Genomic DNA, 57,465 nt, shown 5'->3' on the forward strand with positions numbered 1-57,465 from the left:
AGGATCGCCCCGGCCCGCGCCGAGCTGGCCGCCCGGGTGGCCGACCTGGTGCACGGCGCCGCCGACCTCGCCGCGTACGGCGCCGGGGGCCGGGCCCTGTCGGCGGCGATGGCGGCGGACGGGCGGCTCGGACGGCTGGAGCGGGGTCAGGCCGGGATCAACGCCGTCGCGCTCGGGATCGGGATGCCGGCGCAGGGGCTGACCGTCGTCGGCGTGGTGCTGGCGGCCCAGGCCGCCGGGCTGGCACGCGTCCCGTCCGCCGTGCTCGCGCTGGCGGCGCTGGTGTCGTTCGAACCGGTGCTGCCGCTGGCGGCCGCGGGCGAGCGGTTCTCCGGCGTCCTGGCGGCGCTGCGCCGGTTGCGGGAGATCCGCGCGACGCCGCCCGCGGTGACCGAGCCCGCCGACCCCGCTCCCCCGCCGGAGCCGCCCCTGACCGTGGAGGTCCGCGACCTCGTCGTACGGCACGGCGGCCGCGAGCCCGCGCTCGACGGGGTGAGCCTCACGCTCACCCCCGGCAGGCGGGTCGCCGTGGTCGGGCCCAGCGGCGCGGGCAAGAGCACGCTGCTGTCGGCGTTGATGCGCACTGTGGAGATCGAGTCGGGCGAGGTCCTCCTCAACGGCATCGACGTCCGGCGGTACCGGTCCGACGACGTGCGGGCGAGGATCACCGGCCTCACCCAGGACCCGTACGTCTTCCAGGCGTCCGTCCGGGACAACCTGCGCCTGGCCGGCCCGGAGGCCACCGCCGAGGAGCTGTCCGAGGCCGTGCGGCGGGCCCGGCTGGAGGCGTGGGCCGAGCGGACCGGCTGGGACACGGTCCTCGGCGAGGACGGCCGCACGGTGTCGGGTGGCCAGCTGCAGCGGCTCGCGCTGGCCCGGGCGCTGCTGTTCGACCCGTCCGTCCTGCTGCTGGACGAGCCCGCCGAGGCGCTGGACGAGGAGACGGCCGACCTGCTCATGGCCGACCTGCTCGACGCCACCCGCGGCCGCACGACGCTGCTGGTCACCCACCGGCTGCGCGGCCTGGAGCAGGTGGACGAGATCGTCGTGCTGGAGGCCGGCCGGGTCGTCCAGCGCGGCCCCCACGCGGACCTGGTGTCCGCGCCCGGCTACTACCGGGACCTGTGGGAGTCGGAGGCGATGACCCGCCGCCGCTGACGCCGGATCGCACCGCCCGGGGCGTGCCGGAAAACGGCGTCGCCGGTGAGCCTCCCGCGACGGGGGCTCACCGGCGACGGACGCCGGGCCGTCAGCCGGCCGACTGCTCCGCCAGCGTGGCGGTGACGGTCGAGCTCCTGCCGTCCCGGGTGTAGACGATCGTGACCTTGTCGCCGGGGCGGGCGCTGCGGATCGCGCCGACCAGGGCCTCCGCGCCGTCCACCTGGGTGTCGTTGATCTTCGTGACCAGGTCGCCCTCCTTCAGGCCGGCCTTGTCGGCCGGGCTGCCGGCGGTGATCGAGCTGATCACGGCGCCCGAGGTGTCGCCGGTCGCGTCGGCCACGCTCACGCCGAGGAACGCGTGGCTGACCTTGCCGGTCTTGATGAGCTGCTGGGCGACCAGCTTCGCCGTGTTGATGGGGATCGCGAAGCCGACGCCGATGTTGCCCGAGCTGGAGCCCGAGGTGGCGATGGCGGTGTTCACGCCGACCACCTGGCCCGCAGCGTTGACGAGCGCGCCGCCCGAGTTGCCGGGGTTGATGGCGGCGTCGGTCTGGATCATGCCGCCGATCGTGGTGCCCTGCTGCGGCTGCTGCTGCGGCTGCTCCAGGCCCCACGGGAACTGCGGCTGCTGCTGCTGTTCGGGGCCCTCGGTGAGGGTCCGGTCCAGGGCGCTGATGATGCCCGAGGTGACCGAGCCCTCCAGGCCCAGCGGGCTGCCGATCGCCAGGACGGCGTCGCCCACCTGGAGCTTGTCGCTGTCGCCGAGAGAGGCGGGGGTCAGGCCGGAGACGCTCTGCGCCTGGATGACCGCGAGGTCGGTCGTCGGGTCGGTGCCCTTGACGACGGCCGAGGCCGTCTTGCCGTCGCTGAACTTCACCGTCACCGTGCCCCCCTGCGCGTCGGCGACGACGTGGTTGTTGGTCAGGATCAGCCCGTCGGCCGACAGGATGACCCCCGACCCCTCGCCCCCGCCGTTCTGCGTCGTCACCTTGATCGACACGACGGACGGCATGATCGCCTTGGCGACCGCGGCGATCGTGTTGGCCGAGGTGTTCGAGGCGGGGCTCACGACGGGGCTGGAGATGACCGTCTGGCCGCCGTTGGTGGCGTTGGCGACGAGGGCCCCCGTCGCCCCGCCACCCAGAGCCACCGCGACGAGGGCGAGGCCCGCTCCGGCCTTCTGCCGGCCGGTCAGCCTCGCCTTCTGCGGCGCCGCGGGCCCCGGCAGCGCCGCCGTGTCGAAGGGCCCCTGCGGGCCGTACCCGCCGTATCCGCCATAGCCGCCCCCGTACGACTGCTGGCCACCGTACTGCCCGTGCTGCGGCGGAGTCCTGCCGAACTGGCTCCAGCCGTGACCGGGGAGTACGTCGGTGTTCTCGTTGCCGGGAACGTGCTCTTGTGAGCTCATCGCCATCCCCCTCAATGGATCTGCCGGTAATCCCGGCTCTCCGCCGGTACACGACTACTTTCGCAAACCCGCGATAAGGTCGCGCTAAGCGATCAGCTGCACGCTCCCACCAGGCCGTACGCGCTCCTTATATCAGGACGTCGCGGGCCAGTACTCGTCCTTGAGAAGACGCTTGTAAAGCTTTCCTGTCGGATGGCGGGGAAGCTCGTCGCGGAAGTCGACGGACCTCGGGCACTTGTAGTGGGCGAGGCGGGCCCGGCAGTACTCGATCAGCTCGGCCTCCAGCTCCGGGCCGGCGTCCTCCGGCGAGGCCGGCTGGACGACGGCCTTCACCTGCTCGCCCATCTCCGGGTCGGGGACGCCGAAGACGGCGACGTCGGCGACCTTGGGGTGCAGCGCGAGGACGTTCTCCGCCTCCTGCGGGTAGATGTTCACCCCACCGGAAATGATCATGTACGAGCGCCGGTCGGTGAGGTAGAGGAAGCCCTCCTCGTCGACGTACCCGATGTCGCCCAGGGTGGTCCAGCCCCGGCCCCGCGGGTCCTGGGCCGCCCGGGTCTTGTCCGGGTCGCCGTGGTAGACGAAGCGCGGCCCGTCGGAGAAGTACACCGTCCCGTGCTCGCCCGGCGGCAGCTCGTCGCCCTGCTCGTCGCACACGTGCACGATCCCGAGCAGCGGGCGGCCCACCGTGCCCTTGTGCTTGAGCCAGTCCTCCGGGCCGACGTAGAGGAAGCCGTTGCCCTCGGTGCCGGCGTAGTACTCGTGGACGACCGGCCCCCACCACTCGAGCATCCGCTCCTTGACCTCGACGGGACAGGGCGCGGCCGCGTGGATGGCGCACGTCAGCGACGACAGGTCGTACCGGCCGCGCGTCTCCTCGGGAAGCTTGAGCATCTTGACGAACATCGTCGGCACCCATTGGGAGTGGGTGACGCGGTGGCGCTCGATCAGCTCCAGCGCCTTCTCCGGGTCGAACTTCTCCATCACGACGACGGTCGCCCCGAGCCGCTGGAACGTCATGCAGTACCGCAGCGGCGCGGCGTGGTAGAGCGGGGCGGGCGACAGGTACACGCTGCCGGCCGAGGGCGCGAACAGGGCCTGCACGAGTTGCACCAGCGGCCCGGCGAAGTCCATGTCCGCCTTGCTCAGCGTCGGCTTGACGCCCTTGGGCCGCCCGGTGGTGCCGGAGGAGTAGAGCATGTCCACGCCCTGGCACTCGTCCTCGATCGGCGTCGCGGGCTGCCCCGCCGTCGCCTCCTCGTACGAGCGGAAGCCGGGGGCCTCGCCGTCGATCATGAGCCGCAGCTCCACGCGCGGGGTGGCCTCGGTGATCGAGGTCGCCACCTCGGCCAGCGCCGCCGAGGAGATGAAGATCCTCGCCTCGCAGTTGTCGACGATGTACGCCAGCTCCTCGGACTGCAGCCGCGTGCTGATCGCCGTGTAGTAGAGCCCCGACCGGTGGGCGGCCCAGGCGACGACGAGGAAGAGCGGGTGGTTCTCCAGCATGAACGCGACGTGGTCGCCCGGCTGGAGACCCGCGGCGCGGAACAGGTGCGCCAGGCGGTTGGACTCCTCGTCGAGCTCCCGGAACGTGATCACGCGGCCTGAGCCGGCCATGATCACCGCAGGCTTGTCCGGCGTCACCGCCGCGATCGCTCCAGGGTGCATGACCGAACGTTACTCGGTTTGCCCGGGCGGCGGTAGGAGACGCACCCGCGGCCCGCGACGCCGTACGGCCCGCACCCCGCGACCTCGCGACGCCGTACGGCCCGCACCCCGCGACCTCGCGACGCCGTACGGCCCGCACCCCGCGACCTCGCGACGCCGTACGGCCCGCACCCCGCGGCCCCGCGACGCGGAACGGCCCGCGCCCCGGAACGAGGCGCGGGCCGTGCGGCGAGCGCGGTCAGGCGGCGGCGTGCTGCTCGACGGTCGCGGAGGCGAGGGCGAGGTCGAGGACCTCGCGGACGTCGCTCACCGCGTGGACGGTGAGGTCGGCCAGCACCTCGGCCGGGACGTCGTCCAGGTCGGGCTCGTTGCGCGCCGGGATGAGCACCGTGGTGATGCCGGCCCGGTGGGCGGCGAGCAGCTTCTGCTTGACGCCCCCGATCGGCAGCACCCGCCCGGTGAGGGAGACCTCGCCGGTCATCGCGACGTCGCCGCGCACCGGCCGTCCCGACAGGAGCGACGCGAGGGCGGTCGTCATGGTGACGCCGGCCGACGGGCCGTCCTTCGGCACCGCGCCCGCGGGCACGTGGATGTGCACGGACCGGTCCTTGAGCGAGCCGACCGGCAGTTCGAGCTCCACCCCGCGCGAGCGGAGGTAGGACAGCGCGATCTGCGCCGACTCCTTCATCACGTCGCCCAGCTGGCCCGTCAGGGTCACGCCGGTCGAGCCCGTCTCCGGGTCGGCCAGCGACGCCTCGACGTACAGGACGTCGCCGCCCGCGCCGGTGACGGCCAGCCCGGTCGCCACGCCGGGCACCGAGGTGCGCTGCCGCGCCTCGGGCAGGGACGACTCCGGCACGAACCGGGGCCGGCCCAGGTAGTCGACCAGGCTGTCCGCCCCTACCGCGACCGGCAGCGCCGTCTCGTCCAGGGCGACCTTCGCGGTCACCTTGCGCAGGATCCGGGCGAGCGAGCGCTCCAGCGAGCGGACGCCCGCCTCGCGGGTGTACTCGCCGGCCAGGCGGCGCAGCGCGCCCTCGTCGATCGACACGTCCTCGGAGGTGAGGCCGGCCTTCTCCAGCTGACGCGGGAGCAGGTGGTCGCGCGCGATCGCGACCTTCTCGTCCTCGGTGTAGCCGTCAAGCGTGACGATCTCCATGCGGTCCAGCAGCGGCCCGGGGATCTGCTCCAGGACGTTGGCCGTGGCCAGGAACAGCACGTCGCTGAGGTCGAGCTCGACCTCCAGGTAGTGGTCGCGGAACGTGTGGTTCTGCGCCGGGTCGAGCACCTCCAGCAAGGCGGCCGTCGGGTCGCCCCGGTAGTCGGCGCCGACCTTGTCGATCTCGTCGAGCAGCACGACCGGGTTCATCGAGCCGGCCTCGCGGATCGCGCGGACGATGCGGCCCGGCAGCGCGCCGACGTAGGTGCGCCGGTGGCCGCGGATCTCCGCCTCGTCCCGCACGCCGCCGAGGGCGACGCGGACGAACGTCCGGCCCATGGCCCGGGCGACCGACTCGCCGAGCGAGGTCTTGCCGACTCCGGGAGGACCGGCCAGCGCGAGCACGGCGCCGCTGCGGCGCCCGCCGACGACGCCCAGGCCCTGGTCGGCCCGGCGCTTGCGGACCGCGAGGTACTCCACGATGCGGTCCTTCACGTCGTCGAGCCCGGTGTGGTCGGCGTCCAGCACGGCCCGGGCGCCGGCGATGTCGTACTCGTCGGTCGTGTGCACGTTCCACGGGATGTCGAGCAGCGTGTCGAGCCAGGTGCGGATCCAGCCGGTCTCGGGCGACTGGTCGGACGTCCGCTCCAGCTTGTCGACCTCCTTGAGCGCGGCCACGCGCACCTTCTCGGGCAGGTCGGCCGCCTCGATGCGGGACCGGTAGTCCTCCTCCTCGTCGGAGGGGTCGCCGTTCAGCTCGGCCAGCTCCTTGCGGACGGCCGCGAGCTGCTGGCGGAGCAGGAACTCGCGCTGCTGCTTCTCCATGCCCTCCTGGACGTCCTTGCGGATGGTCTCCGCGACGTCCAGCTCGGCCAGGTGGTCGCGCGCCCAGCCGACGAGCTTGTCGAGCCGCTCGGCCGGGTCGAGGGTCTCCAGCAGCAGGAGCTTCTGCGGCGTGGACAGCCACGGCGCGTAGCCCGCGCTGTCGGCCAGCACCGCCGGGTCCTCCATCTGGTTGACCGCGTCGACAACCTGCCACGCCCCGCGCTTCTGCAGGATCGTGGTCGTCAGGGCCTTGTACTCCTTGACCAGGTCCTCGGCCCGGGAGCCGACGGCGACCTGGTCCAGCACCGTGGCCTCCACCCAGAGCGCCGCGCCCGGGCCGGTGGTGCCGGTGCCGACCCGCATGCGGTCGACGCCGCGGACCACGGCGGCCGGCTCGCCGCCGGGCAGCCGCCCGACCTGCTCGACGACGGCGGCGACGCCGATGGCGCCGTACCGGCCGTCCACGCGGGGCACGAGGAGCACCCGGCTCTCGCCGCTGGCCCGCGCGGCCTCGATGGCGGCCCGGACCTCGGAGGCCGACAGATCAAGAGGAACCACCATGCCGGGCAGGACGACCTCGTCGTCCAGCGGAAGGACGGGAAGGATCTGTGACATGCGAACTCCAAAGGTTGAGTTATGCCGACTCAACTAACAGGAGTGTGATCGTGTTCCCTGATTTGCGCCCGTTCGCTGTGAGCGATCGTAATCGTGTAATCGTCGCCGGACGACGGGCGGAAGCACCCTCGCGGATGCCGCAGGATGACCCATATGGATACCGGACATATCCGACTAGCGTCGGGCACCGGCCGGTGGGTGCTGCTCACCACGGTCCTCGGGTCGGGCATCGCCACCCTCGACGGAACGGTCGTCAACGTCGCCCTCCCCGCGCTCGGCCGCGATCTCCACGCCGGGATGTCCGGCCTCCAGTGGACCGTCAACGCCTACACCCTCACGATGGCGTCCCTGATCCTGCTCGGCGGGTCGCTGGGCGACCGGCTGGGACGGCGGAAGATCTTCGTGGTGGGCGTGGCCTGGTTCGCGCTCGCCTCCGCGCTGTGCGGGCTCGCGCCCGACATCGCGGTGCTCGTGTTCGCCCGGGCGCTCCAGGGCATCGGCGGCGCGCTGCTGATCCCCGGCTCGCTCGCGATCATCCAGGCCAGTTTCGTCCCGGACGACCGGCCCCGCGCCGTCGGCGCCTGGTCCGGGCTCGGCGGCGTCGCCGCGGCCGTAGGGCCGCTGCTCGGCGGCTGGCTGGTCGAGACCGCCGGCTGGCGGTGGGTGTTCCTGCTCAACCTGCCGCTCGCGGCCGTCGTGGTCGGCGTGGCCGCCCGCCACGTGCCCGAGACCCGCGACGCCGGGCCGCACGGCCGCTTCGACGTGCTCGGGACCGTCCTCGCCGCGCCCGCGCTCGCCGGGCTGACGTACGGCCTGATCCTCGCGGGCGACGGACTGCTACCCCTCGCGGCGGGGCTCGTCCTGGCCGCCTGCTTCGTGATCGTGGAGACCCGGCGCTCGCCGGACGCGCTGGTCCCGGTGGGGGTCTTCGCCTCGCGCGTCTTCACCGCGGTCAACGTCGTGACCCTTGTCATGTACGCGGCGATGGGCCTGGTGTTCTTCCTCCTGGTCGTCCAGCTCCAGGTGTCGGCCGGCTTCTCCCCCATCGCCGCCGGGTCGGCGATGCTCCCGGTCACGATCCTGATGCTGCTGCTGTCGGCCCGCGCCGGCGAGCTGGCCCGTCGGGTGGGGCCGCGCCTGCCCATGACGATCGGCATCCTCCTGTGCGCCGCCGGGCTGCTGCTGATGAGCCGGATCGGGCCGGGCTCGTCGTACCTGGCGGACGTGGTGCCCGCGGCGGTGGTGTTCGGGCTCGGCCTGTCCTCCGCCGTCGCCCCGCTCACCGCCACCGTGCTCGCCACGGCCCAGGAGCGGTACGCCGGCGTGGCCAGCGGGGTCAACAACGCCCTGGCCAGGACGGGTGGCCTGCTCGCCGTGGCCGCCGTCCCGCCGCTCGTGGGCCTGACCGGCGAGGCGTACGACTCCCCCGTGGACTTCACCCGCGGCTTCCACACCTCGATGCTGGTGAGCGCCGCCATGATGGCCGTCGCCGCCGCGGTCACGTTCGTCACCATCAGGACGAACGTGCTCACCGCCACCCCTCCGCCCGCGTCGAGGAGCCACTGCTCGGTGGACGGCCCCCCGCTGGAGCGCCGCCCTCCCACCGCGTCTCGCGGCTAGGGTCTGCCTGGAGTTGTGATCATTGGCGGCGAAACGGGCTGGCCGGGACGACGATCGGGCTGGTAGCTTTCAGTCGGCCGCGACACCGTCCGAGGAGGTGAGACCCATGAACGCTGTATCGATGTGGGTGCTCCCCCTTTCGTCACGGTCGGGCGATTGACGTAGGTGTCGCCGGGAGCGCCTCGACAACAAGGCACTCCCGAAAGGCAACACCCATGCACTCTCTGCAGTTCACCGCCGAGTCGTCGTCGAACGACGTGATCGAACGTGACTTCACCGTGGGCGGCGTCCCCGGTGTCCTATGGTCGCCGGCCTCCGGCGCGGCCGATAGCGCACCCTTGATCCTGATGGCCCACGGCGGCGGCAACCACAAGAAGCACCCGGCGATGTCCGGTCGCGCAGGCCTGCTCGTCACCGGCTGCGGCTTCCACGTCGCCTGCCTCGACGCGCCCGGCCACGGCGACAGGCCGCGCACGGCGCACGACGAGGCGGAAATCGCCGAGCTGTTTCGGGCGAGGACGGCGGGCGAGCCGGAAGGCCCGATCGTCATTCGCTACAACGACCACCTGGCCAAGCTCGCCGTGCCCGAGTACCAGGCGACCCTGGACGCCCTCCAGGAACTTCCCGAGATCGGCGCCAGCGGGCCGGTCGGCTTCTGGGGCATCAACATGGGCACCGCGATCGGCATACCGTTCGTGGCGATCGAACCCAGGATCACGGCCGCGGTCTTCGGTCAGCACTGGCCCGATGTCCTGGCCGAGAAGGCGAGGCAAATCACCATCCCGATCGAGTTCGACCTGCAGTGGGACGACGAGCACATCTCGCGCGAGGAGGGTCTCGCGCTGTTCGACGCCTTCGCTTCGAAGGAGAAGTCATTGCACGTGAACTCGGGCAAGCACAAGGACCTGCCCCGCTTCGAGGCCGACAGCGCGGTCCGGTTCTTCGCCCGGCACTTCCGCCGAGCGGTCACCTCGCCCGCCTGACCTGAGCGGTCGCGGCGTCCGGCGTACCGGCCGGGCGCCGCCACCGCGGGCCCGGTTGATGCTGCGCATCCAGATGATGGATCCGCGTATCGCACCGCCTTCCATACCGCCAGCCTCTGGAGCGCATCGAGGCGGAACCCGACCGCGACCGGTGGTTCACCGCCGCGGAGGCCAGGGAGTACGGCCTGGTCGACCACGTGGTCTCCGGCCTCGCCGCCGTGCGCCGGTCGTCCTGACGCCCCGGCGACTCGACCGTCGTCGCTGAAGCCCTTCGACGACACGCTGAAGAGCTACATGCAGGCGCGCAACATCCCGTACGGATCGCTGGCCGTGCCCTGGGGTACGACGTCGAGATCGACAACCTGATGCACCAGGCGGCCGACAGCGTCGGCTCCAACTCCTGGCCGTCGACGAACCTGTTCCCGTCCTACGGCCTGTGATCCCCGCCTGATCAGCCGCAGCGCGTGCCCTTGGGCGGGACCGTCCCCTCCAGCAGGTACGCGTTGACCTTGTCGTCAATGCACGCGTTCTGACCGCAGGCGCCGTGCCCCTCGTCGTTGAAGCCGTCGAAGACGACCGCTACTCACGATAAAAAGGCTCGTTGATCACGACTTCGGACAGGCCGGCGGATCGGTGACGAGCGCCGCCGTGCCGGAGGCCGGCACGGCGGCGGGGTGGGCCGGCGGTCAGTGCGCGCCGGCGCCGCTCCTCACGATGGACCTGACGCTCGACGGGCTGTCCAGCGTGTAGGAGTAGGGGATGGAGGCGACGCCGCCGCCGGTGTCGCCGGCCCCCGAGTTCACCTTGTAGTTGTCGCGGGCGACGAGGTTGCCGCCGGGAGAGGACCCCTCACCCCGGTGGTAGGGGTCGGCGACGTTCTCGAAGTAGTTGCCCTCGACCAGCACACCGGCCTCCACGGTCGAGGCCACGCCGTACCCGCTGTTGTTGTAGTAGTAGTTGTTGAACACGTGCACGGGATTGCCGAAGCGCACCCGGGGATGGCGCTGGACGGTGCCGTCGAACCAGTTGTGGTGGTAGGTCACCCGCAGGTGGCCGCGGTCCTCCGCCCCGTTGTCGTCGCTGTGGCCGAGCAGCATCGTCTTGTCGTGGTCGAAGACGTGGTTCCACGAGACGGTCACGTAGTCGCTGGCCCGCTTGATGTCGATCGCGCCGTCGTATCCGTGGGAGAGCGTGTTGTGGTCGATCCACACGTTCGTCGAGTGCTGGACGTTGACGGCGTCGTCGCTCCAGTCGCGGAAGACCAGATTCTTGATGATCACGTTCTTCGCGCCGGACACGTTCAGGCCGCACCCGGCGATGGTGGCCCCGGACGCGCCGACGATCGTCTTGTTCGACCCGACCGTGAGCATGCCCGAGCACGAGATCGTCCCGGTCACCCGCACCACCGACGCGGAGGACCCCGAGATCGCGCCCGACAGCGCCGAGGCGCTGGACACCGTGACCGTCGCGGCGGCGCCGCCGCCCGTGGTGCCGCCGTTCATCGCGGCCCAGCCGATCGGACTCGAACCGCCGCTCGTGGGAGTGGGGGACGGGGTCGGTGTGGGGGTCGGTGTGGGGGTCGGTGTGGGGGTCGGTGTGGGGGTCGGTGTGCGGGTGGGAGTCGGGGTTGGCGTCGGCGTTGGCGTCGGCGTGGGTGTCGGGGTGCCGGTGGAGCCGGTGGAGCCGGTGCAGGTGACGCCGTTGAGGGTGAAGGAGGCCGGTGTGGGGTTGGAACCCGACCAGGCGCCGTTGAAGCCCACTGACACCGACCCGCCGGTGGGGATGGAGGCGTTCCAGTCGAGGTTCCTGGCCGTGACGTTCTGCCCGCTCTGCGTCCAGGTGGCGGCCCAGCCGTCGGTCACCTTCTGACCCGAGGAGGGAAACGCGAAGCCCAGCGTCCACCCGCTGATCGCGTCGCCGAGGTTCTGGATCGTGACCGCCGCGGTGAAACCACCCGACCAGTCGTTGGTCGTGTAGGTGACCGCGCACCCCGCGGCCGCCGAGGCCTGGGTGGCGGGCACCGCGAGGGCGAGGGCCGGCGCGGCCAGGGAGAGCGCCGCCGCGACGGCGGCCAGGCGGCCCGCCGGGGACCGGGGGATGGCCAGAGGCATGAGTTCTCCTGCGATGGACGAGTGGGCTCGGATGGGAGGGCCGGCGTGAGTCCTGGCGGGCTGAACGGTCTGGGCCTCGCGCGGGTGTCCTCCGCGCGAGGCGGGGAGTCATCCGATCGGGTTCCAGCCGTCGGATCCGGCCAGGTACTTCTGCGGGGTGTAGGCGGTGGCCTGGGAGTCGCTCATCTGCGGGCGGCTGGAGTTGACGCCGGCGCCCGCGCCGGTGTTCCTGTACTCGAAGAAGCGCGCGTTCTTCCAGGAGTTGCCGGACATGTCGGTCCAGGGCTGAGACGTCTTGATCGTCGAGCTGAGGGTGGACTCCCGGTAGAGCACCTGGGCGTTCGGACCCCAGGGGCGGCCCAGCTGTGTGGTCCCCGCCGTGGCGCCGGAGATCCGCGACCTGTAGATCAGGAAGCCGTAGGTCTTGGCGATGTCGGTCCTTGCGGCGGTGATGGGCGCGCCGGTGCTGCGCTTCTCGTAGATGTCGCTGTCGTCGATCACGATCGTGCCGTCGCCGAAGACGAAGTCGACGGTGCCCTCGACGTACGAGCCGCGCATGTAGGCGCGGGCGGACGCGTTCACCAGAAAGGTGTCCTGGTCGCCGAGCAGCCGCACGTTCGACAGGACCGACCGGTCGGCGTCGAGGTTCAGCGCGACGGCCTGCTGTCCGCTGGTGGACGAGCTCTCCTGGTAGTCGTTGGAGATCGTCAGGTTGGTGAGGGCGGCGTCGTGGCCGTCGACGAACGCGGTGGCGCTGTCGAAGGTGCCGTACGAGGCGGCGGAGTGGTTGTTCACGATCACGACGTCCCTGGCCGACGACCCGAGGCCCTGCAGCGTGATGAAGGGCTTGTTCGTGGGAATCGTGACGGTCTCCCGGTAGGTGCCGGGCTTGATCGTGATGACCTTCCGGCTGGAGTTGCCCGCCGGCACGGCGTCGATCGCGGCCTGCACCGTCCGGTACCTCCCGGTACCGTCGGCGGCCACCGTGGGGGTCCCGCCCGTGGGCGTCGGCGTCGGCGTCGGGGTGGGGGTGGGAGTCGGGGTCGGCGTGGGGGTCGGCGTGGGGGTCGGTGTGGGGGTCGGCGTCGGCGTTGGCGTTGGCGTGGGTGTCGGGGTGCCGGTGGAGCCGGTGCAGGTGACGCCGTTGAGGGTGAAGGAGGCCGGTGTGGGGTTGGAACCCGACCAGGCGCCGTTGAAGCCCACTGACACCGACCCGCCGGTGGGGATGGTCGCGTTCCAGTCGAGGTTCCTGGCCGTGACGTTCTGCCCGCTCTGCGTCCAGGTGGCCGCCCAGCCGTCGGTCACCTTCTGACCCGAGGCGGGAAACGCGAAGCCCAGCGTCCACCCGCTGATCGCGTCGCCGAGGTTCTGGATCGTGACCGCCGCGGTGAAACCACCCGACCAGTCGTTGGTCGTGTAGGTGACCGCGCACCCCGCGGCCGCCGAGGCCTGGGTGGCGGGCACCGCGGCGACCAGGCAGCCCGTGACGAGCGCCGCCGCCACGACAGCCGTACGGCGTGCCGGACGGGTGTTCCGGCGACCTCGGCGCGCCGCCGTCGGCAGGCGTGTCCTGTCCGATGGGTGCATGAGGAGTCCCTTCGATCTCGCCGTCTCGGCTCGAATCATCGGGTCAATACCGTGCCGGGGAAAGGATGCCGCCCGACGGCGTCCACGTCTTCGCAGGTGGACGGCTTCGGACGGGCGAATGCCGCTGATACGTTCAGAGAGCCGCGGAGAGTTCCGCGGGAACGCCGCCTCGATGGACGGGGCCCCTCGCGATTCGACGGGACGAGTTCAGGCGGCGGACGTGGGAGGTTCACGTACCCGTGGGCCGGGTGTCCTGATCTGCGGGGACGATCCGGCCATGAGCGTCTCACGCGCATCCGCCCTGCTGGCGGCGGCCCTCACCCTGCCCTCGCTCGTCGCGGCCGCCCCGGCCGCCGCCCGGTCCTGCCCCTCCTTCCTCGCCGTGGCCTCGCCGTACGCGACGGTGGCGGGACGGTCGCACGCCGGGTCGGTCACCCTGTTCGCCGAGCAGGGCGGCGGGCTGAAGAAGACGAAGGTGCTCCACCAGGGCGCGGACGGCATCGGGGACGAACCCGAGCTCAACGACGCCTTCGGCTCCGCCCTCGCGCAGGGCGACTTCGACGGCGACGGCTGCGCCGACCTGGCCATCGGGGCGTCGGAGGAGTTCTTCGGGCCGCCGGTGGCGGACGCCGACGGGCACGGCGTCGTCCACGTGCTGTACGGCTCCCCGGACGGGCTGGGCCGGGCGCGGACGATCGACGTCACCCATCTCGGCCGCGACCACGGCACCGACCGCTTCGGGGCCGCCCTCGCCGCCGGGGACCTCGACGGGGACGGCGACGACGAGCTGATCGTGGGCGCGCCCGGGCTGGCGGGAGGCGGCGGCGTCGGCGTCTTCGGCCTCGGCCACGCCTCGCCGTACGGGAAGGGCACGCTCATCACGGAGTCGACCGGCTGGGTGGGCCAGGACCCCGGGCAGACGGACCTGTTCGGCGCGGCGCTCGCCACCGGCGACTTCAACGGCGACGGCCGCGACGAGCTGGCGGTCGGCGCGCCGGGCGGCGGCGGGCTGCGGTACGGGGCGGGCGTCGTCACCATCCTCGACGTGCGCAGGCGGTACGCCGGGGTCTACACGCAGGAAAGCCCCAACGTGAAGGGGTACGGCGAGAAGTGGGACGCCTTCGGCGCCTCGCTCGCCTCGGGCGACTTCGACGCCGACGGCCGGGACGACCTCGCGATCGGCGTCCCCGGTGAGGACCTGTCGCTGCTGCAGCGCGGCATGGACTACGGCGACGGCGCGGTCAACGTGCTGTACGGCACGTCGCGCGGCCTCAGCGCGATCGGCAGCGAGATCTGGTCGCAGACGATCCTGAAGGGCACCCCGCGCTACTACGACCGGTTCGGCACCTCCCTGGCCGCCGGGGACCTGAACGGCGACGGCGACGACGAGCTCGTCGTCGGGGTGCCGGGCGAGGACGCGGTCCAGGTCATCGCCGGGACCAGGACCGGCGGCCTCACCCGCAACCACAACGCCCTGGTCACCGGGCGCAGGGACAGCGACTTCGGCTCCTCGGTCACGGTCGTGGGCGGCCGGCTGCTGGTGGCGGCCCCCGGCTCGGGCGAGCTGACCCTGGTCGGGACGAGCAAGAAGAAGGGGTCGTACCCGGGCGTCGTCCCCGGCTCGGCGACGGTCGTCGACCGGGGCGGCGAGTCGGACCTGTTCGGCTACGCCCTCAGCTGAGCCGCGCGGCGTGTCGCCGGGACAGGACGGGCCGGACGGCGCCGCCGCGGAGGCCTGCGCCGCGCCGGCGTGGCGCGGCGCAGAACGCCCGTGCCGTACCGGACGATCCGGTACGGCACGGGCGCCGCGGCGGGTCAGGCGTTGAGCTGGGCGTGCCCGGTGGGGACGGTGAACCGGGCGGAGACCTTGGCGGGAGCGCCCCGCCGGCTGATGTAGTCGAGCGTGCGGAACTCGGCCCGCATCTCCTCCTCCGACAGCCGGCAGACGATGAACCCGCGCCGCTGGTCGATGTACGAGATGTGTGGGTTCTCCCGGAGCAGCTGGGCCACCCGGGCCTGGTCGCGGTAGCCGTCCCCGTCGCTGGAGATGGACGAGGTGACGAGCTCGACGGCCACCTTGGGCGAGTCGGGGTCGTCGAAGTCGGGCTTCAGGTCGGCCGCGTGGTGCATGTGGGCGTCGCCCGTGAGGACGACCGGGTTGGCGGCGCCCGAGCCGCGGATGCCCTCGAGCAGGCGGGCCCGCTCGGCGGGGTAGCCGTCCCAGCTGTCCATGTTCAGCTCGGTGCCGGGGCCGGACCTGTAGTCCCGCTGGGCCATGAGGACCTGCTGCCCGATGAGGTTCCACCGGGCCTGCGAGGCGGTGAGGCCGTCGAGGAGCCAGCGGTGCTGGGCCGCCCCCAGGATCGTCCGTCCCGAGTCGAGCCGCTCGTCGCAGCCCGAGCGGTCGCCGTCCTCGCAGGCCTGGTCGTCCCGGAACTGCCGGGTGTCGAGCAGGTGGAACTCGGCCATCGGCCCCCACTGCACCCGGCGGTTGATGCGGATCGACGCCCCGTCCGGGACGCTGGCCCGGCGCAGCGGCATGTTCTCGTAGTACGCCTGGAAGGCGTAGGCCCTCCGCTCCCGGAAGCCGGGGGCGTCGGTGCTGGAGACCGGACCGGCCCAGTTGTTCTCGATCTCGTGGTCGTCGAACGCCACCAGCCACGGCGCGGCGAGGTGGGCGGCCTGGAGGTCGCGGTCGGTCTTGTACTGCGCGTGCCTGACCCGGTAGTCGGCGAGCGTCTGGCACTTGTTGCCCGCGTGCTCGCGCACCGCGCCCCCGAGCGCCGTGTAGCCCTGGGGCTGGTACTCGTAGATGTAGTCGCCGAGGTGCACGACGAGCTCCGGCTCCTGCTCCGCGATGCGGCGGTAGGCCGTGTAGTAGCCGTGCTCCCAGTGGGCGCAGGCGGCCACGACGAAGCGCAGCGGCGACATCGCCGTGGGGGCCGTGCGGGTGCGGCCGGTGTCCGACAGGTGACCGTCGGCGCGGAAGCGGTAGAAGTACTCCCTGCCCGGCTCAAGGCCGTCCACCTCGACGTGCACGCTGTGCGCGGACGAGGGCCGCGCGGTGACGGTCCCGGACTTCACGACGGAGGAGAACCCCTCGTCGGCCGCCACCTGCCACTGCAGGTCGACGGGCCGCGACGGCATCCCGCCGAGCCCGTCGGGGGACGTCGGGTCGAGCGCCAGCCGGGTCCACAGCACCACGCCGCCCGGCGTGGGGTCGCCGGACGCGATGCCGAGCGCGAACGGGTCCTGCCGGAGCGCGCGGGAGGAAAGCCCCTGGGGCAACTGGGGCAGCGCGGAGCCGCCGAGGACCAGGCCGCCGGTTCCGGCCGCGAGAGCGGACAGAAAGGCTCTTCGTGACGCATTCGTCTGCACGCCACCAGTGGACGCGCCCCGGTCGACGGCCGTCCTTTACCGCCGTTACCCGGCCGGAAACCGCCGGTGAACAGTGATTCTGACTACCCGTCCTTGCTGAACGGAGGCTGACGCGCCGGGCTCGGCTCCGTTAACGCCGCCCACCGCCGCGGTCCCGGCTCAGCCGACGGGCCGGTGCAGCACCGCCTTGAGGTCGTCCCGCAGCGTCGAGGCGTCGCGGAAGTGGATCCCGGACAGCCCGGCCTCCTCGGCTCCCGCGATGTTCTCCAGCCGGTCGTCCACGAACACGACGTCCCCGGCCCGTACGCCGAGCGTCTCGACCACCCGGCGGTAGATCCGCGGGTCGGGCTTCACCAGGCCCATCCGCCCGCTGTAGAAGCGGGGGCCGATCGGCGCCATGAACGGCAGCGTGTCGACGCCGTCGGCCACGCAGATCGGGGCGTTCGACAGCAGGGCCATCGGCACGCCGGCCGCCGAGAGCTCGCCGACGACGGCCGTGGTGTCCTCGTTCGGCCGCGACCAGCTCTCCACGTCGGCCGCCACGATCCGGTCCAGCTCGTCGCCGGTGACCGGCCTGCCGCAGACGCGCGACCAGTACTCCGCGGGATCCAGCGCGGCCCGGTCGAAGTCGAGCCGGAACTCCCAGTAGCGCTCCTCGAAGCCGGGGACCTCGCCGGCCATCCGCACCAGGCGGGCCACGTCGTCGCGGTCCTGGGGCAGGGAGATGACGTTGCCGTAGTCAAAGAGAACAAGAGTCATGATTGAACGATCATACCCGGTGTTCGGTTTCAGGCCACATACGGCTTGAGGAAGGCGTTGGCCGTCGCGCAGCCCAGGTAGTTGCGCACCGTGTGGAAGTCGAGCCAGTCGATGTTGCAGGACACGTCGCGCTCGACCCCCTCGAAGCAGGGGCGCAGCGCGTCGGGGATCGCGGCGATGTCGTCCTTGTCGGCGATGTTGATCCAGCGGCGCACCCCCGGCGGCCGGGCGCCGCGGCCCTTGACGGGGACGGGGACCAGCCGCTCGAAGACCACGTTGCGCATCCCGAGCGGGCTGCCCAGCGTGATGAGCAGGTCGGCCGACAGGTCCGGATGAGCCCAGAAGGCCTCGTAGGCCACCACGCTGCCGAGCGAGTGGGCCACCACCACCTCCGGCCGCCGCCGGCGGATCGTGTCGGCCACGGCGTCGCGCGCCCGGGTGCGGGGATCGCCGCCACCCAGGTACGTGGCGACCTCCGGGCAGAAGTCCCGGGCGAACCGGACGGCCTCGGGACCGAACCGGGTCACCAGCCACTCGGCCAGCCGGTGGGCCAGCCCGGTCAGCGACTCCCCCGCGACGCCCCGGACGCGTCCGTCGAGTTGCCCCGCCCAGTCGGCGAACACCAGCTTGGCCGGCGGGTCCATCTGCCGGGGCGGCTTCACCGGCCCCGTGTGCAGGTGATGGGCGTAGTAGGCGACCTCGGCGAAATAGTCGGGCGCCTTGCCCGCCGTCTGCCCGGTCAGGCCCTTGTGGAGGTAGCCGTTCCACTTCAGCCGCATCGTCTCGGCCGCGCCGCCCGCCGACCCCCCGGCGTCCTCGTAGTAGTGGTACTTCCCGATGCCGTGCACTCCGACGATCGTGGTCATGCTCCCGCCCAGTCGCAGCCGTACCCCGGCACACTGTGCACGAGGCCGTGGACCGTGACAACCCGAAGCCCGATTTACGGCGATAAATTAGATGATCCGGCGCGACCGAGGCTGCACACTGGGCATGCCCGGAGAGGCACGGCCGCACGAGCCGGAGAAACACACGAGGAGGAGACGATGCCAGGCCCGTTGCACGTCCGCGGTTCGGTGGTGATACCGGAGGCGGAGCTCGGGTGGCGTTTCTCCCGCTCGTCCGGGCCCGGCGGCCAGGGGGTCAACACCACCGACAGCCGTGTCGAGCTGAGCTTCGACGTCGCCGCGACCACCGCCCTCGGCCCGGCCCTCAAGGCACGGGCCCTCGAACGGCTCGCGCCGCGCCTGGTCGACGGCGTCATCACGGTGACGGCGTCGGAGTTCCGCTCACAGCTGCGCAACCGGGAGGCCGCCGAGCTGCGGCTCGCCGGGATCCTCCGCGACGCCGTCGCCCCGCCGCCGAAGAAGCGCCGCCCCACCAAGCCCTCGCGCGGGTCGGTCGAGCGGCGCCTCGCGGCCAAGCGGCAGCGCTCGGAGGTCAAGCGCCTGCGGCGCGGCGACGACTGACGATCCGCGTGACCGGAGAGCGCTCTCCCCCCCGTTCACGGGATGGAGAGCGCTCTGGGCGCCTACTGCCAGCCCTGCAGACCGGCGCCGTACGGGTAGAGCGGGTTCCCGTACGTCGTCGGCACGGTCTGCCCGGCGTCGATGTGCGCCCGGATGTCCGCCCGCTCGGCGGCCGTCGCTCCCAGGTCGTACGGGATGTTCCAGTCCTCGACGGCGTCGGCCTGGGTGTCCGTGCCGCCCGGCTTGAGGACCTGGTCGACGCTGCGCGGCAGCTGCCAGGGCAGTCGGCCCCGCGGCGTGTAGTCGCCGAACAGCAGGCTCGCCGTGGCGGGCCCGACCTCCTCGCCGCCCCGGTACGTCATCACGATGGCGTCGGCGATGCCGTTCCAGTCGGCGATGACGGTCGGCCGGGGCAGGTCCATCACCACGACCACCGGGATCCCCTGGTTGTGGAAGCTCTGGATGACGGCGAGCTGGTCGGCCGGCAGGTACGGCTGCTCCTTCACCCAGGCCGTCGCGTGGGTGTACGTCGGCTCACCGACGGCCACCACGGCCAGCTTGGGCGAGGGCCCGGTGTCCTGGTAGACGTTCACCCCGGCCGCGGACGCCCGCGCCCTGATGGCGTCGAGCAGCGTGAGCGAGCCGTACTCCTGGTGGAAGTAGCTCGTCCAGATGCAGCACGCCGTGCCGTCGGTGGCCCGCGGGCCCGCCACGACGATGTTGTCGCCGGCCTTCAGCTTGAGCGGCAGGACGCCGTTGTTCTTCAGCAGCGTGATCGACTCGCGGGCGGCCTGGTTGGCCAGGGCGACGTACGACGGCTGGTGGAACCGGTAGGGCCCGTTCACCGGGTCGCCGTACGGGTGGTCGAAGATCCCGAGCTGGAACTTCAGCCGCAGGATCCGCGTCACCGCGTCGTTGATCCGCGCGATCGGCACGCTGGAGACGAACGTCGCCATCGAGAACCCGGCCGTGCCCGGGTCGGCGCCACCCATGACGTCGGACCCGGCGTTCGCCGCGTTCACCCAGCCGCTGTACGGCAGCCAGTCGGTGGTGATCAGGCCGGTGTACCCGAGGTTGGTGCGCAGGTAGTCGAGGATCGGCTTGCTGTCGCCGGCACCCGGCCCGCCCGGGTCGAGGTAGGAGCTGCCCGCGTAGCCCGGCATGATGTTCACCGCGCCGGCCTCGATCGCGGCCCGGAACGGGATCATGTGGTACTTGATCGTCACCCCGTCGTAGGTGATTCCGGCCTCGCCTCCGGCGCCCTCGCCCGGCCAGTGCTTCACGGTCGCGAGGACCGAGCCGGGGTTGAGCTCCGGACCGCCCTGCAGGCCCGCGACCAGCGCCCTGACCTGCGCCGCCGCCACGTCGGCGTTCTCGCCGTTGCCCTCCTGGATGCGGGGGTAGAGCACCTTGGTGCCGACCTCCGCGAGGGGCCCGAGCACCCCGCGGGCGCCGACCTCCAGCTCCTCCCGCCGCTGCATGTCGCCGAGCCTGTAGTCGAGGGCGTAGTCCTTGCCCGCGGCCAGGGCGCTCTGCAGGGGGTAGGTGGTCTGGTAGCCGGCGATGGTGTCGCCCGCGGAGACCGGGGGGATGCCGAGCCGCGTTCCCGCCGCCCCGAGCAGGACCTTGTGCAGGTCGGCCGGGAGCGCCGGGCCGAAGTGCCAGCCCGACTGCGGGTACGTCTGGGCGACGTAGAACATCTGGTACGCCTTCTCCTCGGTGGTCATCCTGCCGAGGAGGTCGCTCACCCGGGTCTCGACCGGCTGCCGCCAGTCCTCGTACGGCTCGATGGTGCCGTTCTTGTTCAGGTCGCGGGCGCCGTCGACCACGTTCACGCCGTCGTCGACGGCCTCGATGTCGGGGATGTAGAGGCTGAACGTCCGGATGTTCGAGGTGGTCGTCGTGCCCGACCCGCTCACCGCGACCACGAACCACTTGTACGTCCACCGGTCGGAGACGTCCCACGTGGGCGTGTAGCTGGTGCCGGTGGGCTCGGCGACCTTCGTGTAGAGGTCGATGAGCCTGCCCGCGGCGGTGAAGTCGTAGTCGGTGCGGCTGATGTTGATCCACACCTCGTAGTGCGCCGCCCCCGGCACCGCCGCCCACGACAGCACGGGCCGCCGGGTGGTGGTGACCATCGCGTGGTCGGCGGGCGCCGACAGGGCGAACTGGCCGGTCGTCGCGGGCGCCTTCGCCGGCCGCGACAGCAGGGGCGCCGTCGAGGCCGAGGTGTCGATCGTGCCGAAGACCTGGAACTCCCACAGGGAGTAGCCGTAGCCGGTGGCCCGGGCCGTGCCGGCGAACCGCACGTACCGGCCCTTGCCGGAGACCTTCAGGTTCTCCACGCCGCCCTTGCCCGTGGTGGTCGTGTAGACGGGCGTCCAGGTCGTGCCGTTGTCGGACACGTCGACGTGGTAGCCGGTGGCGTAGGCGGACTCCCAGTTCAGCGTCAGGCCGGTGATCGTGGCGGCGCCGCCGAGGTCGACCTGGAGCCACTGGTTGTCGGTGTAGAGGCTCGACCAGCGGGTGGTGGTCCGCCCGTCGAGGGCCGCGGCGGGCGCGTTGCCGCCCTCGTACGAGGACGCCGTCACCTGCTTGTACGCCGAGATCGGGGTCGTCCCCGGAGGCGGCGGGCTGGTCGAGGGGGACGGCGTCGGCGTGGGCGAGGGGGTGCCGGTGACGTCGGTGGTGAAGACGGCGAACTCCCACAGGGAGTAGCCGTAGCCGGTGCCCCGGGCCGTGCCGTACACCCGCACGTAGCGGCCGGTGCCGCTGACCGTGAGCGTCTGCGTCCCGCCGGTCCCCGACGTGGTCGAGTACACCGGCGACCACGACGACCCGTCGGCGGACACCTGGACCTGGAACGCCTTCCCGTAGGCGGTCTCCCAGGTCAGCGCCACTTTGCAGACCGACTTCGCGGAGCCGAGGTCGACCTGAAGCCACTGCGGGTCGCTCGCCGCGCTCGACCAGCGGGTCCCGGCGTCGCCGTCGACGGCCGCCGAGGCGGGGGTGCCGGCGTTCTCCGTGGACGAGGCCGTGGCCGGGCGGTTGAGGGCGGCGTTGACGGCGCCGCATCCCGCGTCCGCGCCGGTCGTGCCGAAGACCTGGAACTCCCACAGGGAGTACCCGTAGCCGGTCGCCCGGGCCGTGCCGTACACGCGGACGTAGCGGCCGGTGCCGCTGACCGTGAGCGTCTGCGTCCCGCCGGTCCCCGACGTGGTCGAGTACACCGGCGACCACGACGACCCGTCGGCGGACACCTGGACCTGGAACGCCGTCGCGTACGCGGTCTCCCAGGTGAGCACGACCTGGGAGACGGACGCCGTGGTCCCGAGGTCGACCTGAAGCCACTGCGGGTCGCTCGCCGCGCTCGACCAGCGGGTTCCGGGGTTGCCGTCGACCGCGGCCGACGCGGGGGTGCCGGCGTTCTCGACCGACGAGGCGGTGGCGGGCTTGCCCTGGGACAGCAGCGTGGCCGCGGCGCTCGCGGGCGCCGTCTGCACGACGGCGACGCAGCCGACGAGCGCGAGCAGCAGGCCGATCGCGGCTCTCAGGGCCGGCGCGCGGCCAGGGGGTCGCGCGGGTGGGCGGGCAGGGGAACGCATGGAGCAACTCCTCTTCCAGGCGACACGTGGGGGGTGCGGGAGAGCGCTCTCCCGGTACTGTGATCGCGAGGAGGAGTGGTGTCAATACGCATTCACAAGATTTCGGAACAGCCTGTGCGGAGCGCAGTCGACTCGTCGTCCCGTCGCCGCAGGGCCCGCCCCAGCGCCGCCGCACAGCGGCCGCCACGGCTGTGCTCGCGCCCCGCGCCTGTCGCCCGAGCCCCCGGCGTGTACACCCTCCGCGGTGCGGGCCGGGTTCGCACCCGCCTGTCGCCCGGACCCCGGCCTGCGGGCCTCAGATGGTGTGGGGCGGGCCGGCGCCCGCCTGCCGCCTGGGCGCGGGCGGCTACTCGCGGCGGTCCTCCATCTCCCACACGTGGTCGATGACGTGCCAGGCGATGCGGCGGGCCGCGTAGCGGGCGGGCCAGCCGCCTTCGACGACGGGCCGCCCGTCGGAGGGCCGGCCGAGGACCCGCGCGATGTCCTCGCGCAGAGCCGTCAGACCGGCCTCGTCCGTGAACGGCTTGTGCCGCACCCCGATCTTCCTGGCGTACGCCCGCTCGGCCTCGACGACGTGCCTCACCATCTTGTCGCGGTCGCGGCCGCCGCCCCGCGGGCCCTTGCGCAACTCCTCCGGGGACGCGGCCGCCACCTCGGCGAACACCTCCCAGGCGGCGCGGACGAGCGCCGCGGCCCGGGCGGCCTCCTCGGCGCCCACCGGCAGCAGGTCCAGGGCGGCCACGCCGTTGGGAGCGCCGAAGTCGGTGGTGGAGTCGCCTTTCACCCGCTCGACCACGACCGGCTCGCCGGGCGCGAAGCCGAGCCCCGCCCGCTCGGCGACGACGCGGTAGCGGGGCGCGTAGTCGAGCAGCGCGCCGATCGCGTGCTCCTCGGACCTGCCGATGCGGCACCAGCCCGGCCACTCGACCGAGCACGCGAAGACCTTCTTGGGCCCGAGCTCAAGGTAGACGGGGAACGGCGGGGAAGACACGGAGGACACGGAGGACATGGCCGACAGCCTCCCATCCGTACCTGCCAGGTTCCGGCAGGTACCCCTCAGCCGACCAGGTCGACGAGATCGGCCACGGACTCCACGACCTGCGAGGGCCGGAACGGGTAGCGGTCGATCTGCTCCCGCTGCGTCACACCGGTCAGCACGAGGATGGTGTGCAGGCCGGCCTCGATGCCGCAGACGACGTCGGTGTCCATGCGGTCGCCGATCATCGCGGTGCTCTCGCTGTGCGCGTCGATCTGGTTGAGCGCGCTGCGCATCATCATCGGGTTGGGCTTGCCGATGAAGTACGGCTCGACGCCGGTCGCCTTCGTGATCATCGCGGCCACGGCGCCGCACGCGGGCAGCGAGCCCTCGGTCGACGGCCCGATCGGGTCGGGGTTGGTCGCGATGAACCGGGCGCCGTTGTCGATCAGCCGGATGGCCCGAGTGATCGAGGTGAAGCTGTAGGTGCGCGTCTCGCCGAGCACGACGTAGTCAGGGTCGAGGTCGGTCAGGACGTATCCGGCCTCGTGCAGCGCCGTGGTCAGCCCCGCCTCGCCGATGACGTACGCCGAGCCGTCGGGCCGCTGGTCGGCGAGGAACTTGGCGGTCGCGAGGGCCGAGGTCCAGATCGACTCGGGCGGCACCTCCAGCCCCGCCGCCCGAAGCCGGACCGACAGGTCGCGGGGTGTGTAGATCGAGTTGTTCGTGAGCACGAGGAACCGCTTCCCCGACTCGCGCAGCCTCTTGATGAACTGGTCGGCGCCCGGGACCGGCTGCCCCTCGTGGACCAGCACGCCGTCCATGTCGGACAGCCACGACTGGATCGGCTTTCGCTCGCTCATGGTCCAAGCATGGCAGGTGCGCGACGGCGGGGCACATCGCGGAGATCTCTCCCCACGAGCGGAAATATGCGGAACAGACCTCCGGTTGGTGACGTACATGAGCACGGACACCATCCGCGGCGTGCCGCGCGGGACGGCCGAGGCGCCGCTGTCGATTCTGGAGCTCGCCACCGTCGGCGAGGGCGTGACGCCCGGCGAGGCGCTGCGCGACGCGACCGAGCTGGCGAGGAGGGGCGAGCGGTGGGGCTACCACCGCCTCTGGGTCGCCGAGCACCACGGCATGCCGGGGGTGGCCAGTTCCTCCCCCGCCGTGCTGATCGCGCATCTGGCCGCGGCGACGAGCACCATCCGCGTCGGGTCGGGCGGCGTCATGCTGCCCAACCACGCGCCGCTGGTGATCGCCGAGCAGTTCGGCACGCTGCACGCGCTGCATCCAGGGCGGATCGACCTCGGGCTCGGCCGGGCCCCGGGCACCGACATGGCCACCGCCGGGGCGCTGCGCCGCCAGGCGGAGGTGGACCCGGACGACTTCCCGCAGCAGGTGGCGGAGCTGACCGGCTTCCTCGACGGCTCCTTCCCCGCCGGTCACCCCTACGCGTCCCTCCAGGCGACGCCGCGCGGGGACGACCGTCCCCCGATCTGGCTGCTGGGCTCCAGCGGCTTCAGCGCCCGGATGGCGGGGCTGCTCGGGCTGCCCTTCGCGTTCGCGCACCACTTCAGCGCGGCCAACACCGAGCCTGCCCTCGACCTGTACCGCTCCTCGTTCCGCCCGTCGGCCGTGCTCGACCGGCCGTACGCGCTGATCGGGGTGGCGGCGCTCGCGGCCGACACCGAGGAGGAGGCGCTGCGGCAGGCCATGCCGGGCGCGCTGTCGTGGCTGCGCATGCGGCTCGGCCGCCCGGGGCGGATGCCGACGCCGGAGGAGGCCGCCGCCTACCCGTACACGCCGATCGAGGAGGAGTTCGTCCGTGACCGCCTCTCCACGGTGGTGTACGGCGAGCCCGAGCGTGTCCGGGCCGGGCTGGAGGAGCTGCGCAAGCGCACCGGCGCCGACGAGCTCATGATCACCACCATGGTGCACGGCGGGGAGGCGCGCCTGCGCTCCTACGAGCTCGTCGCCCGCGCGTACGGCATGCTCGGCTGAGGCCCGGCCCGGAGCGGGGCGCCGCGGGCGGCCCGGCCACCCGCGGCGCCGGCCGGCGCCGCGGTACCGCCACGTCAGCCCGCGACCTCAGCCCGCGACGTCCAGCCCGGGGCGTCAGCCCGCGTCCGGGGCCAGGGCCTCCAGCGCCTCCTCGGCCCGCCGCAGGGACTCGCGGGGGTCCGCGGCGGTCTCCACGATCTCCGGATCGAAGTTGAGGTCGTGGAAGACCTCGGTCACGCCCTTGGCCTCCAGGTCCTCGACGTCCCGGCGGATCTTCTCGTAGGAGCCGGTCAGCGGGCCGCCGTCCTCGGCGCGGACCTTGGTGACGCCGCGCACCACGAACCGCAGGGCGTCCGCGTCGCGCCCGGCCTCGCGGGCCGCCTCCTTGACGATGGAGATCTGCTGGTGGATCTCGTCCAGGTTCGCCCGGCTTGAGCTGATCCAGCCGTCCGCGATGCGGCCGGCCCGTGCGAGGGCGACCGGAGCCGTGCCTCCGAGCAGGAGCGGCGGGAGCGTCGCCGGACGCGGGGCCAGGTGGGCGTGGGGGAACTCGTAGAACTCCCCCTTGTGCTCCACGGCGTCCTCCGTCCACAGCCGCCTGAGCAGCTCGACGTACTCCTCCGCGCGCCGGCCGCGGCGGCCCATGGGCACGCCCGACGCGGTGAACTCCTCCGGCAGCCAGCCCAGGCCGAGCCCGAGGTCGAGCCGGCCCGCCGAGACGTTCTGCAGCGTGCCGAGCTGCTTGGCCATGAGGGCCGGCGAGACGAACGGCAGGTTGAGCACGGCGATCCCGAGCCGGACCCGCTCGGTCAGCCCGGCCAGGTACGACAGCGTGACGACCGGGTCCTGGACGCTCCGGTAGGTCGGGCCCATCGCGTGCCCGACCGGGTAGAGCAGCCGCTGGAACGCCCAGACGCTGTCGTAGCCCAGGTCCTCGGCCCTGCGGGCGATCCGCTTCATGTTCTCCGGCGTGGCCCAGGAGCCGGAGACCGGTACGGCAAAGCCAATCCTCATATCGGCACCCTAGGCTGTCCCGTGTGATCCATCGCCACCCGTCCCCCCGTACGCGCTGACGGCCGTGCGCGCCGACGACCTCGCCCGGCTCGCCGGGCACCGCGGTCCGGCGACCGTGCTCAAGGACACCCGCGTGCTGGTCGTCCGCGCCGGCGACCTCGTGGTCAAGGCCCACCCTCCGGACACGGACGAGGGCGCCCTCCGGCTCCGGCTGGCGGCCGCCCGCGAGCTGTCCGGGATCATGCTCCCGCCGCTGGGCCTGGAACGGCTCGACGACAGGCTCGTCACGCTCTGGCCGGCCGGGGAGCCGCTGACGCCGGCCGACCTGGACGCGGGCGGCGCGCCGTGGGAGGCGGGCGGGCGGCTGCTCGCGCTGCTGCACACCCGGCCCGTCCCGCCGGGCCTGCCGCCCGCCGGGGGTCCGCCCCGGGTGCCGCGCGCTCTGGAGGACCTGGCCGCGTCCGGCGCCCCGGCCGAGGTCGCCGCGCCCATCCGGAAGGCGTACGCCACGCCGGCGCCGTTCCCGGAGGGCGCGCCGGACGGGCTGGCACACGGCGACTGGCACCTCGGCCAGATCGTCCGCCACCGGGGGGAATGGCTGCTCATCGACCCGGACGACCTGGGCGGCGGCGACCGGGCCTGGGACCTCGCCCGCCCGGCCGCCTGGTACGCGGCTGGCCTGCTCGACCCCGCCGACTGGAACCGGTTCCTGTCGGCCTACCTCGAGGCGGGCGGAACAGCCGTGTCCGCCGGCGATCCGTGGCGGGAACTCGACGCTCCCGCCCGGGCGTTGACGGTCCAACTGGCCGCGACGGCGGCGGCCGCGGCGGCCCGGGCGGGGGAACCACTCGACGAGGCGGCCGCGGCCCTCGTGTCCGCCTGCCGGCGGATCGCCGCGGCCGCCGAGGCGTCCATCTGATCCACACTGGACGCCGGCCCGAGACGTGGACCTGAGACAGGGAGAGTTGGATGGAGTGCCCCAAGTGCCGTGGCCGGATGCGGACGTTCGACCGCAACGGGGTTCACATCGAGCAGTGTGACAACTGCCGGGGGATCTTCCTCGACTACGGCGAACTGGAGACGCTCAGCCGGATGGAGGCCCAGTGGGCCCAGCAGCACTACGCTCCCCCGCCGCCCGCGCACGGCGGCCCGGCGTGGGGCGCGCCGCACCACGGCCACTACGGCCACCACCGCGGCCACAGCTGGGTCGGCATGCTGTTCTCCAGCTGAGCCGCACACACGTGAGATGAAGGCGGACGGGGAAGGGCCGTGACCTCCGGGTCGCGGCCCTTCCCCGGAGGCGCCGGCGTGTCCCGGGCGGCTCAGGAGGGGAAGTCGTCCGGGTCCACGTCGTCCACCTTGGCGTTGCCGCCCGCGGTGCGGTTGAGCGTCAGCCGCCAGTTGGTCCACCGGATCTGCGACCCGACCCGGCTGGTGTGGAAGCGCATCGTGTCGTCGAAGCGCTGGAAGGCGCAGTCGCGGGTGAAGACGCGGGCGGACCGGTCGTAGTCGGCGCCCGTCGTGAAGTAGACGTGGTACGTGCCGTCCCGGATGTTCCCGATCTTCGCGGTGGACTTCTTGCGAACGTAGAAGCTGAGCGCCTTGGTGCGGCCCCTGAGAAGGGTGACGACCCCGTCGCGCGGGTTGCCGTTCTTCACCGTGAGGCTCGCGTAGCCGCCGCGGACGGCCGACCTGAGGACGGCGCCGTTGCCGAGCCGGCGGGAGCGCTCGGCCGGCGGCTTCACCGTGACGATCCCGCCGCGGTAGTCGCCGCCGCCCGCGAGGTCGGCCCCCGCCTCCTTGAGCGCGGCGAACTCGTCCGAGGTGCCCAGCCGGGCGAGGACGGCGCGCCCGGTGCAGAGCGAGTGCCCGTCCACCGCGTCGCCCAGGGCGCCGAGCCTGTCGCCGACGCCCCGCAGCGCTGCGAGGTAGTCGGCGTGCTCCGGCCCGATGTCCGCGGGCGGCCGTACGCCGGAGAGCCGGCCGGCCCCGGCGCCGGCGGCGTCGCGGGCCCGCCCGATCCGCTGCTTCAGCGACCGGATCGTGCGGGCCTTCGCGATGTCGCCCACAGCCGTGCCGAAGGGCCCGCCCACGGCCTCCAGCGCGATCTCGTACGCCTCGGGCGTCAGCTCCGGAGGCGCCCCCGGCGACGCGGCGCCTCCGGAGACCGGGCCCCCGGAGACGGTGCCCCCGGAGACGGTGCCCCCGGAGACAGTGCCTTCGGAGACACGGCCTCCGGACGCGTCGCCGGCCGAGGACGGGTCGCCGCCCGGCGGGCGCCCGGCCCCGCCGGTGCAGGCGGCCAGCGCGAACGCCGCGGCGAGCAGGGCCGCGGGGATCCGGGGGGAGATCACCGCCCCACTGTCGACGGACCCGGATCGCCTGTCAACACGGCTCCGCCGCCCCGTCGCCGGCGGCGGCCGCGCCCTCGCGCAGCCCGTCCGGCTCGACGGTCAGCCACCGCGTCATCCCCACGGACTGCAGGAACGGCAGGTCGTGGCTCGCGACGACGAGCGCCCCCCGGTAGGCCGACAGGGCTTGCGAGAGCCGGGCGACGCTGGCCAGGTCGAGGTTGTTCGTGGGCTCGTCCAGCAGGAGCAGTTGCGGCGGGGGCTCGGCCGACAGCAGCGCCGCGAGCACCGCCCGGAACCGCTCGCCGCCGGACAGCGTCCCCGCCGGGCGGTCGGCCCGGTCTCCGCGGAACAGGAACCGGGCCAGGCGGGCCCTGATCGCGTTCACGGACGCCGAGGGCGCGAGCGCGCGGACGTTGTCGACCAGGCTGAGGTCGTCGTCGAGCACGTCGAGCCGCTGCGGCAGGTACCGCGCGGGCACCGCGAGCCGGACCGAGCCCTCCGCCGGCTCCAGCTCTCCCGTGATCGTGCGCAGCAGGGTCGTCTTGCCCGAGCCGTTCGGGCCGAGCAGCGCGATCCGCTCCGGGCCCCGGACGACGAGGTCCCCCGCCGGGCCGGCGACGGTGGCCAGCCCGTCGAGGACGAGGACGTCGCGCCCGGCGGGCACCTCGGTGCCGGGCAGCTCGACCCGGATCTCGGCCTCAACGCGGGCCGCCTCCTCGGCCTCGGCCAGCCGCTCCCGGGCCTCGGCCAGCCGCTCCTCGTGCGTGGCGCGGTGCTTGCCGGCCGACACCTGGGCCTGCCGCTTGCGCTCCTGCATGACGACCTTCGGCTCGCGCTTCTGGTCGTACATCTTCTGGCCGTACCGCTGCCGCCGGGCCAGCTTGACCTGGGCCTCGGCCAACTCCCTGCGCTGCCGCCGCAGGTCGCCCCCCGCCGTGCGGACCGCCCGCTCGGCCGCCTCGCGCTCCACGGCAAGCACCTCCTCGTACTCCCTCAGCGTGCCGCCGAACGTCCGGCGGGCGGGCAGGTCGGCGACCTGGTCGACCAGCTCCAGGAGAGCCCGGTCGTGGCTCACGACGACCAGGGTCCGCGTCCAGGACGCCACGGCGTCGTAGAGACGGCGCCGCGCGTCGAGGTCGAGGTTGTTGGTCGGCTCGTCGAGCAGCAGGACGTCCGGCTCGGCGAGGAACCGGGCGGCCAGCCCCACCATGACGGCCTGCCCGCCCGACAGCGTCGCGACGGTCCGGTCGAGGTCCACCCCCGCCAGACCGAGCCGGTCGAGCTCGGCGCGGGCCCGCTCCTCCACGTCCCACACGACGGCGTCGTAGGCGGCCTCGCTGACCTCGCCGCGCTCGATGGCGTGCAGCGCCTCACGGGCGGGCGTGACGCCGAGCAGGTCGGCCACCGTACGGCTCGCGCCGAGCGGCAGGTTCTGCGGGAGGTAGGCGACGCGTCCGGTCACGCTCACCAACCCGGCAGTGGGCCGCAGCTCGCCGGCGACGAGCCGCAGCAGGGTGGACTTGCCGGAGCCGTTGACCCCGATGAGGCCGGTGCGGCCGGCGCCGAACGCGAAGTCGAGGCCCTCGAAGACGGGCTCGCCGTCGGGCCAGGCGAATGACAGTCCGGCGCAGGCGACGGAATGGGACACGGAACCAGACATGGGCGGCTCCCCAAGGTGATCAGGCGGTACGGGACGGCACGCGTGACGCGTGCGAACACCTGGAGACACCGCGGGCACAGGGCCGCAGAAAAGGGAGTCGACGCCGGCCGCCGGGGCCACGCGAAGGATCCGCTGAGGTCGCTGCGCCGGACCGGCCTCGCGGGGACGGCGACGCGGTGTCGGACCTCAGAGCTCCAACGGACCCTCCGGGGGTGCGGCGGCAGGACGAGAGACGATGCTAGACAGCAGGCACGGCCGGCGCCACCGATTATTCGAGCCGTCCCCCGGGCGCGACCCGGCGCGACCGCGTGACCCGGCGCCACCCCGGACGCGGCCCCCCGACCGGGGCGCTTCCCCGCCGCGAACCTGGCGCTTCCCGGGGCGATCGGCGCGGTCCGATCGGGTGCGGCCCCGGCGTGCCCGTCGACCGGTCTCGGGATGAACTCCCAGGTCACGCCGGTGTTGCCGCGTCACAACGGCCCCGGAAAGTGACAAAGACCTACCCCGCTACATCGTCCCCGCCTCTTGCGGGTAAGGTAACCCTGTCCTAATTTAGGTAAGGCTTAGCGAGTGAAGGGCCTCCAGTGTTCGCGAGTTACCTCATCGGCCTGCGTGAGGGCCTGGAGGCGACGCTCGTCGTCTCCATCCTGGTGGCCTTCCTCGTGAAAAGCGACCGCCGCGACCGCCTGCCGCTCGTCTGGGCGGGCGTGGCCGTCGCGATCGCGCTGTCGGTCGGGTTCGGCGCGCTGCTCACGTTCACCGCCGCGCACCTCGACTCGCAGCAGCACGAGCTCTTCGACGCCGTCGCGTCGCTGGGCGCCACCGTCTTCGTCACGTTCATGGTGTTCTGGATGCGGACGGCGGCGCGGAAGATGTCCGGCGAGCTGCGGGCCAAGCTGAGCGAGGCCCTGGAGCTCGGCGCGACCGCCGTCGTGGTCGTCGCGTTCCTGTCGGTGGCCCGGGAGGGCCTGGAGGCGGCGCTGCTGTGGTTCGCCGCCGTCCAGGGAGCCACGACCACCGCGAGCCCGCTCACCGGCATCACGCTGGGGCTGCTGACCGCGGTGGCGCTGGGCTGGGGCCTGTACCGCAGCGCTCTGCGCATCAACCTCACGAAGTTCTTCACCTGGACCGGGCTGCTGCTGGTCCTGGTCGCCGCGGGCATCTTCAAGTACGGCGTGCACGACCTGCAGGAGTCGGGGGTGCTGCAGGGCCTCGGCACCCACGCATTCGACATCAGCGGCGTCCTCGACCCCGGCGCCTGGTACTCGATGGTGATCAGCGGCATGTTCAACATCACGGCCCAGCCCACCGTCCTGGAGACGGTCGCGTGGATGCTGTACGCGGTGCCCGTGCTCGTCCTGTTCCTGCGGCGGCCGGCGGCCAAGAAGCCCGCCGCCCCCAGCCCCACCTCCGCCCCCACCGCTTCCTGACCGGAGTCCCCCGCATGCGTACCCCCACCGTCATGGCCGCCGCCGTGCTCGCCCTCGCCGGCCTTGCCGGATGCTCGTCGAACGGCTCCGGCTCCGGCGCGGCGAGCGCCGGCGCGGCAGCCGGGAAGATCGCGGTCGCCGCCACCGACACCGAGTGCACGGTCGCGACCGGCCAGCTCGCCGCCGGCACCTCCACCTTCTCCGTCACCAACAACGGCAGCAAGGTCACCGAGTTCTACGTGTACGCCGCGGGTGACCGCGTGATGGGTGAGGTGGAGAACATCGTGCCGGGCCTCACCCGCGACATGGTCGTGGAGCTCCCGCCCGGCCTGTACGAGGCGACCTGCAAGCCCGGCATGATCGGCCGCGGCATCCGCAACCCCCTCAAGGTGAGCGGCGAGCACAAGCCGCTCGCGCAGAACGCGGAGCTCGCCGACGCCGTCGCGAGCTACAAGCGGTACGTCAAGAGCCAGTCGGACACCCTGCTCGTCAAGACCAAGGAGTTCGCCGAGGCCGTCAAGGCGGGCGACGTGGCCAAGGCCAAGGACCTCTACCCGGTCGCCCGCACGTACTGGGAGCGCATCGAGCCGGTGGCCGAGATCTTCGGCGACCTCGACCCCGCCATCGACGCCCGCGAGAACGACGTGGCCCAGGGCGAGGAGTGGACCGGCTACCACCGGATCGAGAAGGACCTGTGGGTCAAGAAGGACGTCGGCGCCGACGGCCCGATCGCCGACAAGCTGCTGGCCGACGTCACCACGATCGTGCAGAAGGCCAACGCCGCCGAGCTGTCCCCCGTGCTGCTGGCGAACGGCGCCAAGGGCCTGCTCGACGAGGTCGCCACCGGGAAGATCACCGGTGAGGAGGACCGCTACTCCCACACCGACCTGTGGGACTTCGACGCCAACCTGCAGGGGTCCAAGGCGGCCATCCAGTCGCTGCGCCCGGTGCTGGAGCAGCGCGACCCCGAGCTGGTCAAGACGCTGGACGACAAGTTCGCCGCCGCCGAGACCGCGCTGGAGGCCCACCGCCGCGGGGACGGGTGGCAGCTGCACGACGAGCTGTCCAAGGACCAGCTCAAGGCGCTGTCCGACGCGATCAACGCCCTCGCCGAGCCGATCAGCCGCGTCGCGTCGGTGATCGCGAAGTGAACGGGCGCACCGCACCCCGGGAAGGGGAGGAGCCGTCGTGAGCGGGATCAGCCGCAGAGGCCTGTTCGGTCTCGGCGTCGCCGGGGTGGCCGCGGTCGGGGCGGGCGCCGTCACCACCCGCGCGCTCGTCGACCAGCCGGTCGCCCACGCCTCCGACACGTCCGGCCCGGTCCCGTTCTACGGCTCCCACCAGGCCGGCATCACCACCCCGGCGCAGGACCGGCTCCACTTCGTCACGTTCGACGTGATCACCAAGGAGCGGGCCGAGCTGGCCGGGCTGCTCCAGGACTGGACGGCCGCGGCGGCGCGGATGACCCAGGGCAAGGACGCCGGGACCTTCGGCGCCGTCGGCGGCGACCCCGAGGCCCCGCCGGACGACACGGGCGAGGCGCTCGGGCTGCCCCCGTCCGGCCTGACCCTCACGATCGGCTTCGGGACGTCGCTGTTCGACGACCGGTTCGGCCTGGCCGACCGGCGGCCCCCCGTGCTGGCCGACCTGCCCGCCTTCCCGGGTGAGGACCTGCAGAAGGAGATCTCGGGCGGCGACCTGTGCGTGCAGGCGTGCGCCCATGACCCGCAGGTGGCGGTGCACGCCATCCGCAACCTGGCACGGATCGGGTTCGGGAAGGTCGCGGTGCGCTACTCCCAGCTCGGGTTCGGCCGCACGTCGTCCACGTCCCGGGCGCAGGCGACCCCGCGCAACCTCATGGGCTTCAAGGACGGCACGAACAACATGAAGCTCGAGGACACGGACATGCTGCGCGACTACCTGTGGGCCGCCCCCGGCGACGGGCCGTCCTGGATGGACGGCGGCAGCTACCTGGTCACCCGGAAGATCCGGATGCACGTCGAGACCTGGGACCGGGCCCCGCTGGCCGAGCAGCAGGCGATCTTCGGCCGTGACAAGGGGAAGGGGGCGCCGCTCACCGGGACGAACGAGTTCGACGCGCCCGACTTCGCCAAGACCGGTCCGGACGGCACGCCGGTCATCGCCGCCGACGCCCACGTGCGGCTCGCGCACCCCTCGTCGCACGGCGGCGCGCGGCTGCTGCGGCGCGGCTACAACTTCGTGGACGGCTCCGACGGGCTCGGGCGGCTCGACGCCGGCCTGTTCTTCATGGCCTACCAGCGCGACCCGCGCACGCAGTTCGTGCCGATCCAGAAGACGCTGTCGGCCAAGGACGCCCTGAACGAGTACATCAAGCACGTCTCCAGCGGCCTGTTCGCCTGCCCTCCGGGAGTGGTGGACGCCGGCGACTACTGGGGTCGGGCCCTTTTCGCATGAAATATCGGTGAACGACAGCTGAATTCCAAATACGTTTTCCTTTCGTCGCTCGCGTATTCCCGGCATATCTCATAATTCGGGGTGCGGGGCCTTCGGGCTACGGGAGCTCGCGAAGGAAACAGTGAATGAAGCGTTGGATCGGCGTCGGGCTGGCGCTGCTCCTCGGCGTGGCCGTCGTCGCGGCCGTGGTCCTGGGAAACCGCGGGAGCAGCGGCGGCGGGGGCGGCCCGGCCGCCCTCGTGACGGTCCGCGGCATGATCGGCTCGGAGAAGAAGCCGTTCTTCGACGACCCCGGCGTGCGGGCCGCGTTCGCCCGGCACGGGCTGCGGGTCGAGGTCGACACGGCCGGCTCGCGCGAGATCGCCACCTCGGTCGACCTGCGCAAATACGACTTCGCTTTCCCCTCAAGCGTGCCGGCGGCCGAGAAGATCAAGCAGGAGCGCGGCGCCACGCGGGTCTACTCGCCGTTCTACTCGCCGATGGCGATCGCCACGTTCCAGCCGATCGTCGACGTGCTGACCAAGGCCGGCGTGGTGCGGGACTCGGGCGGCGGCTACCAGGTCCTCGACCTCGGGAAGTTCCTGGGCCTGGTGGCCAAGGGCACCCGCTGGGACGCCCTGCCGGGCAACACGGCCTACCCGGCGCGCAAGCGGGTGCTGCTGACGACCACCGACATCCGCACGTCGAACTCGGCCGCCATGTACCTCGCCGCCACCAGCTACGTGGCGAACGACGACGACGTCGTCAGCTCGTCGGCGCAGGTCGCCACGGTGGCCCCGGTCGTCGCCCCGCTCTTCCTCGACCAGGGGTACTCCGAGTCGTCCAGCGAGGCGCCGTTCGAGGACTACCTCGCGATCGGCGCCGGCAAGACGCCGATGGTCGTGATCTACGAGGCGCAGTACGCGTCGCGGCTGTTCGCCGCCGACGGGGCGATCAGGCCGGACATGCGGCTCATCTACCCCTCTCCGACCGTGCTCAGCAAGCACACGCTGGTGCCGTTCACGGACAAGGCCGCGGAGGTGGGCCGGCTGCTGCAGGAGGACCCGGCGTTCGCCCGCCTGGAGGCGAAGTACGGCTTCCGCACGTCGGACCCCCGGGTCTTCGCCGGCCTCGTCGCGTCGTCGAAGGCGCCGATCCCGGCCGGCCTGGTCGACGTCGTCGAACCCCCGACGTACGAGCACCTCGAGCGGCTGATCTCGACGATCCAGCAGCGCTACCTGGCCGGCGCCAAGCCGTCGTCCTGAACCCGCCCCACGGGCGCCCCCACAAGGAGAACCGAACGGTGTCCAACGATCTGGTGCTGACCCCGCCCGCCCCCGTAGAGCCGGTGCCGGTCGAGAAGGCGTCCACCATGCTCCCGCTGCCCGACGAGCGGGGCGCCGAGCTCGCCCGCAGGGCGGCCGGCTTCGCCGAGGAGCTGTCGGGGCTCGACCCCCGGTCGCCGGAGTTCGGCAGGAAGGTGCACGACATCACGGCCATGGGCGACGCCGAGATCCGGGCGTCGGCCCAGGTGGCCAACCGGATGCTGAAGCGCCCGGTCGCGGCGCTGGCCGCGGCGAAGGGCGAGGCCGCGGACGGGCAGGCCCAGGTGGCCGGGCAACTGGTGGCCCTGCGCCGCACCATCGTCGACCTCGACCCGAAGCAGGCGACCGGCGGCACGAAGCGGCTGCTCGGGCTGATCCCGTTCGGCGACCGGCTGCGCGACTACTTCGCGAAGTACCAGAGCGCGCAGAAGCACATCGACGACATCATCCGGGCGCTGAAGTCGGGCCAGGACGAGCTGCGCAAGGACAACGCGGCGATCGAGGGCGAGAAGGCCAACCTCTGGGAGTCGATGACGAAGCTCCAGGAGTACGCGGTGCTCGCGGCGGCGCTCGACGCGGCGCTTGAGGAGCGCATCGCCACGATCGAGCTGACCGACGCGGAGAAGGCGACGGCGCTGAAGTCCGACGCGCTGTTCGGCGTCCGGCAGAAGCACCAGGACCTGCTGACCCAGCTCGCCGTCTCGGCGCAGGGCTACCTCGCGCTCGACCTGGTGCGCAAGAACAACCTGGAGCTGATCAAGGGGGTGGACCGCGCCACCACCACGACGGTCGCGGCGCTGCGCACGGCCGTCACGGTGGCGCAGGCGCTGGCCAACCAGAAGCTGGTCCTCGACCAGATCTCGGCGCTGACCACCACCACCTCCGACCTGATCCTCGCGACCAGCGAGATGCTCCGGACGCAGGCGGGCCAGATCCAGACGCAGGCCGCCTCCACCTCCGTGAGCATGGAGGCGCTGAGCAAGGCCTTCGACAACATCTACTCGACGATGGACATGATCGACGGCTTCAAGGCCAAGGCCGTCGAGAACATGGCCGTGACGGTCGACAGCCTCACGGCCGAGCTCGACCACGCCCGCACGTTCCTGGAGCGGGCCCGCCGCGGCGACGAGGCCGTCTCGTCATGAGGCCCGGCACGAGACTCACAAGGCATGTCACAAGGCGGGTCACGAGGCGGGTCACCGCGGCGGCCGCCGCGGCCCTGCTGCTGCTTCCCCTCGCGGCCTGCGGCGGCTCCGGCGGCGAAGCGGAGGGGGACGCGCCCGACGTGCTGCGCGTCCTCGCCGGCAGCGAGGTCAAGGACCTGGAGCCGCTGCTCGCCAAGGCGGCCGGCGCCGTCGGCGTCAAGGTCCGGCTGAGCTACGCCGGGACGCTCGACGGCGCCGAGGAGGTCGCGAACGGCGGCGCCGACGGCCGCTACGACGCCACCTGGTTCTCCTCCAACCGCTACCTGTCGCTCATCGACGGCGCGTCGGCGAAGCTGTCCACCCAGACCAAGGTGATGGTCTCCCCCGTCGTGCTCGGCCTGAGACGCGCCAAGGCGCACGAGCTGGGCTGGGACACCCGCCGTGTGACCTGGGCGGACATCGCGACCGCCGCGGGACAGCACCGGTTCACCTTCGGCATGACGAACCCCGCGTCGTCCAACTCGGGCTTCTCCGCGCTGGTGGGGGTGACGGCGGCGCTGTCGGACGCCGGCGAGGCGCTCGACAAGAGCCAGATCGAGTCGGTGACGCCGCAGCTCACCCGGTTCTTCTCGGCCCAGACGCTCACCGCGGGCTCCTCCGGCTGGCTCGCCGACGCGTACGCCCGGCAGGGCGGCTCCGGCGGCTCCGGCGGCTCCGGCGGCTCGGTGGACGGGCTGATCAACTACGAGTCGGTGCTGCTCGGGCTGGCGGGCAGGCTCAAGGAGCCGCTCACGCTCGTCTATCCCAGCGACGGCGTGGTCACCGCCGACTACCCCCTCACGCTGCTCGCCTCCTCTCCCAAGAAGGAGCTGTACGGGAAGCTGGCGGCCTGGCTGCGCACCCCCGCCGTGCAGCGAGAGATCATGACGACGACCAACCGGCGGCCCATCGTCCCCGAGGTGCGGCCCGACCAGAGGTTCGGCGACGCCCAGCTCCTGGAGCTGCCCTTCCCCAACCGGCGCAGCGCGGCCGACGAGCTGATCAGCGCGTACCTCAACCAGGTCCGCCGGCCGTCGCGCACGCTGTTCGTGCTCGACACCTCCGGCTCGATGGAGGGTGAGCGCATCGACGCCCTCAAGCAGGCGCTCGCCGCGCTGACCGGGGCCGATACCTCCGTGTCCGGGCAGTTCTCCCGCTTCCGCAACCGGGAGACGGTGACGCTGCTGCCGTTCAGCTCCGCCCCCGCCACGCCGCAGACGTTCACCGTGCCCGACAGGGACGCCACCGGCGTGCTCGGCCGGATCCGCGCGTACGGCGACGCCCTGCACGCGTTCGGCGGCACCGCCATCTACGACAGCCTCCGGTCGGCGTACGAGACCCTCGCGGGGGAGCGGTCGAACGACGACTTCACCTCCGTGGTGCTGATGACGGACGGCGAGAACACCGACGGCTCCTCCTACGACGACTTCGCGGCCTACTACCGGACGGCGCGCCGCAAGGTTCCGACGTTCGTCGTGCTGTTCGGCGACAGCGATGTCGGCGAGATGCGGCAGGTCGCCCAGCTCACCGGCGGCGCCGCGTTCGACGCCAGGACGGGCTCGCTCGCGTCGGCGTTCAAGGAGATCCGTGGCTACCAGTGACCGGATGCTCGCCTACCTGGGGTCGACGCGCAACATCGTTGGCTCGGTCTTGGCGCTCGTGGGCCTCGGGCTGCACTTTATCGGGCTCGCCGGGTCGCTGTGGCCGGTCGTCGTGGCCGGTCTCTACGGCGTCGGCGCGCTGCTGACGCCGCCCGACCGGGTGCGGCTGACGATCTCGCACGCCGAGGTCGAGACCCGGCGGCTGCGGGAGGACCTCGACGCGCTGGTGGCGAAGGTGACCCCGCCGCGCTTCCCGGAGGACGTGGTGGCCAGGGTCGGCGAGCTCGCCGCCATGCTGCGCGACGTGCTGGCCCGGGCCGAGGTGCTCACCGCCTCCCCCGACCAGCTCCACGTCGTCTCCCAGGCCGTCCGCGACTACCTGCCGACGAGCCTGGAGGCGTACGCCAACCTCCCCCGGTCGTACGCCCTGACCCGGCGGGCCGAGCGGGAGCGCAGCGCGCACGAGGAGCTGATGACGCAGCTCGGCCTGCTGGAGACGGGCCTCGGCAGGATCGCCGAGGCCGTCTACCAGGGGGACGAGCAGGCCCTCCGGGACCAGGGCCGGTTCCTGCGGGACCGCTTCGGCGGCTCCTCCCTCGACCTGTGACCCGGCCGGCGGGCCATGGGACCGGCGCTCAGAGGCGGGACTCGTAGACCGCGCGGGCCTTCTCGACGAGGTCGAGGTGGTCGCGCAGCTGGGCGCGGGTGCGCAGCCGGGCCCGGGCGCGGATCAGCTCGTCGAGCAGGTCCAGCCAGCGCAGGCACCAGCGGACGTCCTCGCGCCGGGCCACCTGGCGGCCGTCCACGTCGAGATGGACCGGGCTGGTGTGGGCGAAGGCGTCCCGCAGCGGGGAGCGGGCCGACCTCCCGCCGGTCGCCACGGCCACCACGTACGTCGCCTCGTCGGCCGTGAGCGTCGCCCGCAGCTCGCCGCCGGGTCCCTCCGCCAGCGGGCCGTCGGCCGTGCGCAGCTCCAGCCGCTCGACCTCGGGCCCGGCCGACCGGGCGACCAGCGTGACCCGGTCGCCGCGCCGCAGGTCCAGGGTCTCCCCGGGCCCCCGGCCGTCCACCTCCAGCTCCAGCCACGGGCCCGTGGTGACGAAGGTGCGGCCCCGCCGCAGGGCCCGCGCGTACGACTCCCCGGTCAGCGGCCCCTCCGGGCGGGCGTAGACGCGCTCCCAGCCGGGCGGGCTGGAGACCGTGTCCTGCCGCGTGAAGGACAGCATCGTGTCGGTCCCGGCCAGCGCGGCGAGGCGGTTCCCCGCACCGAGCAGCCGCCGGTAGACCTCGACCGTGCCCGGTGTGGCCGACATGTCCGAGAAGTGGAGCAGCTCCACGCCGTCCACCAGTCCGAGCGCGGCGTCCACCACCAGGGCGCGGGCCGTGCAGTTCCGCTCGCCGTCCGCCATGAGGTCCTCGGGTGTGGCGACCGGGCCGTGGAACGGGTGGGCGTAGCCGAGGACGGCCTGGGGCTCGCGCAGCTCGCCGCAGACCGCGCCGTTCGGCGGCCAGTCGGCGTCCCCGGCGAAGCCGGTGTGGTAGACCCGCGGCGGGGCGGCCACACCGAAGGCGTGGACGTGGCCGAGCAGGTCGTTGCGGTACTCCACGCCCATCCGGGCCAGATGGGAGGCGTCCGACCAGGGCAGGTCCCGCCCCGCCCAGTGGCGCAGCGCCTCCACGTCGTAGACCCGCTCTCCCGCGACGTTGCCCGCGACGAGGTTGAGCACGTGCAGGTCCTCCCCGAGCTGGGCCGCCGCGGCCTCGGCGGGCGCGGCCACCAGGTCGCCCGCCCAGTTCATGTGGACGTGCAGGTCGGCGCCGTACCAGCCGCGCGCCGCGGCGTCGTACAGCCGCCGGGGGGCGAGCTCGACCAACGTCTCCTCCCCCGCGGCGGGCACGACGACGGTCTCGGCCGTGCCGTACTCCATGCCGCGCGCGACCCGGACCGTGACCGGCTCGGCCGGCACGTCGAGCACGAGGTCGTCGCCGTGGAAGAACGGCGCGTCGGAGTTGTCGCGCCGCTCCGGGACGCCGGGCGGGTACCAGCCCTGGCCGCCCTCCGACACCACCGTCCAGCGGCACGGGAACCCGGCCCGCACCCGCAGCCGGGCCGCCTCCGCCGGTCGCGTGAGTGGCCGCAGGTCGACCGCGCGCCCGCCGGCCGTCACGGCCGAGCCGGTCGTCGCCTCCAGCAGGCGCGCCCCGCCCGGCGGGACCTCGTGGGCCACGCCGTCCACGACGACCTCGACGGGCGCGTCGCGCGAGGAGTCGGCCAGCAGCGTGAGCGCGACCCGCCCGGGCGACAGCAGCGCCAGCGCCGGGCCGTGGTCCAGCCGGTGGCCTCCCGGCGTCAGCCGCAGGACGGCCAGACCCCGGGGCACCTCGCCGCCCAGCGCGTCGCGGAACGCCGCGTCCAGGTCCGCGTCCGGCCCGGCCTCCATCCTCCTGGCGTGATTGGGAAACCGCAGGTAGGACATCATCCGCACGTATCCCAGCGGCGGCTCGCCCCAGGTCGGCCCGTGCTCGGCGAGCAGCGCGCGGTAGTCGCGCAGGGCCCGCCCAACGGGCGGCGGCACCATCGGATCATGACGCATCGCAGGTCCCCCTTGTGGTCCGGCGTCTCCGGGCGTCTCGCCGGAGAGCGCGGCCATCGTCACACGCGGGTATCCAGCGGAAACGTGCAATCGTGCATCAGCGGCGCCGGCGGTAGCGATATCTGTCACCCGGGAGGAAAGGGAATCTCCCGAACGTGACTCGGCTCTACTCCTCCCGGTCCCCGGAGCCGTCCAGGCCGTCGAGGAAGGCGGCGAGGATCCGGTCGGCGGCGAGCGAGGGCGTCAGGGTCCCGTCGAGGACCTGCCGTTCGATGCCGGGCGCGAGCGGGGCGGTGCGCTCCTGCAGACGGGCGAGCAGCCGGTCCCTGACGAGCGCCCAGGTCCACTCGACCTGTTGCTGCCGCCGTCGGGCGTCCACGTCCAGGCTCTCCTGGTGGCGGACGACCTGTGCCCACAGCTCGTCGAGACCGGCGCCGGTCAGCCCGCTGCAGGTCAGGACGGGTGTGTCGGAGCGCAGCAGCCGCAGCGCCCCGGACAGCTCGCGGGCCGCCCGGCGGGCGGCCGTCTCGTGCTCGCCGTCGGCCTTGTTCACCGCGATGACGTCGGCGAGCTCCAGCACGCCCTTCTTGATGCCCTGGAGCTGGTCGCCGGTACGGGCCAGGGTGAGCAGCAGGAAGGTGTCCACCATGTCGGCCACGGCGGTCTCCGACTGGCCGACCCCGACCGTCTCGACGAGCACCACGTCGTACCCGGCGGCCTCGACCACGACCATCGCCTCGCGGGTGGCCTTGGCGACGCCGCCGAGCGTGCCCGCCGTGGGCGAGGGCCGGATGAACGCCCGGGGGTCGGCGGCCAGGCGGGCCATGCGCGTCTTGTCCCCCAGGATGCTGCCGCCCGACCGGCGCGAGGACGGGTCGACGGCCAGCACCGCCACCCGGTGCCCAGCCGCGGTGAGGCGGGTGCCGAGCGCCTCGATGAACGTCGACTTGCCGACCCCGGGCACGCCCGACACGCCCACCCTCCGGGCCTTGCCGGCGTGCGGGGTCAGCTCGACGAGCAGCCGCTGGGCCGCCTCCCGGTGGTCGGGCCTGGTCGACTCCACCAGGGTGATGGCGCGGGCGATCCACCGCCGGTCGCCGGCCAGCACGCCGTGGAGGTGGTCCTCGGGCGCGGCGCCGGTCACTGCGCCGCGGCTGAGGGGTGGCCGAGCCGGGAGGACAGGTCGCGCAGCAGCTCCAGCGCGGCGTCCGCGATCACGGTCCCGGGCAGGAAGATGGCCGACGCCCCGGCGGCGCGCAGCTCCTCGATGTCGCCGGGCGGGATCACGCCGCCGACCACGATCATGATGTCGTCCGCGCCCAGCTCGTCGAGGGCCGCCCGCAGCGCCGGAACCAGGGTCAGGTGACCGGCCGCCAGCGAGGACACCCCGACGACGTGCACGTCCGCCTCGACCGCCTGCCGGGCGACCTCCTCCGGCGTCTGGAACAGCGGGCCGACGTCCACGTCGAACCCGAGGTCGGCGAAGCCGCTGGCGATCACCTTCTGGCCGCGGTCGTGGCCGTCCTGGCCCATCTTGGCCACCAGGATGCGGGGGCGGCGCCCCTCGGCCCGCTCGAACGCCGCGCACGCCCGCCTGACCACGTCCACGCCGTCGCCCGCCTCCGCCCGGTAGACCCCCGATATCGTACGGATCTCCGCGGCGTGCCGGCCGAAGACCTTCTCCAGCGCGTCGGAGATCTCCCCGACCGTGGCCTTCGCGCGGGCGGCGTTGACAGCCAGCTCCAGCAGGTTGTCGCCCCCGGCCGCGCCCTTGGTCAGCGCCTCCAGCGCCTCGGTCACCGCCGCGTCCGACCGCTCCTCGCGCAGCCGCCGGAGCTTGGCGAGCTGCTGGTTCCGCACGGCGGTGTTGTCCACCTTGAGGACCTCGATCGGCTCGTCCGCCTCGGGACGGTACGTGTTGACCCCGATGACCGGCTGACGGCCGGAGTCGATGCGCGCCTGGGTGCGCGCGGCGGCCTCCTCGATGCGGAGCTTCGGCAGGCCCTGGTCGATGGCCCGGGCCATGCCGCCGGCGCGCTCGACCTCCTGGATGTGGCCCCACGCGGCCCGCGCGAGCTCATGCGTCAGCCGTTCCACGTAGTAGGAGCCGCCCCAGGGGTCGATGACCCGGCAGGTGCCCGACTCCTGCTGCAGCAGCAGCTGGGTGTTGCGGGCGATCCTGGCGGAGAAGTCGCTCGGCAGAGCGAGCGCCTCGTCGAGCGCGTTGGTGTGCAGCGACTGGGTGTGCCCCTGGGTGGCGGCCATCGCCTCCACGCACGTGCGGGCGACGTTGTTGAACACGTCCTGGGCGGTCAGCGACCACCCGGAGGTCTGGCTGTGGGTGCGCAGCGACAGCGACTTGGGATCCTTCGCGCCGAACCCCTTCACGAGCCGGGCCCACAGCAGCCGGGCGGCGCGGAGCTTGGCCACCTCCATGAAGAAGTTCATGCCGATGCACCAGAAGAACGACAGCCGCGGCGCGAACGCGTCGATGTCGAGACCCGCGCCCAGCCCGGCCCGCAGGTACTCCACGCCGTCCGCCAGCGTGTACGCCAGCTCCAGGTCGCAGGTGGCCCCGGCCTCCTGGATGTGGTATCCGGAGATGGAGATCGAGTTGAACTTCGGCATCCTCGCCGAGGTGTACGCGAAGATGTCCGAGATGATCCGCATCGACGGCCCGGGCGGGTAGATGTAGGTGTTGCGGACCATGAACTCCTTGAGGATGTCGTTCTGGATGGTCCCGGCCAGTTTGTCGGGCGCCACCCCCTGCTCCTCGGCGGCGACGATGTACAGCGCCAGGATCGGCAGCACCGCGCCGTTCATGGTCATCGACACGCTCATCCGGTCGAGGGGGATCCCGTCGAACAGTTGCCGCATGTCGTAGATAGAGTCGATCGCCACCCCGGCCATGCCGACGTCGCCCGCCACCCGGGGGTGGTCGGAGTCGTAACCCCGGTGGGTGGCGAGGTCGAAGGCGACCGACAGGCCCTTCTGCCCGGCCGCCAGGTTGCGCCGGTAGAACGCGTTCGACTCCTCGGCCGTCGAGAACCCCGCGTACTGGCGGATCGTCCACGGCTGGGTGACGTACATGGTCGGGTACGGTCCGCGCAGGTAGGGCGCGATGCCGGGGTACGTCGTGAGCGGGCCGGCCTCGCCGAGGTCCTCGGCCGTGTACAGCGGCCGGACCGCGATGCCCTCCGGCGTCTCCCAGGTCTCGCCGCCCTCCGGGAGGGCCGGTACGGCTCCCGCCTCCGACTCCAGCTCAATTCCTGAAAAATCGGGAATCATCGGGTCACTCCCAGGTCGTCGAACGTCGTCCGGAGCACGTCGAGCGCGTCGCAGCCGGCGTACAAGGTGGCGTCCACCCCCTCATAGTCGCCCTTCCCGGCCAGCCAGATCTTCCTCGCCCCGGCCTCCCGCAGCGCGGCGGCCACGGCCGCGGCGTGCTCGCCGTACAGGCGGTCGCTGGAGCACAGGCAGGCGACGGGGGTGCCGGCGTCGCGGAAGGCCGCGGCGACGGCGGCCGGGTCGGTGCCCGGGCCGCCGCTCACGGTGGCGATCCCGCCCGCCCCGAACAGGTTGGCGGCGAACGACGCCCGCGCCGTGTGCGCGGCGACCGGGCCGATCGTCGCGAGGAAGACGACCGGCCGCTCCGGCAGCGCGTCGGCGAGGTCGCGCAGCGCCTCGAACTCCTCGGCGTACCGGACGGCGGGCAGCCCGCCGCCCTGTCCGCCGGCCCGCTCCCCCGCCTGCACTCCATGTGCGGCGGGCCGGGCCAGACCGGCGCCCGGCCGCCGCGTCACCGGCCGCTCGCGGACGTCGGGGAACTCGCTGACCCCGGTGATCGGGTCGCGGCGGCGGGCGAGGTTCGCCGCCCGTGCGTCCCGGGTGGCGGCCAGGCGCTCGGGCACGAGCCGCTCCAGCGCCGCCGGCATCCCCCCGGCCCGCTCGATCTCCCGGAACCACTCCCAGGCCCGGGCGGCCAGGTCGGCGGTGAGCCGCTCGGCGTACCAGGAACCGCCGGCCGGGTCGGCCACCCGCGCGACGTTCGCCTCCTCGACCAGCAGCGACTGCGTGTTGCGCGCGATCCTGCGGGCGAACGCGTCGGGCAGCCCGAGCGCGGCGTCGAACGGCTGCACGGTCACCGCGTCGGCCCCGCCCACCCCTGCGGCGAAGCAGGCCAGGGTGGTGCGGAGCATGTTCACCCAGGGGTCCCGGCGGGTCATCATGGCCGAGGACGTCACCGCGTGCTGGACCTGCGTCCCCGGGCCGCCGACCACCTCGGCCACCCGGGCCCACAACCGCCGGGCGGCCCGCAGCTTGGCGATCGTGAGGAACTGGTCGGCGGTCGCGGCGTAGCGGAACTCGATCTGCCCCAGCGCCTCCGCGACCGTCAGCCCGGCGCCGGTCAGCGCGCGCAGGTAGGCGACCCCGGTCGCGATCGAGCACCCCAGTTCCTGCGCGTCGGACCCGCCGGCGTCGTGGTACGGGAGCGCGTCGACCGTGATCGCGCGCAGCCCGGGCCGGTCGGCGACGCAGCGCCGGGCGAGGTCCGCGGCCGGGGCGAGGTCGGCCGGCCCTCCCGTCCTGGCTGCCAGCCCGATCGGGTCGGCGCCCAGGTTCCCCCCGGGCGGCGCCGCGTCCGCCAGGAGGCCGAGGAAGATCTCCGCCGCCTCCGCCGTACGGGCGCCGGCGTCGAGGACGACCGGCGCGAGGCCGAGGTGGACGCCGCGCAGGACGGCGGGCAGCGCGGCCGGGTCGATCGCGGTCAGGTCGAGCCAGATCGACGTGACGCCGTTCTCCAGGTCGGCCAGGACGGCCTCGCGGGCGGCGGCCGGATCGGGGTCGGCGTGCCGCTGCCGGACGTCCCAGGGCCCGGCCGCCCGCACGAGGCGGGGGGCGGCCGGCAGGTCGCCCGCGTCGTGGAGCGGGGCGACCGTGACGCCGTCGTACGTCGTGGTGGACAGGGCCCGCTCGACCTCCTCGGCCGGCCCCTCCCACCCGGACTTGCGCAGCACCCCGGCCGCGAGCGCCCGCCACTGGTCCCGTGTGGCCGCGGGGAAGTCCGGGGCGGGATCGGCGAGGTCAACAGGCGGCACCGTCATGAACCGGATGCTAGGCCGAACAGTCCGGGCACCGCTCCCCGGGGTCCCACCGGCGTGTCCGGGGGCCCGGGGGTCAGGAGGTGGCGGCGAAGGCGGCGTCCCAGGTGAGGCGGCCCACGACGCCGTCCGCGTCGAGGTGCCTGTCCCGCTGGAACCTCACGCACACCGCCTTGGACGCCGGGCCGTAGTCCCCGTCGACCGCGATGTCGTAGCCCAGCTTCTTCATCTGCTGCTGCCAGGCGCGCACGTCGTCGCCGCTGGTGACCGGCGGGTAGCGCAGCAGCCGTCCCGGCCAGGCCGGCGCCGAGGACGGCGGCGGCTCGGTCGTGCCGCCGCCGCCGCTGCTGCTGCCGGGCCGCGGGGCGCCCTTCTTGACCCACGCGTAGAGGGCGTCGCCCGGGCAGTCGGTGGAGTAGCCGTCGCGGTGGCCCTTGATCTCGCGGCCGGCGCCGCCCTTGTCCCTCAGGTAGTCGACCGCGTCGAGGATCGCGTCGAGGATGCCGTCGGTCGGCTGGACGAGCCCGGCGTTGCCGACCAGGCCGAGCACCGCGTAGTGGCCGGAGTTGAGGCCGGGCCCGTTGGCGGCAGGCAGGTGGCCCGGCCCGCGTCCCACGAAGACCTTGCGATGCGGGCAGGCGACCATGCTGTAGCCGATGTCGAGCCAGCCGTTGCCGTCCATGTGGAAGTTCTGGATCGACTTCACCATGGCCACGCAGAGGGCGTGGTCGTCGACGATCTTCGGATCCACCCGGCCGCCGGTGTAGTGCACCTTCACGCCTCGTGTGGAGCTGAGCGGCGAGTACGAACCCTTCGGGGCACGCGCACCCCATGCAGCGCGGGAGACGAGATCGATGGCCACAGGGAATCTCCGGGGGGACCTGACGCTGGGACAGTTGAGCGTAGTGGGAACGATCGAACGGCTACGCCCTTTTTACCGAGATTGATAGGTTCAAACGGAGGTATCAGGTGCAGGAGGCGGTAAATCCGTCGACATGCCGTTCTGGCCTCAGGATCATGGTCTCATGTCCGTTGTGAAGGAGGTCGACTTCTCCGCCGAATCCCCCAGGCCCGCCCGTGAGCCGCTGCCCATGCGGATGTGGCTGGACGACGGCGACAGCCCGGCCGACGTCATCGACGCCTTGGCCCTGTCGCCGTTCGCGACGGGCGAGCAGCCCTTCTCGCGCAGCGCCAGCATCGACCGCGTCCGCGCCGACGCCGTGATGACCGCCGAGGGCGGCCGCGTCCTGCGGGTGGCCCAGCACGTCAACGGCATGGAGTCGCGGCTCATCGCCGGCGAGGGCTGGACGCTGCGCGTGGTCCGCTACGCCAACCGGGCCGCCCTCGTGACGGCGACGGCCGTCACCCAGGAGCTGGCCGGCGCGGTGCTGGAGGAGGCCACGAAGGGCGCCGAGGAGACCACGGCGGGCGAGGACCACGTCACCATGGGCTTCTGGTGGCGGTCGGGCCGCGGGCCGCAGCGCTCGGAGAAACCGATCACCACGACGCCGTGGGAGCGGATCCGCGGGAACTACTCCCGCACGGCCGCGCCCGCCCTGGACGGGCTGATGGCCGTCCGCGCGGCGGACGTCACGGGCCGTCTGCTGCTCCTCCACGGGCCGCCGGGCACCGGCAAGACCACGCTGCTGCGCACGCTGGCGCGGGAGTGGGCGCCGTGGTGCCAGGTCGACTGCGTGCTCGACCCCGAGCTGCTCTTCAGCGACCCCGGGTACCTCATGGACGTCGCCGTCGGCTGGGACGGCGACGACGAGGACGAGGAGAAGCGGTGGCGCCTGCTCGTCCTGGAGGACTGCGACGAGCTGATCCGCGGTGAGGCGAAGCAGTCGACGGGCCAGGGCCTGTCCCGGCTGCTCAACCTGACCGACGGCCTGCTCGGCCAGGGCCGGGACGTCCTCGTGGCCGTCACCACGAACGAGGAGCTCGGCCGGCTCCACCCCGCCGTCGTACGGCCCGGGCGGTGCCTCGCGCAGATCGAGGTCGGGCCGCTGGACGCCGCGCAGGCGGCCGAGTGGCTCGGCGAGCCGGGCCGCGTCGGCCCCGCGGGCGCCACCCTGGCCGAGCTGTTCGCGCTGCGCGAGGGCCGTCCGGCCGGGCCCCCCGAGCCCCCCGCCTCCACCGGCCTCTACCTCTAGACGGACCGGTCGACCCGTCGGATGCGCGCGGATTCGTCCCGTACGTCCGGCGGGCGCGAGGCTTAAGGTGATCTGAAGGTCGGGCGACGTGGCGCTGAAACTCGGGACGGTCTCCTGGGGTCATCGGCACCACGACCAAGGAGAACCGACATGCGCATCAAGACCTGGCTGCTCGTCACGGGCGCGGCCGCGGCGGTGGTCGCCGGCGGGTCCGGCATCGCCCTCGCCACCTCGGCCGGCCCGGCGAACCCCGTCGCCGGCAGTCACGCCGGCAAGGACGCCAAGCCCGCCGACCAGGGCGTCGCCCCCCGTCAGGAGACGTTCTTCACGGAGGAGAGGATCGGCATCCTCGCCTCCGAGCTCGGGATCAGCGGCGAGCAGGCGCACGACGTCGGCGGCCGGCTCGAGCAGCTGGCGGCCGCGAACGACGACAGTCTCAGCCCCGGCGACCCGGCCTTCATCGCGATCGCCGAAAGCGTGGGGAAGACGGCGCACGAGCTGGCGGCGGCGGTGGACACGCTGAAGAAGATGGGCTGAGTTGGGGGACATGAGGGTTCTGATCGTCGACGACGACGACGCCGTCCGGCGGTCGCTCTCTCATGCGCTGCGCAGGGACGGCTACGCGGTCACCGAGGCGGCCGACGGGCTGACCGCGCTCGACCGGCTCTCCCGGGTACGGCACGACGCGATCGTCCTGGACGTCCTCATGCCGGAGCCGAACGGCCTCGAGGTCTGCAAGCGGCTCAGGCGGCGCGGCGACGACACCCCGATTCTCATGCTCACGGCCCGCGACCTGGTCGTCGACCGGGTCGCGGGGCTCGACGCCGGGGCCGACGACTACCTGGTCAAACCGTTCGCCCTCGAGGAGCTGCGGGCCCGGCTGCGCGCCCTGTTGCGGCGGAGCGGGGCGACCCGGGAGGTGCTGCGGTTCGCCGACGTCTCCTTGGACACGACCGAGCAGCGCGCCTCCCGCGGCGGCCGGGCCCTCGCGATGACCCGCACGGAGCTGTCGCTCCTCGAACTGTTCCTGCGCAACCCCCGCCGCGTCCTCACCCGGGAGATGATCTACGAGTCGGTCTGGGGGTACGACGGGACGGGCGGCTCGACGGCCCTGTGGGTCCATCTCAGCTACCTGCGCGCGAAGCTGGAGGAGGGGGGCGCGCCCCGGCTCATCCAGACCGTGCGCGGCATCGGGTACGTGCTGCGGGAGGAGCCGTGAGCCTGCGGACGCGTCTCGGGCTCGCCGGAGGCGCGGTCGTGTTCTGCGCGCTGCTGGCCGCCTCGCTCATCCTGTATCCGGCGATCGGCAGCAGGCTCCGCGACCAGATCGACCTGTCGCTCATCCAGACCGCCGCGAACTCGCCGCAGATCCTCGACCGGCTGAAGCAGAAGACCACCGAGCAAGGGTCGGCTCCGGCGGGATCGACCGGCATGGTGAGCGTGGGGAGCATCCAGCTCCAGTTCGTCCCCCCGCCGGTGGAACCGGGGCCCACCGACGCGTTCATCCCGGTCACCGAGCGGGACGCGGACGTCGCCCGCCTGCGCGACCGGCCGTACTTCCAGGACGTCTCGTTCCGGGGGGTCGGCTACCGCGTCTACACGGCACCCGTCCCCCAGACGGATGGCTCGCTCGTCCGCATCGCCCGGCCGCGGTCGGACGCGACCGCGACCCTGGGCAGGCTGGGCGTCCTGCTGGTCGTGCTCACGACGGCAGGCGGGGGTCTGGCGCTCGTCGTGGCCCGGCTGGCGGCCGACCGCGTGCTGCGGCCGGTGGCGCGGCTGACGGAGACGATCGAGCACGTCGCCGCGACCCAGGAGCTGTCCGCCCGCATCGCCGTACGGGGCGACGACGAGATCGGCCGGCTGGCCGGGGCGTTCAACGCAATGATGGCGGAGCTGGAGGACTCGGTCACCGCCCAGCGGCGCCTGGTCGCCGACGCGTCGCACGAGTTGCGCACCCCGCTGACCAGCCTGACCACGGACCTCGACCTGCTGGCCGACGGGCAGGGCCTGGCCGACCCGGCCGCCCCCGAGCTGGTCGGGACGGCCCGGGAGCAGGCCCGCCGGCTCGGGGTCCTCATCGGCGACCTGCTCGACCTGGCCCGCTACGGATCGTCGGCGCACCGGGAGGACGTCCGGCTCGACCTGCTCGCCGCCCATGTGGTGGAGCGCGCCTCCGCGCGGGCCCCGGGGCTGCGGTTCGCGGTCGACGGCGAGGCGACGCTGGTCCTCGGCGATCCCGACGCCCTGGAGCGCGCCGTCGGCAACCTGCTCGACAACGCGGTCAAGTGGAGCCCGCCGGGCGGGGTGGTCCACGTCCACGTCCGCGACGGGGCCGTCACCGTGGCGGACGAGGGCCCGGGCATCGACGACGCCGACGCGCCCTACGTCTTCGACCGCTTCTATCGTTCGGCCGCCGCCCGCTCCCGTCCCGGCTCCGGTCTCGGCCTGGCCATCGTCCGCCAGATCGCCGCCGCCCACGGCGGCACCGCCGTCCTGGTCCCGAGCCGGAGGGGCGCCCGGCTGACGCTGGCGCTCCCCCCGCTTCCGGCGGAAGCGCCTCCCGCGGAAGCGCCTCCCGCGGAGGGCTGACCGGCGGCGGCCGGATCGGCCGCCGCCCTCGCCGGCGACCGGTGAGCGGCGCCTCACGGATGCCGTACCGTCCCATGTGTCGGATACGTAAACCATCCGATGTGCCGCATCAGGCCGGAAACAACAATCGGCGAGGTGGTCACGCTGCTGTCGGCCGATCTGAGCCGTGTCGTCCTCCACCGGTGGGCCGTGGACGGCCGCGAGACCGGGACGGCGGTCTACCTGGACCCTTTCGGGGACGGCGGGGAGCGGACCTGGCCGTACGTCCGGTGGACCTCCGAGGAGCGTGAGATCGGCTTCCCGGCGACCGAGCTCGTCCCCTCCTGGACGGCCGACGCGCCGCCGGGGGCCTGGCTGGAGGTCGAGATCCAGGCCCGCACGTCCGGGGGCGCGCTGACCAAGTGGTATGTCATGGGCCGGTGGGCGGAGACCGGGGCCGACGTCCACCGCACCTCCCTGCCCGGCCAGGGCGACGACGACGGCGACGTGGCCGTGGACACCTTCGTCGCCGCCCGCCCGGTGGTCGCCTACCGGCTCCGCGCGACGCTGTACGGCGAGGGCGGCCGGGTCCGCTCCATGAGCGTCATGGCGTCGGCCGTGGCCGCGCACCCCGGGCCTCCGGCGGCGTCGGCGGCGAGCCGGGTCCCGATCGAGCTCGACGTGCCCCGGCGGTCGCAGAAGCTCCACGACGGGCACTTTCCGCAATGGGACGGCGGCGGCGCGTCATGGTGCAGCCCGGCGTCGCTTACGATGGTGCTGGACTACTGGGGCCGCGGGCCCGCGCCGGCCGACCTGGCCTGGGTGCCGGCCGACGACCCGTGCCCAGCCGTCGACCACGCCGCCCGCGACATGTACGACCACAGCTACCAGGGCACGGGCAACTGGCCGTTCGGCGTCGCCTACGCCGGGCGGTACGGCCTGGAGGGCTTCGTCACCCGGCTTCGTTCCCTGGCTGAGGTGGAGCGTTTCATCGCCGCGGGAGTCCCGGTGATCACCTCCCAATCGTTCCGTGAGCACGAGCTTCCCGGCTCGGGCTACTCGACGGGCGGTCACATCATGGTCGTCACGGGGTTCACCCGGGACGGCGACGTGATCGCCAACGACCCGGCCGCGCCGGCCGACGCCGGCGTGCGGCGGGTCTATCCGAGGGCCGCGTTCGAGCACGTGTGGCTGCGGGCCACGGGCAGCGGGGGGATCGCGCACGTCGTCCACCCCCCGGACATTCCGCTTCCGACCTCCGAGGGAAACTGGTGACGATCCGAGCCGTCGACGTGGCACGCATGGACGACCGACCGCTGTGGGTGGAGATCGCGGAACGCGCCGAAGGCCCGCGGGACGCCGGGCCCGAGGTCTGGTGGGACGAGCCGCGGCCGCACGAGGGGGGCCGCCGCTGCGTCGTGCGGCGGAGGCCGGACGGGACGATCGAGGACGTCCTCCCGCAGGGCTGGAACGCCCGCAACCGCGTGATCGAGTACGGCGGCCGTTCGTGGCGGGTCCACCGGGGGAGGCTCGTCTTCACCGACTGGTCCGACGGCCGCATCCACCTCTGCGAGCCCGGCGGCGACCCGGTCCCGCTGACGCCCGAGGGCCCGGCCCGGTACGGCGACCTGGTCGTCCACGGCGACGAGGTGTGGTGTGTCCGGGAGGTCGGCGAGGGCCACGACGTGACGCGCGACATCGTCGCCGTGCCGCTCGACGGCTCGCCGCCGCGCAGCGTCATCCGGACCCACCACTTCCTGATGAATCCGCGCATCTCGCCCGACGGGCGGCAGATCGCCTGGATCGGCTGGAACCACCCCGACATGCCGTGGGACGCCACCGAGCTGTGCGTCGCCCCGGTGGAGGGCGGCCCGTGCCGGGTGGTGGCCTCCGGCGCCTCGATCGTGCAGGCCGAGTGGCGCGACGACGACGGGCTGTACGCCGTCGCCGACCCGGACGGCTGGTGGAACATCCACCACATCGGGCTCGACGGCACGGCCACCAACCTGACGCCGCTCCCGCTGGAGTTCGGCGACGCCACCTGGAAGCTCGGCGCGACGTTCTTCGCGCTCGCGGGCGAGCGGCTCGTCGCCATGTACGGCACCGCCGACGAGCGCCGGCTGGGCGTGATCGACCGTCCCGCGCCCGGCGCCCCGATCCGCGACGTCGGCGGCGACTACACCTATTGGGCGCCCACCCTGTCATCCGACGGAGTGAGCGTCGTCGGGGTGGCCGCCTCGCCGTACCGGCCGTACGAGGTGGTGCGGGTGGACCTGGAAAGCGGGACGCGCGAGGTCCTTTCCCCGCGGAAGGAGCTGCCCCCGGCCGAGCTGATCCCCCGCCCCGAGGCCGTGACCGTCGACGGGGTGCACGCCCACGTCTACCCGCCGTCCGCCGACGGGCCCGCGCCGTACGTCGTGTTCGTGCACGGGGGGCCGACCAGCTCGGCGCCGCCCGTGATCGACCTTGAGGTGGCGTACTTCACCAGCAGGGGCATCGGGGTCGCCGAAGTCAACTACGGCGGCTCGACCGGGTACGGCAGGGCCTACCGGGAGCGGCTGCGGCACAACTGGGGGGTTGTCGACGTCCGCGACTGCGAGGCCGTGGCGCGCTGGCTGACGAGCACCGGGCGGGCCACCAGGGTGGCGATCCGCGGGGGCAGCGCCGGCGGCTGGACCTCGCTGGCCGCCCTGGTGCACAGCGACGTGTTCTGCGGGGCGGTCTCCCACTACGGCATCTCCGACCCCGAGGGCTGGGCGGCGGAGACCCACGACTTCGAGTCCCGGTACCTCGACGGGCTCATCGGCCCGCTGCCCGGGACCCGGCAGCGGTACCTCGACCGCTCCCCCGAGCTCCACGCCGCCCGCGCCTCCGGGCCGGCCCTGCTCATGCACGGCCTGGAGGACAAGGTCGTGGACCCGTCGCAGTCGGAGCGCTTCGCCGCCGCGCTCGCCCGACACGGCGGCCGCTGGGCCTTCCTCACCTTCCCGGGGGAACAGCACGGGTGGCGGCGCGAGCCGACCATCGTCCGCGTCCTGGAGGCCGAGCTCGCGTTCTACGGCCTGATCTTCGGGTTCCCGACGCCCGAGGTCCCACCGCTCACCCTGGAGGGGACGGCATGACCGAGGTTGCCGAGATCTGCTCGGAGCTGCTGCGGATCGACACGACCAACGACGGCGGCGGGGACGGCCCCGGCGAGAGGCGGGCGGCCGAGTACGTGGCCGGGCTCCTCGACGAGGTGGGGATCGAGCCCCACGTGTTCGAGTCGGCGCCGGGCCGCACCAGCGTCGTCGCCCGCGTCCCGGGAGACGACCCCGACGGGCTGCTCGTCCACGGCCACCTCGACGTCGTCCCGGCCGACCCCGCCGAGTGGCGGGTGCACCCGTTCTCCGGGGAGATCGCGGACGGCTGCGTGCACGGGCGGGGCGCGGTGGACATGAAGGGCACGCTCTCGATGACCCTCGCCTGGGCCCGCGAGAACGCCCGCAGGGGCGCCCGCCCCCGGCGCGACCTCGTGCTGGCGTTCCTCGCCGACGAGGAGGCCACCGGCGCGTACGGCGCCGGCCACGCGATCGAGCGGCACCGCGACCTGTTCGAGGGATGCTCCGAGGCCATCAGCGAGTCGGGCGGCTTCACCTGGCACGAGGGCGACGTCCGGATATATCCGGTGGCCGTCGGGGAGCGCGGCACCGCCTGGATGCGCCTGACCGCCCGCGGCGTCGCCGGCCACGGATCCAAGCCCGCGGTGGACAACCCGGTCGCCGAGCTCGCGCGGGCGGTGGCCCGCCTGGCCGACCACCGGTGGCCCGTACGGCTCACGCCGGAGGTGGCGCGGCTGATCGACGAGCTGTCGCGGGCCCTCGGCGCGCCGATCGACGTCGACCGCCTGGAGGAGGAGATCCGGCGCGTCCCCCGGGCGGCCGCCCTGTTCCGCGGCGTGCTGCGCAACTCGGCCAACCCGACCATGCTCAACGCGGGGTACAAGGTCAACGTGATCCCCGGCAGCGCGGAGGCCCACGTGGACGGCCGGTTCCTGCCGGGGCAGCGCGACGAGTTCCTGGAGACCGTCGACCGGCTGCTCGGGCCGAAGGTCACCCGGGAGTTCGTCAGCTTCGAGGAGGCCGTGTCCTCCCCCGCCGAGGGCCTGTTCGACGACCTCACCGCGGCCCTGCTCGCCGAGGACCCGGGCGGCCGCCCGGTGCCGTACGTGATGACGGGCGGCACGGACGCGAAGTGGTTCGCCAGGATCGGCATCAGGGGCTACGGATTCGCCCCCCTCTTCCTGCCGCCCGGCCTCGACTACTTCGGCATGTTCCACGGCGTGGACGAGCGCGTCCCCGTCGAGGGCCTCGAGTTCGGCGTGCGCGTCCTCGACCGGCTGCTGTCGAGTGAGTCATCCACTATGTGAGACGACACTTCTCTAATGATGAGATGAGACGGTAGGTTCCACGGCATCGGAGGAGAACGAGGGGGTTCCCATGGATGCCGTCTACACACACGGCCACGACGAGCCGGTGCTGCGCTCGCACCGGTGGCGCACGGCGGAGAACTCGGCCGCGTACCTGCTGCCGCATCTCACGCGGCACATGACGGTCCTCGACGTGGGCAGCGGTCCCGGCACGATCACCGCCGGCCTGGCGGCGCGCACGGGACACGTGACGGCGACCGAGGTGACGGCGGACGCCCTGGAGCTCACCCGCGCGGGTGTGGCGGCCGCCGGCGCCGGCGACGTCGCCTTCGCGGTCGCGGACGTGCACGCCCTCCCCTTCCCCGACGCCACGTTCTCCGTCGCCCACGCCCACCAGGTGCTCCAGCACGTCGGCGACCCGGTGCTGGCGCTGCGCGAGATGCGCAGGGTCACCGAGCCGGGCGGCCTCGTGGCGGCGCGCGACAGCGACTACCCGGCCTTCGCCTGGTATCCGCGGATCCCGGCCCTGGACGAATGGCTGGCGCTCTACCTGCGGGTCGCGGAGAGCAACGGCGGCGCGCCGGACGCGGGGCGGCGGCTGCTGTCGTGGGCCCGCGCCGCCGGCTTCACGGACGTCACGCCCGGCTCGTCGACCTGGTGCTTCGCGACACCCGAGGATCGGGCCTGGTGGGGCGCGATGTGGGCGGACCGGGTCCTGCACTCGGCCGTGGCGAGGCAGGCGCTCGCCATGGGGGCCGCCACGGAGGGCGACCTCGGGCGCATCTCCGAGGGGTGGCTGGAGTGGGCCGAGGCCGCCGACGGCTGGCTGTCCATCCTGCACGGCGAGATCCTCTGCCGCGTCTGAGCGCCGCCCCCGCCCCCGCTACCGGAGGCGCGGGTCGAGGGCGTCGCGGACGACGTCGCCGAGCAGGAGGAAGCTCAGCACGGTCGCGGTCAGGAACAGGGCGGGGAAGACCAGCAGGTGCGGGTGGTCGGCGAAGAACGACTGGGCGACGTTGAGCTGCAGGCCCCACGACACCTCGGGGTACTGCAGGCCGACGCCGAGGTAGTCGAGGGTCGCCTCGCCCGCGATGACGTTGCCCACGTTGAGCATGGCCACGACGATGACCGGGGAGACGGAGTTCGGCAGGATGTGGCGCAGCATCAGCCGTCCGTCACCGGCGCCGAGCATCCGGGCGGCCTCGACGTAGTCCATGTCCCGCACGGCGATCACCTGGCCGCGCATCATCCGGGTCATCGTGGTCCAGCCCAGCACCACCAGCACGAGTGTCATCGCCCAGATGCCGTGCTCGGGGAAGGCGACCAGCACGACCGTGGCGCCGAGGACGAACGGGATGCCGAAGAACACGTCGGTCACCCGGGAGATGAGCGCGTCGGCGAGTCCCCCGTAGAACCCGCCGACGAGTCCGAGGACGACGGCGACCACCAGCGCGGACACGGTCACCGCCAGCCCGATCACCACGGACGCGCGGGTGCCGTGGACGACCTGCGACCAGTAGTCGCACCCCTGGAGGTCGTACCCGAACGGCGCGCCGCCCCCCGGCCCGTGCTTCGACAGCCGCAGGTCGCAGTGCTCGTTGGGGCCGAGCCGGGCGAAGACGTGCGGGACGGCCGCCATCGCCCCCGCGAGGAGCAGGACGGCGGCGGAGAACCAGAACACCGGCCGGCGGCGCAGCTCCAGCCACGCGTCACGCGCGAGCACGGCGGATCCTCGGGTCGAGCACGCCGTACAGCAGGTCGACGGCCAGGTTGGCGAGGATGAAGATCATGACGAGCAGGGTGGTGACGCCGACGACGACCGGGCCCTCCTGGAGCTGGATGGACTGGAACACCTGCTGGCCGATGCCCGGCAGGTTGAAGATCCCCTCGGTCACGACCGCCCCGGCCATGAGGTTGCCGAAGTCGACGCCCAGGTACGTCGCGACCGGGATGAGCGAGTTGCGCAGCGCGTGCACGCCGACGACCCGCCGCCTGCCGAGGCCCTTGGCGACGGCGGTGCGGACGTAGTCGGCGCGCAGGTTCTCCACGAGGGACGTGCGGGTGAGCCGGGCGACGTACGCCAGGCCGAACGAGCCGAGCACCATGCCGGGCAGCAGGTAGCTCCCCGGCCAGCCCTCGTCGTCCCCCGCGGTGGGGAACAGCCCGAGGTGCAGGCCGAGCACGATCTGCGCGGTGTAGCCGACGACGAAGACCGGCACGGCGATGACGAAGGTCGTCCCGGCCAGGACGGCGGTGTCGGCGACGCCGCCCCGGCGCAGGCCGGCGAGGACGCCGAGGCCGATGCCGACGACGAGCTCGAACGCCC

45 protein-coding genes and 1 pseudogene (1 of these 46 cut by a window edge) are annotated in these 57,465 nt (G+C 73.0%); 24 read left to right on the top strand and 22 right to left on the bottom strand.

Annotated elements, in window-relative coordinates:
• The coding region (locus MPTA5024_RS43210; RefSeq protein ID WP_036320122.1) for an amino acid ABC transporter ATP-binding/permease protein at positions 1-1,158 on the top strand (1,158 nt) is incomplete at its 5' end.
• A 91-nt stretch (positions 1,159-1,249) separates the two neighbouring features.
• On the opposite strand, the gene MPTA5024_RS04495 is transcribed toward MPTA5024_RS43210, so the two are convergent.
• The 3 genes from MPTA5024_RS04495 to lon form a co-directional block, all read right to left on the bottom strand.
• The gene (locus MPTA5024_RS04495; RefSeq protein WP_036323161.1) at positions 1,250-2,569 is read right to left on the bottom strand and encodes a S1C family serine protease; all 1,320 of its coding nucleotides are present in this window, start codon (positions 2,567-2,569) and stop codon (positions 1,250-1,252) included.
• Between the two features lie 132 nt (positions 2,570-2,701).
• Positions 2,702-4,237 carry an AMP-binding protein gene (locus tag MPTA5024_RS04500; RefSeq protein WP_036320125.1) on the bottom strand — a complete coding sequence of 512 codons (1,536 nt, stop codon included), beginning with the start codon at positions 4,235-4,237 and terminating at the stop codon, positions 2,702-2,704.
• 238 nt (positions 4,238-4,475) lie between these two features.
• Positions 4,476-6,836, bottom strand: a complete 2,361-nt coding sequence (gene lon, locus MPTA5024_RS04505) for an endopeptidase La (RefSeq protein ID WP_036320127.1) — start codon at positions 6,834-6,836, stop codon at positions 4,476-4,478.
• A 153-nt stretch (positions 6,837-6,989) separates the two neighbouring features.
• Here lon and MPTA5024_RS04510 point away from each other — a divergent pair, with 153 nt between their 5' ends.
• The 3 genes from MPTA5024_RS04510 to MPTA5024_RS39255 all read left to right on the top strand — a co-directional run bounded on the left by MPTA5024_RS04510 (position 6,990) and on the right by MPTA5024_RS39255 (position 9,675).
• Positions 6,990-8,456, top strand: a complete 1,467-nt coding sequence (locus MPTA5024_RS04510) for an MFS transporter (RefSeq protein ID WP_036320130.1) — start codon at positions 6,990-6,992, stop codon at positions 8,454-8,456.
• Between the two features lie 215 nt (positions 8,457-8,671).
• Entirely contained in the window at positions 8,672-9,439 is a 768-nt protein-coding gene (locus MPTA5024_RS04515) for an alpha/beta hydrolase (RefSeq protein ID WP_036320132.1), read from the top strand.
• 125 nt (positions 9,440-9,564) lie between these two features.
• Complete coding sequence (locus MPTA5024_RS39255) at positions 9,565-9,675, top strand: ATP-dependent Clp protease proteolytic subunit (RefSeq protein WP_269750565.1); 111 nt, start codon at positions 9,565-9,567, stop codon at positions 9,673-9,675.
• Between the two features lie 215 nt (positions 9,676-9,890).
• Here the strand turns inward: MPTA5024_RS39255 and MPTA5024_RS43215 are convergent.
• The 3 genes and pseudogenes from MPTA5024_RS43215 to MPTA5024_RS04535 all read right to left on the bottom strand — a co-directional run.
• Positions 9,891-9,986: pseudogene (locus MPTA5024_RS43215) on the bottom strand (alpha/beta hydrolase); the annotation flags it as partial.
• A gap of 139 nt (positions 9,987-10,125) precedes the next feature.
• Positions 10,126-11,550: a pectate lyase family protein gene (locus MPTA5024_RS39265; RefSeq protein ID WP_036320133.1), complete on the bottom strand. Its 1,425-nt coding sequence runs from the start codon at positions 11,548-11,550 to the stop codon at positions 10,126-10,128.
• A 108-nt stretch (positions 11,551-11,658) separates the two neighbouring features.
• Positions 11,659-13,137 carry a pectinesterase family protein gene (locus tag MPTA5024_RS04535; protein WP_084369411.1) on the bottom strand — a complete coding sequence of 493 codons (1,479 nt, stop codon included), beginning with the start codon at positions 13,135-13,137 and terminating at the stop codon, positions 11,659-11,661.
• 277 nt (positions 13,138-13,414) lie between these two features.
• Here MPTA5024_RS04535 and MPTA5024_RS04540 point away from each other — a divergent pair, with 277 nt between their 5' ends.
• On the top strand, positions 13,415-14,818 hold the full coding sequence (locus MPTA5024_RS04540) for an FG-GAP-like repeat-containing protein (protein WP_036320139.1): 1,404 nt from the start codon (positions 13,415-13,417) through the stop codon (positions 14,816-14,818).
• Between the two features lie 134 nt (positions 14,819-14,952).
• On the opposite strand, the gene MPTA5024_RS04545 is transcribed toward MPTA5024_RS04540, so the two are convergent.
• The 3 genes from MPTA5024_RS04545 to MPTA5024_RS04555 all read right to left on the bottom strand — a co-directional run bounded on the left by MPTA5024_RS04545 (position 14,953) and on the right by MPTA5024_RS04555 (position 18,140).
• Entirely contained in the window at positions 14,953-16,515 is a 1,563-nt protein-coding gene (locus MPTA5024_RS04545) for an alkaline phosphatase D family protein (RefSeq protein WP_036320142.1), read from the bottom strand.
• A 159-nt stretch (positions 16,516-16,674) separates the two neighbouring features.
• A complete protein-coding gene (locus MPTA5024_RS04550) occupies positions 16,675-17,274 on the bottom strand; it encodes an HAD family hydrolase (RefSeq protein ID WP_036320145.1) in 600 nt (199 codons plus the stop codon).
• Between the two features lie 29 nt (positions 17,275-17,303).
• A complete protein-coding gene (locus tag MPTA5024_RS04555) occupies positions 17,304-18,140 on the bottom strand; it encodes a hypothetical protein (RefSeq protein WP_036320147.1) in 837 nt (278 codons plus the stop codon).
• 177 nt (positions 18,141-18,317) lie between these two features.
• On the opposite strand from MPTA5024_RS04555, the gene arfB reads away from it, so the two are divergent.
• Positions 18,318-18,740, top strand: a complete 423-nt coding sequence (arfB, locus tag MPTA5024_RS04560) for an alternative ribosome rescue aminoacyl-tRNA hydrolase ArfB (RefSeq protein WP_084369412.1) — start codon at positions 18,318-18,320, stop codon at positions 18,738-18,740.
• 62 nt (positions 18,741-18,802) lie between these two features.
• Here the strand turns inward: arfB and MPTA5024_RS43220 are convergent, their stop codons facing one another.
• The 3 genes from MPTA5024_RS43220 to MPTA5024_RS04575 form a co-directional block, all read right to left on the bottom strand.
• Positions 18,803-22,345 (bottom strand): discoidin domain-containing protein, encoded by a 3,543-nt coding sequence (locus MPTA5024_RS43220; protein WP_084369413.1) that lies wholly within the window; start codon positions 22,343-22,345, stop codon positions 18,803-18,805.
• 346 nt (positions 22,346-22,691) lie between these two features.
• Positions 22,692-23,354, bottom strand: a complete 663-nt coding sequence (locus MPTA5024_RS04570; RefSeq protein ID WP_051457700.1) for a hypothetical protein — start codon at positions 23,352-23,354, stop codon at positions 22,692-22,694.
• Between the two features lie 47 nt (positions 23,355-23,401).
• Positions 23,402-24,184, bottom strand: a complete 783-nt coding sequence (locus MPTA5024_RS04575) for an HAD-IIA family hydrolase (protein ID WP_036320152.1) — start codon at positions 24,182-24,184, stop codon at positions 23,402-23,404.
• 97 nt (positions 24,185-24,281) lie between these two features.
• On the opposite strand from MPTA5024_RS04575, the gene MPTA5024_RS04580 reads away from it, so the two are divergent.
• Positions 24,282-25,328 (top strand): LLM class flavin-dependent oxidoreductase, encoded by a 1,047-nt coding sequence (locus tag MPTA5024_RS04580; protein ID WP_036323169.1) that lies wholly within the window; start codon positions 24,282-24,284, stop codon positions 25,326-25,328.
• Positions 25,329-25,442: 114 nt separating this feature from the next.
• Here the strand turns inward: MPTA5024_RS04580 and MPTA5024_RS04585 are convergent, their stop codons facing one another.
• Positions 25,443-26,342, bottom strand: a complete 900-nt coding sequence (locus tag MPTA5024_RS04585; protein ID WP_036320155.1) for an LLM class F420-dependent oxidoreductase — start codon at positions 26,340-26,342, stop codon at positions 25,443-25,445.
• A 64-nt stretch (positions 26,343-26,406) separates the two neighbouring features.
• Between MPTA5024_RS04585 and MPTA5024_RS04590 the strand changes: the two genes are divergently transcribed.
• Positions 26,407-27,261 (top strand): hypothetical protein, encoded by an 855-nt coding sequence (locus tag MPTA5024_RS04590; RefSeq protein ID WP_036320157.1) that lies wholly within the window; start codon positions 26,407-26,409, stop codon positions 27,259-27,261.
• Between the two features lie 50 nt (positions 27,262-27,311).
• A complete protein-coding gene (locus MPTA5024_RS04595; protein WP_084369415.1) occupies positions 27,312-27,572 on the top strand; it encodes a TFIIB-type zinc ribbon-containing protein in 261 nt (86 codons plus the stop codon).
• 92 nt (positions 27,573-27,664) lie between these two features.
• Here MPTA5024_RS04595 and MPTA5024_RS04600 read toward each other — a convergent pair whose 3' ends face one another.
• Positions 27,665-28,696 (bottom strand): hypothetical protein, encoded by a 1,032-nt coding sequence (locus tag MPTA5024_RS04600; protein ID WP_036320163.1) that lies wholly within the window; start codon positions 28,694-28,696, stop codon positions 27,665-27,667.
• Positions 28,697-28,727: 31 nt separating this feature from the next.
• Positions 28,728-30,356, bottom strand: a complete 1,629-nt coding sequence (locus MPTA5024_RS04605; RefSeq protein WP_157099288.1) for an ABC-F family ATP-binding cassette domain-containing protein — start codon at positions 30,354-30,356, stop codon at positions 28,728-28,730.
• Positions 30,357-30,940: 584 nt separating this feature from the next.
• Between MPTA5024_RS04605 and efeU the strand changes: the two genes are divergently transcribed.
• The 7 genes from efeU (at position 30,941) to MPTA5024_RS04640 (ending at position 38,918) form a co-directional block, all read left to right on the top strand.
• Complete coding sequence (gene efeU, locus MPTA5024_RS04610) at positions 30,941-31,786, top strand: iron uptake transporter permease EfeU (protein ID WP_036320167.1); 846 nt, start codon at positions 30,941-30,943, stop codon at positions 31,784-31,786.
• A gap of 14 nt (positions 31,787-31,800) precedes the next feature.
• On the top strand, positions 31,801-32,937 hold the full coding sequence (gene efeO / locus MPTA5024_RS04615; protein WP_036320170.1) for an iron uptake system protein EfeO: 1,137 nt from the start codon (positions 31,801-31,803) through the stop codon (positions 32,935-32,937).
• 37 nt (positions 32,938-32,974) lie between these two features.
• The gene (efeB, locus tag MPTA5024_RS04620) at positions 32,975-34,222 is read left to right on the top strand and encodes an iron uptake transporter deferrochelatase/peroxidase subunit (protein WP_051457701.1); all 1,248 of its coding nucleotides are present in this window, start codon (positions 32,975-32,977) and stop codon (positions 34,220-34,222) included.
• A 125-nt stretch (positions 34,223-34,347) separates the two neighbouring features.
• Positions 34,348-35,466: a hypothetical protein gene (locus tag MPTA5024_RS04625; RefSeq protein WP_036320173.1), complete on the top strand. Its 1,119-nt coding sequence runs from the start codon at positions 34,348-34,350 to the stop codon at positions 35,464-35,466.
• Positions 35,467-35,504: 38 nt separating this feature from the next.
• Positions 35,505-36,671, top strand: coding sequence for a toxic anion resistance protein (locus MPTA5024_RS04630; protein WP_036320176.1), 1,167 nt, complete (start codon positions 35,505-35,507; stop codon positions 36,669-36,671).
• On the top strand, positions 36,668-38,311 hold the full coding sequence (locus MPTA5024_RS04635; protein WP_051457702.1) for a vWA domain-containing protein: 1,644 nt from the start codon (positions 36,668-36,670) through the stop codon (positions 38,309-38,311). The genes MPTA5024_RS04630 and MPTA5024_RS04635 overlap by 4 nt, the downstream gene beginning before the upstream one ends.
• On the top strand, positions 38,298-38,918 hold the full coding sequence (locus MPTA5024_RS04640; protein ID WP_198166946.1) for a hypothetical protein: 621 nt from the start codon (positions 38,298-38,300) through the stop codon (positions 38,916-38,918). The genes MPTA5024_RS04635 and MPTA5024_RS04640 overlap by 14 nt, the downstream gene beginning before the upstream one ends.
• A 28-nt stretch (positions 38,919-38,946) precedes the next feature.
• Here MPTA5024_RS04640 and MPTA5024_RS04645 read toward each other — a convergent pair whose 3' ends face one another.
• The 5 genes from MPTA5024_RS04645 to MPTA5024_RS04665 form a co-directional block, all read right to left on the bottom strand.
• Positions 38,947-40,905, bottom strand: coding sequence for a CehA/McbA family metallohydrolase (locus MPTA5024_RS04645; protein ID WP_036320181.1), 1,959 nt, complete (start codon positions 40,903-40,905; stop codon positions 38,947-38,949).
• Between the two features lie 166 nt (positions 40,906-41,071).
• Positions 41,072-42,049 (bottom strand): methylmalonyl Co-A mutase-associated GTPase MeaB, encoded by a 978-nt coding sequence (gene meaB / locus MPTA5024_RS04650; RefSeq protein ID WP_036320184.1) that lies wholly within the window; start codon positions 42,047-42,049, stop codon positions 41,072-41,074.
• Positions 42,046-44,193, bottom strand: a complete 2,148-nt coding sequence (gene scpA, locus MPTA5024_RS04655) for a methylmalonyl-CoA mutase (RefSeq protein WP_036320187.1) — start codon at positions 44,191-44,193, stop codon at positions 42,046-42,048. The genes meaB and scpA overlap by 4 nt, the downstream gene beginning before the upstream one ends.
• A complete protein-coding gene (locus MPTA5024_RS04660) occupies positions 44,190-46,010 on the bottom strand; it encodes a methylmalonyl-CoA mutase family protein (protein ID WP_036320189.1) in 1,821 nt (606 codons plus the stop codon). Before MPTA5024_RS04660 ends, scpA begins: the two co-directional genes overlap by 4 nt.
• A 73-nt stretch (positions 46,011-46,083) precedes the next feature.
• Positions 46,084-46,785, bottom strand: coding sequence for a peptidoglycan recognition protein family protein (locus tag MPTA5024_RS04665; RefSeq protein WP_232326194.1), 702 nt, complete (start codon positions 46,783-46,785; stop codon positions 46,084-46,086).
• A 247-nt stretch (positions 46,786-47,032) separates the two neighbouring features.
• On the opposite strand from MPTA5024_RS04665, the gene MPTA5024_RS04670 reads away from it, so the two are divergent.
• From MPTA5024_RS04670 to MPTA5024_RS04705, 8 genes are all read left to right on the top strand, one after another.
• Complete coding sequence (locus tag MPTA5024_RS04670) at positions 47,033-48,160, top strand: DUF5925 domain-containing protein (RefSeq protein ID WP_051457704.1); 1,128 nt, start codon at positions 47,033-47,035, stop codon at positions 48,158-48,160.
• A gap of 150 nt (positions 48,161-48,310) precedes the next feature.
• Entirely contained in the window at positions 48,311-48,697 is a 387-nt protein-coding gene (locus MPTA5024_RS04675) for a hypothetical protein (RefSeq protein WP_036320191.1), read from the top strand.
• Between the two features lie 10 nt (positions 48,698-48,707).
• Positions 48,708-49,379 (top strand): response regulator transcription factor, encoded by a 672-nt coding sequence (locus MPTA5024_RS04680; RefSeq protein WP_036320193.1) that lies wholly within the window; start codon positions 48,708-48,710, stop codon positions 49,377-49,379.
• A complete protein-coding gene (locus tag MPTA5024_RS04685; protein ID WP_036320196.1) occupies positions 49,376-50,752 on the top strand; it encodes a sensor histidine kinase in 1,377 nt (458 codons plus the stop codon). Before MPTA5024_RS04680 ends, MPTA5024_RS04685 begins: the two co-directional genes overlap by 4 nt.
• 135 nt (positions 50,753-50,887) lie before the next feature.
• Positions 50,888-52,006 carry a C39 family peptidase gene (locus MPTA5024_RS04690; RefSeq protein WP_232326196.1) on the top strand — a complete coding sequence of 373 codons (1,119 nt, stop codon included), beginning with the start codon at positions 50,888-50,890 and terminating at the stop codon, positions 52,004-52,006.
• 26 nt (positions 52,007-52,032) lie between these two features.
• Positions 52,033-53,853, top strand: coding sequence for a dipeptidyl-peptidase 5 (locus tag MPTA5024_RS04695; protein ID WP_051458022.1), 1,821 nt, complete (start codon positions 52,033-52,035; stop codon positions 53,851-53,853).
• Positions 53,850-55,139, top strand: a complete 1,290-nt coding sequence (locus tag MPTA5024_RS04700) for a M20/M25/M40 family metallo-hydrolase (protein ID WP_036320199.1) — start codon at positions 53,850-53,852, stop codon at positions 55,137-55,139. The genes MPTA5024_RS04695 and MPTA5024_RS04700 overlap by 4 nt, the downstream gene beginning before the upstream one ends.
• 70 nt (positions 55,140-55,209) lie before the next feature.
• Positions 55,210-56,004, top strand: coding sequence for a class I SAM-dependent methyltransferase (locus tag MPTA5024_RS04705; RefSeq protein WP_036320201.1), 795 nt, complete (start codon positions 55,210-55,212; stop codon positions 56,002-56,004).
• A gap of 18 nt (positions 56,005-56,022) precedes the next feature.
• Here the strand turns inward: MPTA5024_RS04705 and MPTA5024_RS04710 are convergent, their stop codons facing one another.
• Entirely contained in the window at positions 56,023-56,862 is an 840-nt protein-coding gene (locus MPTA5024_RS04710; protein WP_051457705.1) for an ABC transporter permease, read from the bottom strand.
• Positions 56,849-57,465, bottom strand: the 3' portion of a protein-coding gene (locus tag MPTA5024_RS04715; protein WP_036320203.1) for an ABC transporter permease. 313 nt of this gene lie beyond the right edge of the window; only the last 617 of its 930 coding nucleotides appear in the window; its start codon lies beyond the right edge, outside the window — the gene reads right to left on this strand; its stop codon occupies positions 56,849-56,851. Before MPTA5024_RS04715 ends, MPTA5024_RS04710 begins: the two co-directional genes overlap by 14 nt.

Origin of the sequence: Microbispora sp. ATCC PTA-5024, from assembly GCF_000511135.2 — a bacterium.
Taxonomy (GTDB): domain Bacteria; phylum Actinomycetota; class Actinomycetes; order Streptosporangiales; family Streptosporangiaceae; genus Microbispora; species Microbispora corallina.

What these genes read in the sequence shown, in the direction of transcription:
- MPTA5024_RS04645 (WP_036320181.1), bottom strand. Translation starts at nt 40,905, where the DNA reads ATGCGTCATGATCCGATGGTGCCGCCGCCCGTTGGGCGGGCCCTGCGC.
- arfB (WP_084369412.1), top strand. Translation starts at nt 18,318, where the DNA reads ATGCCAGGCCCGTTGCACGTCCGCGGTTCGGTGGTGATACCGGAGGCG.
- MPTA5024_RS04555 (WP_036320147.1), bottom strand. Translation starts at nt 18,140, where the DNA reads ATGACCACGATCGTCGGAGTGCACGGCATCGGGAAGTACCACTACTAC.
- MPTA5024_RS04575 (WP_036320152.1), bottom strand. Translation starts at nt 24,184, where the DNA reads ATGAGCGAGCGAAAGCCGATCCAGTCGTGGCTGTCCGACATGGACGGC.
- MPTA5024_RS04500 (WP_036320125.1), bottom strand. Translation starts at nt 4,237, where the DNA reads ATGCACCCTGGAGCGATCGCGGCGGTGACGCCGGACAAGCCTGCGGTG.
- MPTA5024_RS04495 (WP_036323161.1), bottom strand. Translation starts at nt 2,569, where the DNA reads ATGAGCTCACAAGAGCACGTTCCCGGCAACGAGAACACCGACGTACTC.
- MPTA5024_RS04570 (WP_051457700.1), bottom strand. Translation starts at nt 23,354, where the DNA reads ATGTCCTCCGTGTCCTCCGTGTCTTCCCCGCCGTTCCCCGTCTACCTT.
- MPTA5024_RS04680 (WP_036320193.1), top strand. Translation starts at nt 48,708, where the DNA reads ATGAGGGTTCTGATCGTCGACGACGACGACGCCGTCCGGCGGTCGCTC.
- scpA (WP_036320187.1), bottom strand. Translation starts at nt 44,193, where the DNA reads ATGATTCCCGATTTTTCAGGAATTGAGCTGGAGTCGGAGGCGGGAGCC.
- MPTA5024_RS04510 (WP_036320130.1), top strand. Translation starts at nt 6,990, where the DNA reads ATGGATACCGGACATATCCGACTAGCGTCGGGCACCGGCCGGTGGGTG.
- MPTA5024_RS04625 (WP_036320173.1), top strand. Translation starts at nt 34,348, where the DNA reads ATGAAGCGTTGGATCGGCGTCGGGCTGGCGCTGCTCCTCGGCGTGGCC.
- MPTA5024_RS04540 (WP_036320139.1), top strand. Translation starts at nt 13,415, where the DNA reads ATGAGCGTCTCACGCGCATCCGCCCTGCTGGCGGCGGCCCTCACCCTG.
- MPTA5024_RS04660 (WP_036320189.1), bottom strand. Translation starts at nt 46,010, where the DNA reads ATGACGGTGCCGCCTGTTGACCTCGCCGATCCCGCCCCGGACTTCCCC.
- MPTA5024_RS04535 (WP_084369411.1), bottom strand. Translation starts at nt 13,137, where the DNA reads ATGCACCCATCGGACAGGACACGCCTGCCGACGGCGGCGCGCCGAGGT.
- efeO (WP_036320170.1), top strand. Translation starts at nt 31,801, where the DNA reads ATGCGTACCCCCACCGTCATGGCCGCCGCCGTGCTCGCCCTCGCCGGC.
- MPTA5024_RS04550 (WP_036320145.1), bottom strand. Translation starts at nt 17,274, where the DNA reads ATGACTCTTGTTCTCTTTGACTACGGCAACGTCATCTCCCTGCCCCAG.
- MPTA5024_RS39265 (WP_036320133.1), bottom strand. Translation starts at nt 11,550, where the DNA reads ATGCCTCTGGCCATCCCCCGGTCCCCGGCGGGCCGCCTGGCCGCCGTC.
- MPTA5024_RS04635 (WP_051457702.1), top strand. Translation starts at nt 36,668, where the DNA reads ATGAGGCCCGGCACGAGACTCACAAGGCATGTCACAAGGCGGGTCACG.
- MPTA5024_RS04595 (WP_084369415.1), top strand. Translation starts at nt 27,312, where the DNA reads ATGGAGTGCCCCAAGTGCCGTGGCCGGATGCGGACGTTCGACCGCAAC.
- MPTA5024_RS04675 (WP_036320191.1), top strand. Translation starts at nt 48,311, where the DNA reads ATGCGCATCAAGACCTGGCTGCTCGTCACGGGCGCGGCCGCGGCGGTG.
- MPTA5024_RS04515 (WP_036320132.1), top strand. Translation starts at nt 8,672, where the DNA reads ATGCACTCTCTGCAGTTCACCGCCGAGTCGTCGTCGAACGACGTGATC.
- MPTA5024_RS04605 (WP_157099288.1), bottom strand. Translation starts at nt 30,356, where the DNA reads ATGTCTGGTTCCGTGTCCCATTCCGTCGCCTGCGCCGGACTGTCATTC.
- MPTA5024_RS04705 (WP_036320201.1), top strand. Translation starts at nt 55,210, where the DNA reads ATGGATGCCGTCTACACACACGGCCACGACGAGCCGGTGCTGCGCTCG.
- MPTA5024_RS43220 (WP_084369413.1), bottom strand. Translation starts at nt 22,345, where the DNA reads ATGCGTTCCCCTGCCCGCCCACCCGCGCGACCCCCTGGCCGCGCGCCG.
- MPTA5024_RS04580 (WP_036323169.1), top strand. Translation starts at nt 24,282, where the DNA reads ATGAGCACGGACACCATCCGCGGCGTGCCGCGCGGGACGGCCGAGGCG.
- MPTA5024_RS04695 (WP_051458022.1), top strand. Translation starts at nt 52,033, where the DNA reads ATGGACGACCGACCGCTGTGGGTGGAGATCGCGGAACGCGCCGAAGGC.
- MPTA5024_RS04700 (WP_036320199.1), top strand. Translation starts at nt 53,850, where the DNA reads ATGACCGAGGTTGCCGAGATCTGCTCGGAGCTGCTGCGGATCGACACG.
- MPTA5024_RS04585 (WP_036320155.1), bottom strand. Translation starts at nt 26,342, where the DNA reads ATGAGGATTGGCTTTGCCGTACCGGTCTCCGGCTCCTGGGCCACGCCG.
- lon (WP_036320127.1), bottom strand. Translation starts at nt 6,836, where the DNA reads ATGTCACAGATCCTTCCCGTCCTTCCGCTGGACGACGAGGTCGTCCTG.
- MPTA5024_RS04670 (WP_051457704.1), top strand. Translation starts at nt 47,033, where the DNA reads ATGTCCGTTGTGAAGGAGGTCGACTTCTCCGCCGAATCCCCCAGGCCC.